The 52,925-nt window shown below is 57.8% G+C and carries 49 protein-coding genes and 1 other annotated feature; of the genes, 21 read left to right on the forward strand and 28 right to left on the reverse strand.

Annotated features, from left to right (window positions below):
• From CBW22_RS22110 to speA, 3 genes are all read right to left on the reverse strand, one after another.
• A partial coding sequence (locus CBW22_RS22110) for a BapA/Bap/LapF family prefix-like domain-containing protein (protein ID WP_176428166.1) occupies positions 1–499 on the reverse strand: 499 nt, incomplete at its 3' end.
• 200 nt (positions 500–699) lie between these two features.
• Complete coding sequence (locus tag CBW22_RS22115; RefSeq protein WP_088517884.1) at positions 700–1,395, reverse strand: EAL domain-containing protein; 696 nt, start codon at positions 1,393–1,395, stop codon at positions 700–702.
• Positions 1,396–2,101: 706 nt separating this feature from the next.
• Positions 2,102–4,081 carry a biosynthetic arginine decarboxylase gene (gene speA, locus CBW22_RS22120; RefSeq protein WP_071813582.1) on the reverse strand — a complete coding sequence of 660 codons (1,980 nt, stop codon included), beginning with the start codon at positions 4,079–4,081 and terminating at the stop codon, positions 2,102–2,104.
• Positions 4,082–4,877: 796 nt separating this feature from the next.
• Here speA and metK point away from each other — a divergent pair.
• From metK to ruvX, 8 genes are all read left to right on the forward strand, one after another.
• Positions 4,878–6,029, forward strand: coding sequence for a methionine adenosyltransferase (metK, locus tag CBW22_RS22125; protein WP_021506636.1), 1,152 nt, complete (start codon positions 4,878–4,880; stop codon positions 6,027–6,029).
• Positions 6,030–6,549: 520 nt separating this feature from the next.
• A complete protein-coding gene (locus CBW22_RS22130; RefSeq protein WP_031279461.1) occupies positions 6,550–7,944 on the forward strand; it encodes a sugar porter family MFS transporter in 1,395 nt (464 codons plus the stop codon).
• Positions 7,945–8,048: 104 nt separating this feature from the next.
• Positions 8,049–8,561, forward strand: a complete 513-nt coding sequence (locus CBW22_RS22135; RefSeq protein ID WP_088517903.1) for a SprT family zinc-dependent metalloprotease — start codon at positions 8,049–8,051, stop codon at positions 8,559–8,561.
• 78 nt (positions 8,562–8,639) lie between these two features.
• Positions 8,640–9,347, forward strand: a complete 708-nt coding sequence (gene endA / locus CBW22_RS22140; protein WP_058757110.1) for a deoxyribonuclease I — start codon at positions 8,640–8,642, stop codon at positions 9,345–9,347.
• Positions 9,348–9,420: 73 nt separating this feature from the next.
• Positions 9,421–10,152 carry a 16S rRNA (uracil(1498)-N(3))-methyltransferase gene (gene rsmE, locus CBW22_RS22145; protein WP_021506632.1) on the forward strand — a complete coding sequence of 244 codons (732 nt, stop codon included), beginning with the start codon at positions 9,421–9,423 and terminating at the stop codon, positions 10,150–10,152.
• A gap of 96 nt (positions 10,153–10,248) precedes the next feature.
• The gene (gshB, locus tag CBW22_RS22150) at positions 10,249–11,193 is read left to right on the forward strand and encodes a glutathione synthase (protein ID WP_058781622.1); all 945 of its coding nucleotides are present in this window, start codon (positions 10,249–10,251) and stop codon (positions 11,191–11,193) included.
• Between the two features lie 85 nt (positions 11,194–11,278).
• Entirely contained in the window at positions 11,279–11,842 is a 564-nt protein-coding gene (locus CBW22_RS22155; protein WP_021506630.1) for a YqgE/AlgH family protein, read from the forward strand.
• Entirely contained in the window at positions 11,842–12,258 is a 417-nt protein-coding gene (gene ruvX, locus CBW22_RS22160; protein WP_088517885.1) for a Holliday junction resolvase RuvX, read from the forward strand. Before CBW22_RS22155 ends, ruvX begins: the two co-directional genes overlap by 1 nt.
• A gap of 66 nt (positions 12,259–12,324) precedes the next feature.
• On the opposite strand, the gene CBW22_RS22165 is transcribed toward ruvX, so the two are convergent.
• Positions 12,325–13,317 carry a type IV pilus twitching motility protein PilT gene (locus CBW22_RS22165; protein WP_088517886.1) on the reverse strand — a complete coding sequence of 331 codons (993 nt, stop codon included), beginning with the start codon at positions 13,315–13,317 and terminating at the stop codon, positions 12,325–12,327.
• Positions 13,318–13,333: 16 nt separating this feature from the next.
• Between CBW22_RS22165 and CBW22_RS22170 the strand changes: the two genes are divergently transcribed.
• Genes CBW22_RS22170 through hemW form a run of 4 tightly spaced genes read left to right on the forward strand, consistent with a single transcriptional unit; the run spans position 13,334 to position 16,345 of the window.
• Positions 13,334–14,041, forward strand: a complete 708-nt coding sequence (locus CBW22_RS22170) for a YggS family pyridoxal phosphate-dependent enzyme (protein WP_021506627.1) — start codon at positions 13,334–13,336, stop codon at positions 14,039–14,041.
• Positions 14,042–14,053: 12 nt separating this feature from the next.
• On the forward strand, positions 14,054–14,608 hold the full coding sequence (locus tag CBW22_RS22175) for a YggT family protein (RefSeq protein ID WP_021506626.1): 555 nt from the start codon (positions 14,054–14,056) through the stop codon (positions 14,606–14,608).
• A gap of 20 nt (positions 14,609–14,628) precedes the next feature.
• Positions 14,629–15,222, forward strand: coding sequence for an XTP/dITP diphosphatase (locus CBW22_RS22180; protein ID WP_059011651.1), 594 nt, complete (start codon positions 14,629–14,631; stop codon positions 15,220–15,222).
• On the forward strand, positions 15,215–16,345 hold the full coding sequence (gene hemW / locus CBW22_RS22185) for a radical SAM family heme chaperone HemW (protein WP_088517887.1): 1,131 nt from the start codon (positions 15,215–15,217) through the stop codon (positions 16,343–16,345). Before CBW22_RS22180 ends, hemW begins: the two co-directional genes overlap by 8 nt.
• A 70-nt stretch (positions 16,346–16,415) precedes the next feature.
• Here the strand turns inward: hemW and CBW22_RS22190 are convergent, their stop codons facing one another.
• The 5 genes from CBW22_RS22190 to trmB form a co-directional block, all read right to left on the reverse strand.
• Entirely contained in the window at positions 16,416–17,585 is a 1,170-nt protein-coding gene (locus CBW22_RS22190; protein WP_088517888.1) for an Ig-like domain-containing protein, read from the reverse strand.
• Entirely contained in the window at positions 17,582–18,670 is a 1,089-nt protein-coding gene (locus CBW22_RS22195) for an Ig-like domain-containing protein (RefSeq protein WP_088517889.1), read from the reverse strand. Before CBW22_RS22195 ends, CBW22_RS22190 begins: the two co-directional genes overlap by 4 nt.
• A 210-nt stretch (positions 18,671–18,880) precedes the next feature.
• A complete protein-coding gene (locus CBW22_RS22200) occupies positions 18,881–19,597 on the reverse strand; it encodes a DUF2884 domain-containing protein (protein WP_088517890.1) in 717 nt (238 codons plus the stop codon).
• 172 nt (positions 19,598–19,769) lie between these two features.
• A complete protein-coding gene (locus CBW22_RS22205) occupies positions 19,770–20,096 on the reverse strand; it encodes a YggL family protein (RefSeq protein WP_021313105.1) in 327 nt (108 codons plus the stop codon).
• Positions 20,096–20,815, reverse strand: a complete 720-nt coding sequence (trmB, locus tag CBW22_RS22210) for a tRNA (guanosine(46)-N7)-methyltransferase TrmB (RefSeq protein WP_021506621.1) — start codon at positions 20,813–20,815, stop codon at positions 20,096–20,098. Before trmB ends, CBW22_RS22205 begins: the two co-directional genes overlap by 1 nt.
• A gap of 154 nt (positions 20,816–20,969) precedes the next feature.
• Here trmB and mutY point away from each other — a divergent pair, with 154 nt between their 5' ends.
• The 3 genes from mutY to mltC are packed head-to-tail and all read left to right on the forward strand — an operon-like array spanning position 20,970 to position 23,461.
• A complete protein-coding gene (gene mutY / locus CBW22_RS22215; RefSeq protein ID WP_088517891.1) occupies positions 20,970–22,055 on the forward strand; it encodes an A/G-specific adenine glycosylase in 1,086 nt (361 codons plus the stop codon).
• Positions 22,055–22,327 (forward strand): oxidative damage protection protein, encoded by a 273-nt coding sequence (locus CBW22_RS22220; RefSeq protein ID WP_010617014.1) that lies wholly within the window; start codon positions 22,055–22,057, stop codon positions 22,325–22,327. Before mutY ends, CBW22_RS22220 begins: the two co-directional genes overlap by 1 nt.
• A gap of 54 nt (positions 22,328–22,381) precedes the next feature.
• On the forward strand, positions 22,382–23,461 hold the full coding sequence (gene mltC / locus CBW22_RS22225; protein ID WP_021506619.1) for a membrane-bound lytic murein transglycosylase MltC: 1,080 nt from the start codon (positions 22,382–22,384) through the stop codon (positions 23,459–23,461).
• 68 nt (positions 23,462–23,529) lie between these two features.
• Here mltC and CBW22_RS22230 read toward each other — a convergent pair whose 3' ends face one another.
• Positions 23,530–25,677 (reverse strand): ornithine decarboxylase, encoded by a 2,148-nt coding sequence (locus CBW22_RS22230; protein WP_088517892.1) that lies wholly within the window; start codon positions 25,675–25,677, stop codon positions 23,530–23,532.
• Positions 25,678–26,237: 560 nt separating this feature from the next.
• Here CBW22_RS22230 and acuI point away from each other — a divergent pair.
• A complete protein-coding gene (gene acuI / locus CBW22_RS22235; protein ID WP_088517893.1) occupies positions 26,238–27,230 on the forward strand; it encodes an acrylyl-CoA reductase (NADPH) in 993 nt (330 codons plus the stop codon).
• Between the two features lie 17 nt (positions 27,231–27,247).
• On the opposite strand, the gene CBW22_RS22240 is transcribed toward acuI, so the two are convergent.
• The 5 genes from CBW22_RS22240 to CBW22_RS22260 are packed head-to-tail and all read right to left on the reverse strand — an operon-like array spanning position 27,248 to position 33,283.
• Positions 27,248–28,027 carry a heme ABC transporter ATP-binding protein gene (locus tag CBW22_RS22240; protein ID WP_088517894.1) on the reverse strand — a complete coding sequence of 260 codons (780 nt, stop codon included), beginning with the start codon at positions 28,025–28,027 and terminating at the stop codon, positions 27,248–27,250.
• Positions 28,020–29,021 (reverse strand): FecCD family ABC transporter permease, encoded by a 1,002-nt coding sequence (locus CBW22_RS22245; RefSeq protein ID WP_088517895.1) that lies wholly within the window; start codon positions 29,019–29,021, stop codon positions 28,020–28,022. The genes CBW22_RS22240 and CBW22_RS22245 overlap by 8 nt, the downstream gene beginning before the upstream one ends.
• The gene (locus CBW22_RS22250; protein ID WP_088517896.1) at positions 29,014–29,838 is read right to left on the reverse strand and encodes a heme/hemin ABC transporter substrate-binding protein; all 825 of its coding nucleotides are present in this window, start codon (positions 29,836–29,838) and stop codon (positions 29,014–29,016) included. Before CBW22_RS22250 ends, CBW22_RS22245 begins: the two co-directional genes overlap by 8 nt.
• On the reverse strand, positions 29,835–30,866 hold the full coding sequence (locus CBW22_RS22255; RefSeq protein ID WP_088517897.1) for a hemin-degrading factor: 1,032 nt from the start codon (positions 30,864–30,866) through the stop codon (positions 29,835–29,837). Before CBW22_RS22255 ends, CBW22_RS22250 begins: the two co-directional genes overlap by 4 nt.
• Before the next feature lie 50 nt (positions 30,867–30,916).
• A complete protein-coding gene (locus CBW22_RS22260; RefSeq protein ID WP_088517898.1) occupies positions 30,917–33,283 on the reverse strand; it encodes a TonB-dependent receptor domain-containing protein in 2,367 nt (788 codons plus the stop codon).
• A gap of 341 nt (positions 33,284–33,624) precedes the next feature.
• Between CBW22_RS22260 and CBW22_RS22265 the strand changes: the two genes are divergently transcribed.
• Complete coding sequence (locus CBW22_RS22265) at positions 33,625–33,912, forward strand: SelT/SelW/SelH family protein (RefSeq protein ID WP_088517899.1); 288 nt, start codon at positions 33,625–33,627, stop codon at positions 33,910–33,912.
• Between the two features lie 5 nt (positions 33,913–33,917).
• Here CBW22_RS22265 and CBW22_RS22270 read toward each other — a convergent pair whose 3' ends face one another.
• From CBW22_RS22270 to dnaK, 4 genes are all read right to left on the reverse strand, one after another.
• Complete coding sequence (locus CBW22_RS22270; protein ID WP_021314062.1) at positions 33,918–34,457, reverse strand: PadR family transcriptional regulator; 540 nt, start codon at positions 34,455–34,457, stop codon at positions 33,918–33,920.
• A gap of 85 nt (positions 34,458–34,542) precedes the next feature.
• A complete protein-coding gene (locus tag CBW22_RS22275; RefSeq protein WP_088517900.1) occupies positions 34,543–35,316 on the reverse strand; it encodes a siderophore-interacting protein in 774 nt (257 codons plus the stop codon).
• 442 nt (positions 35,317–35,758) lie between these two features.
• Positions 35,759–36,895 carry a molecular chaperone DnaJ gene (dnaJ, locus tag CBW22_RS22280; protein WP_021508663.1) on the reverse strand — a complete coding sequence of 379 codons (1,137 nt, stop codon included), beginning with the start codon at positions 36,893–36,895 and terminating at the stop codon, positions 35,759–35,761.
• A 103-nt stretch (positions 36,896–36,998) separates the two neighbouring features.
• A complete protein-coding gene (gene dnaK, locus CBW22_RS22285; protein ID WP_021508662.1) occupies positions 36,999–38,909 on the reverse strand; it encodes a molecular chaperone DnaK in 1,911 nt (636 codons plus the stop codon).
• 297 nt (positions 38,910–39,206) lie between these two features.
• Here dnaK and satP point away from each other — a divergent pair, with 297 nt between their 5' ends.
• Positions 39,207–39,767: an acetate uptake transporter gene (gene satP, locus CBW22_RS22290; protein ID WP_088517901.1), complete on the forward strand. Its 561-nt coding sequence runs from the start codon at positions 39,207–39,209 to the stop codon at positions 39,765–39,767.
• Positions 39,768–39,809: 42 nt separating this feature from the next.
• On the opposite strand, the gene CBW22_RS22295 is transcribed toward satP, so the two are convergent.
• The 3 genes from CBW22_RS22295 to tal form a co-directional block, all read right to left on the reverse strand.
• A complete protein-coding gene (locus tag CBW22_RS22295; RefSeq protein ID WP_058757129.1) occupies positions 39,810–41,120 on the reverse strand; it encodes an MFS transporter in 1,311 nt (436 codons plus the stop codon).
• Positions 41,121–41,233: 113 nt separating this feature from the next.
• A complete protein-coding gene (mog, locus tag CBW22_RS22300; protein WP_021508659.1) occupies positions 41,234–41,821 on the reverse strand; it encodes a molybdopterin adenylyltransferase in 588 nt (195 codons plus the stop codon).
• 124 nt (positions 41,822–41,945) lie between these two features.
• On the reverse strand, positions 41,946–42,899 hold the full coding sequence (tal, locus tag CBW22_RS22305; RefSeq protein WP_058757131.1) for a transaldolase: 954 nt from the start codon (positions 42,897–42,899) through the stop codon (positions 41,946–41,948).
• A gap of 212 nt (positions 42,900–43,111) precedes the next feature.
• On the opposite strand from tal, the gene yaaA reads away from it, so the two are divergent.
• On the forward strand, positions 43,112–43,885 hold the full coding sequence (yaaA, locus tag CBW22_RS22310) for a peroxide stress protein YaaA (protein WP_058776217.1): 774 nt from the start codon (positions 43,112–43,114) through the stop codon (positions 43,883–43,885).
• 119 nt (positions 43,886–44,004) lie between these two features.
• Here yaaA and thrC read toward each other — a convergent pair whose 3' ends face one another.
• From thrC to CBW22_RS22335, 5 genes are all read right to left on the reverse strand, one after another.
• On the reverse strand, positions 44,005–45,288 hold the full coding sequence (gene thrC / locus CBW22_RS22315; RefSeq protein WP_088517902.1) for a threonine synthase: 1,284 nt from the start codon (positions 45,286–45,288) through the stop codon (positions 44,005–44,007).
• A gap of 3 nt (positions 45,289–45,291) precedes the next feature.
• Complete coding sequence (gene thrB / locus CBW22_RS22320) at positions 45,292–46,221, reverse strand: homoserine kinase (protein ID WP_058757229.1); 930 nt, start codon at positions 46,219–46,221, stop codon at positions 45,292–45,294.
• A gap of 2 nt (positions 46,222–46,223) precedes the next feature.
• A complete protein-coding gene (thrA, locus tag CBW22_RS22325; protein WP_021508654.1) occupies positions 46,224–48,686 on the reverse strand; it encodes a bifunctional aspartate kinase/homoserine dehydrogenase I in 2,463 nt (820 codons plus the stop codon).
• A gap of 26 nt (positions 48,687–48,712) precedes the next feature.
• Positions 48,713–48,836: a sequence feature (Thr leader region), on the reverse strand.
• Positions 48,772–48,843 carry a thr operon leader peptide gene (thrL, locus tag CBW22_RS26555; protein WP_128601299.1) on the reverse strand — a complete coding sequence of 24 codons (72 nt, stop codon included), beginning with the start codon at positions 48,841–48,843 and terminating at the stop codon, positions 48,772–48,774. It overlaps the preceding feature by 65 nt.
• A 171-nt stretch (positions 48,844–49,014) precedes the next feature.
• Complete coding sequence (locus tag CBW22_RS22335) at positions 49,015–49,734, reverse strand: tRNA/rRNA methyltransferase (protein WP_031279901.1); 720 nt, start codon at positions 49,732–49,734, stop codon at positions 49,015–49,017.
• A 609-nt stretch (positions 49,735–50,343) separates the two neighbouring features.
• Here CBW22_RS22335 and arcA point away from each other — a divergent pair.
• The gene (gene arcA / locus CBW22_RS22340) at positions 50,344–51,060 is read left to right on the forward strand and encodes a two-component system response regulator ArcA (protein ID WP_021508652.1); all 717 of its coding nucleotides are present in this window, start codon (positions 50,344–50,346) and stop codon (positions 51,058–51,060) included.
• 50 nt (positions 51,061–51,110) lie between these two features.
• Here arcA and creA read toward each other — a convergent pair whose 3' ends face one another.
• Complete coding sequence (gene creA / locus CBW22_RS22345) at positions 51,111–51,584, reverse strand: protein CreA (protein WP_022548913.1); 474 nt, start codon at positions 51,582–51,584, stop codon at positions 51,111–51,113.
• A 193-nt stretch (positions 51,585–51,777) separates the two neighbouring features.
• On the opposite strand from creA, the gene robA reads away from it, so the two are divergent.
• Positions 51,778–52,653, forward strand: coding sequence for an MDR efflux pump AcrAB transcriptional activator RobA (robA, locus tag CBW22_RS22350; protein ID WP_021508651.1), 876 nt, complete (start codon positions 51,778–51,780; stop codon positions 52,651–52,653).
• Positions 52,654–52,925: the final 272 nt, after the last annotated feature.

The raw sequence follows: 52,925 nt of genomic DNA on the forward strand, positions 1-52,925 counted from the left end.
GCAGATCGCTGACTGCCGCCGGAGCCGTGGTATCACCGCCGCCGCCATTGTCGCCGCCGCCGTTATCCCCACCGCCGCCACCGCCACCGCCGTTATTACCGGCGATCAGCGCACCGATACCGGCCAGCGCGGCGCCGGCGATACCAAAGGCAGTCAGTGTGCCGTCACCCGTGACGTTTTCCGCTAACAGCCCTTCCGTGCTGTCGATAGAGACAAACTGGAAGCCTTCTGTGCCGGGGTCTTCCACCCACCACAGCGCGCCTTTGTCGTCCTGCAGCACCAGATCGCTGTCGCCGTTAGCATCGTAGAATTTATGAATAACAACGACTTCACCGGATTTAGTGGTGACCACTAAATCACTACCATTGCGTGTGAAAGACTTAATATCAGCCTGATTAAGGTTGAGCTTAACCACACTGGGAGCAGTCAAATTAACCTGATTACCGCTCACTTCAGTAGCAATCGTTCCGCCTTTAGGCGTTACAGAGATATTGTTCATTTTATCGATATCCCGCGCAGTTATAAGCTTAATGGCATCCATAAAAACGCCCGGTATCGCCAGACACCGGTATTCTTCGCGAATAATTCAATGAATTACTCACATCCTCTCCAGGCCGGTTTCATCTGCCAGAGGCACAGTGAAAACGCGCTGAGTCGTTATTTGCCGCTCGCCCGAAAAACAGTTCTGCCGAACTCTTTTCAGACTTGCGCCAACAAATCAGTGAGATAGACGCTCTTCCAGTGGTAGCCTTGCATGCCGTAAATTGATTTTTGCGACAGCAAATCAACCTGACGTTGATGTTCAACGCCCTCAATAATCACGCCGCGACATAATTGATTGAGGTGGTCGAGCAGAATGTTGAAAGTGCGATCTTCGCCAAATTGCCAAAAAAAATTTTTATCAATCTTGACGATGTCGAATATTCCGCTATCGAGCATGGTCAGGTTGGAATAACCCGGACCAAAGTCATCGAGCCATAACGGGGCCGGCGTGATTTTGGCTACGCCTTTCAGGATCAGCAGGTCGGCACTATTAAAACGTGCGGTGAAGAAGGCAGAGATTTCCAGCCGTAATCGCGTCAGCGCGGCCAGTTTTCTTTGTATTTCAGCATCTTTAAAAATGCCTGAAACAATATCTCTGTCTACATTAACGCTGATGACCTGCTCAAACCCCGCATGGTAAAGCTGAATAAGTTTTTCGACCTGGTGGAGGAATAACTGCCATTTTTCGTCAGCAGAAAGCCGACTGAAGAACCCTGCATCCCTGTCAGGGTTACGCTTATTATTGGTATCTGCATCATCTGCGAAACGCGTCAACAATTCCCATGCCACCACTTCACCGGAAATAGCGTGAACCGGCTCCAGCATCAGAATGTAGTCGGATTTGCAGCGCATTTTACGATCCTTACACTGGCTGATAGCGCGTTAAACCGTCAGCTTTTCTCATGTGATTCGTAAGGGAAACATCGATAAAACTTAACACCTTAACTGAAGGTTAACTTACAACTTACATTTTGAAAAATAGATTTCAGTGAACAACAGCGTGAACTTTAATCGTTTAAACCAATCAATAAAGCTTCATTTTCATTGCACGTTTCACATAAAGATCAGATAATTCTTAGTATCTGGATTTTTTCTTATCGGCCTTGACAAAAAATAAAACCCATACTCAATTGATTAGTAAGAAATAAATTATACGTCATTGGTATAAATTCTGTCTTTGTCCTTAAGATGGGATATTGCACTGCTTGAAGCGGGATTCCAGAAAGCGTCAAAAAACCGACAGCCTGCACATCGCTCAACCAACGCCTTATGCTTAAATTTTTATTATAGATAGCCAGAAACTCATAAAAGAAAGATTGGTCATTTGCGGGCAGGTGCAACACTAAGCCACAGATTTAAAAAACGTTTTTTTCGCTGCCGAGGCGCTTTCGCTGCTGAATTAAGCAGATAGCTTTTGTTAATAAACGGTTTGAATTTGCTGTTTCGGCCGGGATAATTTCAGAGTGATAGCGATCACGAATTGAATAAATGGCAGGAAGGATTGTCAGGGAAGGTGATAATAACGGGCTCCAGCCGGAGCCCGTTGCGGGAAATACACTTACTCGTCTTCGAGATAGGTGTAGCCGTAAAGTCCACTCTCAAACTCTTCAAGGAACTGCGCCCGCAGCTCTTCGTCAATATCCTGCTGCTGTTTTACCTGATCGCGGAATAACGTCATCAGATCGTTAGGATTGAGCTGCACGTATTGCAGCATATCCGCCACGGTATCCCCTTCATCAGACAGCTGCACTTCTACGCTGCCATCCGGGAAGGCGAAGACGTCAACCGCTTCGGTATCGCCAAACAGGTTGTGCATGTTACCAAGGATTTCCTGATACGCCCCGACCATGAAGAAGCCCAGCATCGGTGGATTATCCACATCGTACTCTGGCATTGGCATGGTGGTGGCAATACCGTCGCCGTCAACGTAGTGATCGATGGTGCCATCGGAATCACAGGTGATATCCAGCAGTACCGCACGACGCTGCGGAGTTTTGTTCAGCCCTTCCAGCGGCAGTACCGGGAACAGCTGATCGATGCCCCACGCATCCGGCATCGACTGGAACAGCGAGAAGTTGACGTAAATCTTGTCCGCCATGCGCTCCTGCAGCTCATCAATGATCGGCCGATGGGCGCGGTTGCTCGGGTCAAGGTGCTGCTGAATATAGTGGCAGATGCTGAGATACAGCTGCTCTGCCCAGGCGCGCTGACCGAGATCGTAGGTGCCTGACGAATAGCCGGTATGGATGTCGAACAGGTCCATCTGGCTGTCATGCAGCCATTCGCGCAGCGAACGGCGTACGCTTGGCTCGTGCATCTCCTGCCAGGTATCCCACAGGCTCTGAATCGGGCGCGGTGAGTCGGCATCCGGTGCGACCGGCGTACTGAATTCATTGCGCTCAACGCCGATGATGTTGGAGACCAGCACGGTATGATGCGCGGTCACCGCACGCCCCGATTCCGTAATCACGGTCGGATGCTCCAGACCGTGCTCTTCACAGGCGTCGCCGATGGCCCAGATCACGTTATTGGCGTATTCGTTCAGGCCGTAGTTGACTGAACAGTCTGACTGCGAACGTGTGCCTTCGTAGTCAACCCCAAGCCCGCCGCCGACGTCAAAGCACTTGATGTTGACGCCCAGCTTCGCCAGCTCAACATAGAAGCGCGCCGATTCACGCACGCCGGTGGCGATATCGCGAATATTGGACATCTGCGAGCCGAGGTGGAAATGCAGCAGCTGCAGGCTGTCGAGACGACCCGCTTTGCGCATGATATCGACCAGCTGCAGCACCTGCGATGCCGCCAGACCAAATTTGGATTTCTCGCCGCCGCTCGACTGCCACTTACCGGAACCCTGCGATGCCAGACGGGCGCGGATGCCGAGGCGCGGCACTACGTTTAGCCGCTCGGCTTCTTCCAGCACCAGGCGCACTTCGGTCATCTTCTCAATCACCAGATAGACTTTATGGCCGAGCTTTTCACCAATCAGCGCCAGACGGATATATTCGCGGTCTTTGTAGCCGTTACACACAATCACCGAGCGGGTTTTCCCGGCGTGCGCCAGCACCGCCATCAGCTCAGCTTTGGAACCCGCCTCCAGCCCCAGCGGCTCGCCGGAGTTGACCAGTGATTCAATCACGCGCTTATGCTGGTTAACTTTGATCGGGTAAACCAGGAAGTAGTCGCCCTTATAGCCGTAGGATTCACGCGCGCGTTTAAAGGCGGCATTAATCGAACGCAGACGGTGCTGCAGAATTTGCGGGAAGCAGAACAGCGCAGGCAGGCGCTGGCCGTCGGCCTCGCGCTCTTTAACCAGCTTCGCCAGGTCAACGCGCACTTCCGGCTGATCCGGATCCGGGCAGACGCTGATGTGGCCGAGTTCGTTGACGTCGTAATAGTTGTTTCCCCACCAGGCAATGTTGTAGGTGCGCAGCATTCTGCTTGCGTCCTGATCGTTCATTGCCACCTCCTGCATCGAGCGGAGTACACCCTGTTCGCCAGCTGACGAACCCTTGATATTCTTCATGTCGTCAGACATCACGAACCTCAATTTTCCGTTGAAATATGAAAAAGTTGCCGGATTTTGCTGCTACTGCGCCGGATGGAAATTTCCTCATTCTGCTTATCTTGCCTCAGCAGGTTACCGTGCGCCTTACTGAGGTTAAGTGTAAAACACCGTGCCGGAAGCGGTGCACAACGGGGCAAAATCGTCCCGCATCACCTCACCACAGGCGAGTGAAACACAGCAGAGAAACTGGGGGAATAGCTTAGCCGGCGCTCGTGTCGGGATAATTACCGCAGCGCAGAAAACTTCGACGAGAGAAAAGAGCAGAACTGGAAATGGAAAGGCGTGCCAGCGCGCCAGAACGGCGCCGTGAACCGAAGAGAGCGAAAATGTGGTTCATTGTTTTTATCACCTCCAGCGCCTGCTAACAGCATGCGGAAACGGAGTGGATGAAAATCAGATCAACAGCCTCTGACAGCGCGACGCACGGGGGCGTCATCCATGGGACAACTGCGGCGTTTTATACAGTCTGACGCGGCAAAATGCAAAATCTTTGTCGGCGCGCTGCGGCGGGTGTCAGGAAAATATTCCAGTTGATCTGTAGCGATAAATGCGGATGGCGAAAAAGCACTGGAAAAACGCGCACTGAGTGACCTAAAATAGCCGTCCAGATGGTTTTCCATCTAAACTGATTAACATCCAGGCGGTGTGAGCCTGGTACGCTGACACTTCCTACTGCTTGCGGCTTTGCCTGAAGGGGCGTCGAGCTGGCATCATCCCGCTTACGCTATGCAGTCGAATTCAAACCATTTGCAAGGTAAAGAACAGAATGGCTAAACACCTTTTTACATCCGAGTCCGTATCAGAAGGACATCCTGATAAAATCGCCGATCAGATTTCCGATGCCGTGCTGGACGCCATCCTTGAACAGGATCCCAAAGCACGCGTCGCCTGCGAAACCTACGTAAAAACCGGTATGGTGCTGGTTGGCGGTGAGATCACCACCAGCGCCTGGGTCGATATCGAAGAGATCACCCGTAATACCGTACGTGAAATCGGCTATGTTCATTCCGATATGGGCTTTGATGCTAACTCCTGTGCGGTGCTGAGCGCGATTGGTAAACAGTCGCCGGACATTAACCAGGGCGTAGACCGTACCGATCCGCTGGAACAGGGCGCGGGCGACCAGGGCCTGATGTTTGGTTACGCCACCAATGAAACCGACGTGCTGATGCCGGCACCGGTGACCTACGCGCACCGCCTGGTGCAGCGTCAGGCTGAAGTGCGTAAAAACGGCACGCTGCCATGGCTGCGCCCGGATGCCAAAAGCCAGATTACCTTCCAGTATGACGGCGGCAAGATTGTCGGTATCGATGCGGTAGTGCTGTCAACTCAGCATTCAGAAGAGATTTCACAGGCCGATCTGCGTGAAGCGGTGATGGAAGAGATCATCAAGCCGGTACTGCCGACCGAGTGGATCAACGCCAGCACCAAATACCACATCAACCCAACCGGTCGTTTCGTGATCGGCGGCCCGATGGGCGACTGCGGCCTGACCGGTCGTAAAATCATCGTCGATACCTACGGCGGCATGGCCCGTCACGGCGGCGGCGCGTTCTCCGGTAAAGATCCGTCGAAAGTTGACCGCTCAGCGGCTTACGCTGCGCGCTACGTGGCGAAAAACATCGTTGCCGCTGGCCTGGCCGATCGCTGCGAAATCCAGGTTTCTTACGCGATTGGTGTGGCAGAACCGACCTCAATCATGGTGGAAACCTTCGGTACCGAGAAAGTTTCAACCGAACAGCTGACGCTGCTGGTGCGTGAGTTCTTCGACCTGCGTCCATACGGTCTGATTCAGATGATGGATCTGCTGAAGCCAATCTACAAAGAAACCGCTGCCTACGGTCACTTTGGTCGTGAACACTTCCCATGGGAACAGACCGACAAAGCCGCCCAGCTGCGCGAGGCCGCAGGCCTCTAATCAACGCGGGTGAGGGCAACGGCCCTCACCCCGATCTTCTCTTACGGGAGAAGGTAAATCGAGCCCGCGCAAGCGGGCTTTTTTACCGGCGAAATTTCCACGCTTTCGTCCCTGACCGCTTCCCCTATCCCGCCTCTGCACCATCACACTTTTTGTCTATACCACCGCAGGCGCATTTTTCAGCGCTGTCTACACTGTTAGCACTGCGCTTACAACAAAGTGTTAACGATTACATTTTGAAATCCTTTTAATATCTTCAATTTAGAGATTTTTCAGCGTAGTAACGGTGATGAAAATGCGTTATTTTCAGCGTCGTCTGATAGCCGATATTTATAGTGATGTCAGAAACTTAAAGGGTGCTATACCTTACTGGTTATGTGACTGATTCGGGCAAAAAATGCTGGATTACAGGGTTTCAGCGTGTGTAACCGATTACATCGATGTGATCACACTCACTTTTTCCCGCAGGCAGCTTACTTAACATTGATAAAAACAAAGATGGATAAACTTCGGAGGCAATATGCCTGGTAATACTCACAAAAGCAGAACCTCAAACAAGGCGATGACCCTGTTTGTCTGCTTTCTGGCCGCTCTGGCGGGCCTGCTGTTCGGTCTGGATATCGGCGTTATCGCCGGTGCCCTGCCCTTCATCGCGAAAGATTTCAACGTTACCGCACATCAGCAGGAGTGGATCGTCAGCTCAATGATGTTCGGTGCTGCGGTTGGTGCCGTGGGCAGCGGCTGGATGTCTTCGCGTCTCGGCCGTAAAAAGAGCCTGATGGCCGGTGCCATCCTGTTCGTTATCGGTTCACTGTGGTCGGCGATGGCGCCAAACCCGGAAATGCTGATTGCCGCACGCGTGGTGCTCGGCCTTGCCGTCGGCGTTGCCTCTTATACCGCCCCGCTGTATCTCTCGGAAATCGCACCAGAGAAGATCCGCGGCAGTATGATTTCCCTGTATCAGCTGATGATCACCATCGGTATTCTCGGCGCTTACCTGTCTGATACCGCGTTCAGTGCCTCGGGCGACTGGCGCTGGATGCTGGGCATCATCACTATTCCGGCGGTGCTGCTGCTGGTTGGCGTGGTGTTCCTGCCAAACAGCCCGCGCTGGCTGGCGGCGAAAGGTGACTTCCGCGATGCACAGCGCGTGCTGGATCGCCTGCGTGACACCAGCGAGCAGGCGAAACGCGAGCTGGATGAGATCCGCGAAAGCCTGAAGATCAAACAGTCCGGCTGGCAGCTGTTCCAGAGCAACAGCAATTTCCGCCGCGCGGTGTTCCTCGGCGTGCTGTTGCAGGTGATGCAGCAGTTCACCGGCATGAACGTCATCATGTACTACGCACCGAAAATCTTCGAAATCGCCGGCTTCGCCAATACCACACAGCAAATGTGGGGCACGGTGATCGTGGGTCTGGTGAACGTGCTGGCCACCTTTATCGCTATCGGTCTGGTGGATCGCTGGGGCCGTAAACCAACACTGGTGCTGGGCTTCCTGGTGATGGCTGCCGGCATGGGTATCCTCGGTACCATGCTGCACATTGGCATTAACTCTGCCGGCGAGCAGTACTTTGCCATCGCCATGCTGCTGATGTTCATTGTTGGCTTCGCGATGTCAGCCGGTCCGCTGATTTGGGTACTGTGTTCTGAAATCCAGCCGCTGAAAGGGCGTGATTTTGGTATCACCGTCTCTACCGCGACCAACTGGATTGCCAACATGATCGTGGGTGCCACCTTCCTGACCATGCTGAACTCGCTGGGCAACGCGCCGACTTTCTGGGTCTACGCCGCGCTGAACGTGTTCTTTATTCTGCTGACGGTCGCGCTGATTCCGGAGACCAAAAACGTCTCGCTGGAGCACATCGAGCGCAACCTGATGTCGGGCAAAAAACTGCGCGATATCGGCCAGCAGTAAGGCCGGATGCGTTAACCGGGGCTGCCGCAGGGCGGCCCTTTTTTTATCTGCCGCCTGTGCGCATGCAGTTGCGTACCCCGCTGCAACGCCTTATGCTGCCGCACATGAAAACGCCACGTCTGCCCATCGCCCTGCAACAAGCCGTCATGCGCTCGCTGCGCCATTTTTTGCAGCTGGCTCAGCAAAAACTCGAACGTCATTTCGAAGAGCCAACGCTGGTTTATCAGCAGCGCGGCACGGCCGCAGGCACCGCGTGGCTGGAGCAGTGGCAAATTCGCCTCAACCCGGTGCTGCTGCTGGAAAACCAGCAGGCTTTTATTGATGAAGTGGTGCCGCATGAGCTGGCGCATCTGCTGGTGTGGAAAACCTTCGGCCGCGTACCGCCGCACGGCAAAGAGTGGAAGTGGATGATGGAGGATGTACTTGGCGTGCCCGCCCGCCGCACCCACCAGTTCGCAATCACTTCGGTGCGCAGCAATACCTTCCCCTATCGCTGTCGCTGCCAGCAACATCAGCTGACGGTACGCCGCCACAACCGCGTGGTGCGTGGTGAGAGTGAATATCGCTGCGTGCATTGCGGTACGCTGCTGCAACCCGGTGAATACGCAGCGGATTAGTCCGCGATTCTCATTTCCCGCGCCCGACCATTCTGTTACCCTGCCGCCCTTTTTCGGTACCAGGTTACTTTTTGGAATATGTCTCGCAAAACGCTGTTATTACTCTCTCTGCTGGTCGCGCCGCTCAGCGCGTACAGCCTCAGTCTCACCCATTACAACCAGAACAATTTTCAGCAGGCGAAAGTGGTCGCGGCAAAGATCAACGCGGATGCGCCGGCGGATTTTTACTGCGGCTGCAAAATCAGCTGGCACGGTAAAAAAGGCGTGCCGGATCTCAGCAGCTGCGGCTATAGCGTGCGCAAGAACGCCAACCGCGCGGAACGCATCGAGTGGGAACACGTCATGCCGGCGTGGGAGTTTGGTCATCAGCGTCAGTGCTGGCAAAATGGCGGACGGAAAAACTGCAGCAAAGACGCAGATTACCGCCGCATCGAAAGCGATCTGCACAACCTGCAGCCAGCCATCGGTGAAGTGAACGGTGACCGCAACAACTTCCAGTACAGCCAGTGGAACGGTGGCGAGCAGCAGTACGGTCAGTGCAGCATGAAGATCGATTTTAAGCAGAAACGCGCCGAGCCTCCCGAGCGCGCGCGCGGTGCCATCGCCCGCACCTACTTCTATATGCGCGACCAGTATCATCTGCGCCTGTCACGCCAGCAAACCCAGCTGTTCACCGCGTGGAACAAGCAGTATCCGGTCACGCCGTGGGAGTGCGAACGTGACCAGCGCATCGCCGCGGTGCAGGGAAATCACAATTCCTGGGTACAGCAGGCTTGCCAGCGCTGAAAGCGCTACCCTACACTAGCTTTTTTCGATTGGGCCGCATCGCGCGATGCGGCATAACGCCGGCAGGAACCGCATGCGCATACCCCGCATTTATCACCCCGAAGCTTTAACCGTTAACAGTGAAGTTCTGCTTGATGAGGATGCCGCCAACCACGTCGGCCGCGTGTTGCGCATGAGCGCCGGACAGCAGATCGAGCTGTTTGATGGCAGTAATCTGACTTTTAGCGCCGAAATCACCCAGGCCGACAAAAAGCGTGTAAAAGTAAAGGTCCTTGCCAGCCAGCCTGACGATCGCGAATCCCCGCTGCACTTACACCTCGGTCAGGTGATGTCGCGCGGTGAAAAAATGGAATTCACTATCCAGAAATCGATCGAACTGGGCGTGAATGTGATTACGCCCTTGTTTTCTGAACGCTGTGGCGTAAAGCTGGATGCCGAACGCCTGGCGAAAAAGATTCAGCAGTGGCAGAAAATTGCCATCGCCGCCTGCGAGCAGTGCGGTCGTAATCGCGTGCCGGAAATCCGCGCCGCGATGACGCTCGAAGCCTGGTGCGCCGAAGCGGATGACGGCCTGAAGCTCAACCTGCATCCGCGCGCCAGCCACAGCATCAATACGCTGCCGCAGCCGGTTGAGCGCGTACGGCTGCTGATTGGCCCGGAAGGCGGCCTGTCGGCAGAGGAAATTGCCATGACGGCGCAGCACGGCTTTACCGATATCCTGCTCGGTCCGCGCGTTTTGCGCACCGAAACCACGGCGCTCACCGCCATCACGGCACTTCAGGTGAGGTTTGGTGATCTCGGTTAAGGGATACTTTCAGCCCGAAGACACACGCAGATAACTGACCAGCACAACGCTTTCGCACGGAACGGGGTGGCTGAATTCCCCTTTGAGGAGAGAATAATGATTAAGCTTGGCATCGTTATGGACCCGATTTCGTCCATCAACATTAAAAAAGACTCCAGCTTCGCCATGTTGCTGGAAGCACAGCGCCGCGGTTATGAAATTCACTACATGGAGATGGGCGATCTGTCGCTGCGTGGTGGCGTGACTTACGCGCGCACCCGGCTGCTGAGTGTCGAGCAGAACTACGAGCAGTGGTACACGTTTGGCAGCGAGCAGACTATCCCGCTGGCCGATCTTAACGTGGTGCTGATGCGTAAAGACCCGCCGTTTGATACCGAGTTCATTTACGCAACCTATCTGCTGGAGCGCGCGGAAGAGCAAGGCACGCTGATCGTTAACAAACCGCAGAGCCTGCGTGACTGCAACGAAAAACTCTACACTGCCTGGTTTGCCGACCTGACGCCAGACACGCTGGTGACGCGCAACAAAGAGCAGCTGCGCGCGTTCTGGCAGGAGCATGGCGATGTGATCTTCAAGCCGCTCGACGGCATGGGCGGCGCGTCGATTTTCCGCATCAAAAAAGATGATGCCAACTTCGGCGTGATCACCGAAACGCTGACCAACCACGGTCAGTTCTTCTGCATGGCGCAAAATTATCTGCCGGCGATCAAAGACGGTGATAAACGCGTGCTGGTGGTCGATGGTGAACCGGTGCCATACTGCCTGGCACGCATTCCGCAGGGCGGCGAAACCCGTGGCAACCTCGCCGCCGGTGGCCGCGGCGAAGCCCGTCCGCTGAGCGACAGCGACTGGGAAATTGCCCGCCGCGTAGGTCCGACATTGAAAGCCAAAGGGCTGATTTTTGTCGGCCTCGATATTATCGGTGATAAACTGACAGAAGTTAACGTCACCAGCCCAACCTGCATCCGCGAAATCGAGGCGGCGTTCCCGGTCTCCATCACCGGCATGCTGATGGACGCGATTGAAAAACGTTTGGGCTGAGGATGCCGCAGGAGTGAGAGCTCCGTGAACCACCCAAAGCCGGTGCAGCCGTTCAGCACCGGCTATTTTTGGTAAACGAGTGAGAATGAATTTACAGCACCATTTCTTGATTGCGATGCCGTCGCTGCAGGACCCTTTCTTCAAACGCTCGGTGGTGTATATCTGCGAGCATAACGAAGAGGGTGCCATGGGTTTGATCGTTAACAAGCCGATGGACAACCTGACGGTCGAAGGCATCCTGAAAAAACTTAAGATCAGCCCATCAGAACGCGATCCTGCCATCAAACTGGACAAACCGGTGTTTGCCGGTGGTCCGCTGGCGGAAGATCGTGGCTTTATTCTGCACTCGGCCCAGCGCGTGTTCTCCTCCAGTATCCGCATTTCTGACAATACGGTGATCACAACTTCGCGCGATGTGCTGGAAGCGATCGGCACGCGTGAACAGCCAGAGAACGTGCTGGTAGCACTGGGTTATTGCGCGTGGGAGAAAGATCAGCTAGAAAATGAGCTGCTGGAGAATGCCTGGCTGACCACGCCGGCCAATACGCAGATCCTGTTCCAGACGCCGATTGCCGAACGCTGGCGTGAAGCCGCGCGCAGCATGGGTGTGGACATCCATAACATGACCAGCGATGCAGGGCACGCCTGATGGCCAGTGAAACGCTGCTCGGTTTCGACTTCGGTACCAAAAGCATCGGCGTTGCCATCGGGCAACAGCTGACCGGCACTGCGCGCCCGCTCACCGCGCTGAAAGCGCAGGACGGCACGCCGGACTGGGAACTCATTGGTAAGCTGCTGAAAGAGTGGCAGCCGGATTACGTGGTGGTTGGCCTGCCACTCAACATGGACGGGAGCGAACAGCCGCTGACGGCGCGCGCACGCAAGTTTGCTAACCGGCTGCACGGCCGCTTCGGCGTGCGTGTGGAGCTGCAGGATGAGCGCCTGAGCACCATTGAAGCGCGTGCCGACCTGTTCGAACGCGGCGGCTATCGCGCGCTGCAGAAAGGCCATATCGATTCGCAGTCCGCGGTGATTATCCTGCAGGACTGGTTCGAGACGCATTAAATCAGCCCGAATGCGGCCGCGCGGTTTCGCGCCGCCGTGTCGGCGGTTCTCAGGGCACGTCCCTACTCAAACCAATCCCGCCTCGCGCCGGGCCTGCTCGCTCTGGGCGAAAGTTTGCATCCCTGCCTGCGCGCCGGTCTGCAACACACCGGGCAGCTGATGCATTTTGCCTTCGCGGATCAGGTTAGCGACCGCCGGCGTCGCCACCAGCACTTCAAACAGGCCAATGCGGCCGCCGGCTTTGGCGGCGACTAAACGCTGCGCCAGCACCGCTTTCAGGCTGCCGGCCAGCTGCGTGCGCACGAGGTTTTTCTCCTCGGCCGGAAACACATCCACCAGCCGGTCCACCGCCTGCGTCGCGCCGCGCGTATGCAGCGTGGCCAGCACCAGATGGCCGGTCTCAGCAGCGGTCAGCGCCAGCCGGATGGTTTCGCTGTCGCGCAGCTCACCCAGCAGGATCACATCCGGATCTTCACGCAGCGCCGCTTTTAATCCGAGCTGAAACGAAGCGCAGTGCGCGCCGATTTCGCGCTGCTGAATCAGCGAACGCTGGCTGTGGTGGACGAACTCGATCGGATCTTCCAGCGTGATAATGTGGCGCGCCTGCTGACGATTGAGGCTATCCACCAGCGCCGCCAGCGTGGTGGATTTGCCGCTGCCGGTCGCGCCGGTGATGAGGATAAGCCCTTCCTCCAGCTGCAGCAGCGAGCGCACCACGTCCGGCAGCTGCAGGCGCGCTATATCCGGTGGCTGACTGGCAATCAGCCGCAGCGCCAGCGCCAGTCCGTGACGCTGGCGGAACAGATTGGCGCGCAGCCGGCTGCCATTGCCGAGCGTGATGGCGAAATCGACGTGACCGCTGCCGGCTAACTCGCTGCGCTGCGCGGCGCTAAGCCACTGCTCGCTAAAGGCCTGCAGCCAGCGCTCAGACAAGCTGTGCTGTTGCGGTATTGGCTCCAGCACGCCCTGCCGGCGCCAGTGCGGTAAATGTCCGCTGCAAAGGTGCAGATCGGCCGCATTATGCTTTACACTAAGCGCCACAACGTCATCCAAATCCATTTAACTTCTCCTGACTATGACTTCCATTGAGCACAACTTACAGCAAGTGCGCGAGCGGATCGCTGCTGCCGCCGCGCGTTGCGGCCGCGCGCCAGAAGAAATTACGCTGCTTGCAGTGAGCAAAACCAAACCTGCGAGCGCTATCGCAGAAGCCATTGCCGCCGGACAGCGCGCCTTCGGTGAAAATTACGTGCAGGAAGGGGTTGAAAAAGTTGCCGAACTGGCCGCACATCCTGATCTGCAATGGCACTTTATCGGGCCGTTACAATCCAATAAAAGCCGTCTGGTGGCGGAAAACTTTGCCTGGTGTCACACCGTTGACCGCCTGCGTATTGCGCAGCGGCTGAACGATCAGCGTCCGGCCGCGCTGCCACCGCTCAACGTGTTAATTCAGGTAAATATCAGTGACGAGCACAGCAAATCTGGCATCATGCTGGAGGCCGTCGCCGGGCTGGCACAACAGATTGCCGCCCTGCCGCGTTTGCGCCTGCGTGGACTGATGGCGATTCCGGCGCCCGAGCAGGATTACGCGCGCCAGCTGGCGGTGTGCCAGCAGATGGCCAGCGCGTTTCGCGCCTTGCAACAGGACTATCCAGGCGTCGATACGCTTTCTCTGGGAATGAGCGACGATATGGATGCGGCGATTGCCGCAGGCAGTACGATGGTGCGCATCGGCACCGCGGTATTTGGCGCGCGGGATTATGCTCGCCCTTCACAACAATAATTGAGGAACCTCATGTTAACACTGACGTTTTTAGTCAAAACGCTGATTGATCTGTACGTGATGGTGCTGCTGCTGCGCATCTGGATGCAGTGGTCACGCTGTGACTTTTACAATCCGCTGGCGCAGTTTGTCGTGAAGATCACCCAGCCGATTGTTAAACCGCTGCGCCGCATTTTGCCGGCGCTGGGACCGATTGACACCGCGTCACTGCTGCTGGCATTCGTGCTGACCACGCTGAAATATCCGATTCTGCTGCTGATTCAGGTCGGGGTGTTCTCCGTCGATCCAACCAACCTGCTGGTGGGCCTGCTGTCACTGGTCAAATCCGCCGGCTATCTGGTGTTCTGGGTGATCATCATTCGCTCGCTGATGAGCTGGATCAGCCAGGGACGCGGTGCGATGGACTATGTGCTGATCCAGCTGACCGAACCGCTGATGGCCCCGATTCGCCGTATCCTGCCGGCGATGGGCGGCATCGATTTCTCGGCGATGATCGTGATTCTGGTGCTGTATGCGCTGAACTTCCTCGGTATGGACCTGTTCCCGGGTCTCTGGTACCTGCTGTAATTCGTTAATCTGGAACTGTTATGCAAAAAGTTGTGCTCGCCACCGGTAATCCGGGCAAAGTACGTGAACTGGCCGATCTGTTAGCGGCCTTCGGCCTGGATATCGTGGCGCAAACCGAGCTGGGCGTAGAGTCTGCCGAAGAGACCGGGCTGACCTTTATCGAAAACGCCATCCTGAAAGCGCGTCACGCGGCGCAGATCACCGGCCTGCCGGCGATTGCCGATGACTCCGGGCTGGCGGTCGATGCGCTGGGTGGCGCACCGGGCATTTACTCGGCACGCTATGCCGGCGTTGATGCCAGCGACCAGCAGAATCTCGACAAACTGCTGCAGGCGCTGGAGCAGGTGCCGGACGGCGAGCGCCAGGCACAGTTCCACTGCGTACTGGTGTACGTGCGTCACGCCGCCGACCCGACGCCGCTGGTGTTCCACGGCAGCTGGGCCGGGGAGATTACCCGCGCGGCCGCCGGTGAAGGCGGCTTCGGTTATGATCCGATCTTCTACGTGCCGGCGCTGGGTAAAACCGCCGCCGAGCTGAGCAAGGATGAAAAGCGTGCCGTGTCGCACCGGGGTAAAGCATTGACGCTACTGCTGGAAGCGATGCGCAATGCCTGAGTTACCACCGTTAAGCCTTTATATCCACATCCCGTGGTGCGTGCAGAAATGTCCGTACTGCGACTTCAACTCGCACGCGCTCAAAGGCGAAGTGCCGCACAGCGAGTATGTGCAGCATCTGCTCAACGATCTTGACCAGGATCTGCCGCTGACCGCCGGGCGCGAAGTGCGCACCATTTTCATCGGCGGCGGCACGCCCAGCCTGCTGAGCAGCGAAGCGATGCAGCAGCTAATGGATGGCGTGCGTGCGCGCCTGCCGCTGGCGGCGGACGCCGAAATCACCATGGAAGCCAATCCGGGCACGGTGGAAGCCGATCGCTTCAGCGGCTATCAGCGGGCGGGCATTAACCGGATTTCGATTGGCGTGCAGAGTTTCAGTCCGCAAAAGCTGACGCGCCTGGGCCGCATCCACGGTCCGGACGAGGCGGTCCGCGCGGCACAGCTGGCGGCCGGTCTCGGCTTGCGCAGCTTTAACCTCGACCTGATGCACGGCCTGCCGGATCAGTCGCTGGAAGAAGCGCTGGACGATTTGCGCCAGGCGATTGCCCTCAACCCGCCGCATCTGTCGTGGTATCAGCTGACCATTGAGCCCAACACGCTGTTTGGTTCACGCCCGCCGGTATTGCCGGATGACGATGCGCTGTGGGATATCTTTGAGCAGGGTCATCAGCTGCTGAGCGCCGCAGGCTATCAGCAGTATGAAACCTCGGCCTACGCCAAACCGGGCTATCGCTGCGAGCATAACCTGAACTACTGGCGCTTCGGTGATTACCTCGGCATCGGCTGTGGCGCGCACGGCAAGCTGACGCAGCCGGACGGGCGCATCGTGCGCACGGTGAAAACCCGTCACCCGCGCGGTTTTATGAAGGGCAACTATCTGGATAAGCAGCATGACGTGCCGGACGAGGACAAGCCGTTCGAGTTCTTTATGAACCGTTTCCGCCTGCTGGAAGCCGCGCCGCGCGCCGACTTTCAGCGCTACACCGGGCTGGAAGAGGCAGTGATTCGCCCGCAGATCGACGCAGCCATTGCCGCCGGTTATGTGCAGGAGCAGCCAGAGCACTGGCAGATCACCGAAAAAGGCAAACTGTTCCTCAATTCGCTGCTGGAGCTGTTCATGTAAATTCAGCGGAGAAGGCACGCGCCTTTTCCGCTGGCAGCCGCACTAAACCGCACGGCTGCATCTGTCACGCTCAGGCGACCATCACCTCATTATTGATTAACAGCGTTGCGCTGTGGTCGAGACTCTCAAACACCTGCCACACTTTGCCACCGCTCTGCTGCGTCCCCTGCTGCTGCCACTGCTGATAAAATTGCGTGCTATCGCTGAGCTGCACCACGTCGCCGGCATCACCATCAATCAGCCAGCTGCGCGTGCGCTCTGGCAGCAGCACATCCTGGTGCGCCTGCTGCAACAGCTGCTGCGCATCCAGCTGCAGCAGATTGTCTCCTGAGCCGGTGAGATCGATATGCTGCAGGCCGCTGATATGCTGCGTCAGCTGCTGATAATCAAGCTGCTGATGTTCTCCTTCCAGCACCAGCGCAGAGAAGCCCTGCAGCAGTTGTCCGCTGTGCGCCGCCAGCCACTGCTGCACATCATTCAGATGCAGCTGCGCGCCCTCCTGTTCCAGCGTTTCCGGCAGCGTATGGTGCTGTACCAGGCTCTCGTCTTTGCCCCAGCGCACAGTATCAATAATCCAGCCCACATCGCGCTTCACCAGCACGTTCCAGCACAGCACTTTTTTATAGGTATCCGGATCTTCACCCGAATGGACGTCAATATAGCCAATCTGCTGGCCCGCCGGAGCCTGCCAGCTAAAGGTGTTCAGGCCTTGCTCAGACCGGCTGGCGCCACCGGGCTGCAGGTATTCGCGCCCCAGCAGCTCGCCGCTGGGGGAGAAGATATCCACGTAGGTATCGCAATTGTGGAGATAGCCATAATTGAACTCCACGTAATTGGTGGCACCAAAATCAAACTGCACGACCGAATGATCCAGCATCTCAATCGCTTTGCTTTCATAGCCATCCGGCCGGTTCATGATGCCGGTATAGAAACAGTTGTTGCTGGTGCCATGTTTCAGTTCGGTGACTTTCAACCCGCCGTACTGATACACCCGGCCGGTTTGCCAGCTGGTATTGGCACGGCAGTTCCAGTTCTCTTCACCAGAACTGTGCTTTACGCCAGAGTCATAGTTAATCGCCCAGTTGGGCGCATAGTCACTGACGTTACCCGCCAGATCGACCGCTTTTACCGTAAAGTTGTTGCTGCCCGTCTGCATGTCGCGGTCCGGGGTAATCTGCCAGCGACCATCGGCCCCCACCGTCGCGCTGCCGGCTACCACGCCGTTCTGGTACAGCGTCACCTGACTGTAAGGCTCGGCCTGTCCGGAAAATCGAGCCGCTTATCGTCGGTGGTCTGGCCCGGCAGCACCGGCTGGATGGTGCCGACGTCATCGATAGCCTGCAGGATGGCGGGCGTGTTGATACGAGTGTCGATGGTCAGCGTCCAGCTGTCGCTCCATTGACTGACGTTGCCGGCTTTATCGCTGCTGCGGCTGCGAAAACGCCAGTCGCCGTCCGGCAGCAGATCCTGCGGCGGTGTCCAGTGCCAGTGGCCGCTGCTGTCGACGGTGGCCGTACCGCCGACAACCCACTTTCCGCCCGGTGCGGCATACTGAATGCGCACCACGCTGCCGGGCTCGGCTTCGCCGTGCAGTTCCGGCCGGACATCATCGGTGGGTTTGCCGCGGCCAAACTGGCCCTGATACAGCCCGCGATTGTCGTCGTAATAGCTGAACGTCGGCGTTTCCGGGGTAAGCGTATCGAGATGAAAGGTCCACTTCGGCGACGGCTGACTGCGGTTGTCGGCGCGGTCCTCGGCCTGCGCCGTCAGGTTATAGGTTCCGTCCTGCGGCAGATCGAGCTGCGCCTGCCAGTTGCCCTGCGCATCGGCACGCACAGAGGCGAGAAGTTGGTTGCCATTATAGAGATAAACCAGCGCGTTGGCTTCCGCCTGCCCGCGTACCACCGGCTGATCATCGTTGGTATAGCCGTTACGGCGGATGCTGTTACCGTCCTCCACGCCGCCGGCAACGTGGTCTTCAATCGCTTCGATAATCGGTCTGGCGGGCGGATGGGTATCGATATTGTAATCCACGCGCGTGGGTGAGCTGTGATTGCCAGCGGCATCCACGGCGGTGAAGGTTAGCTGGTATTCACCATCGGCCATCGGCTGCGGCGGCATCCACTCGAAGTGGCCATTGATCACCGGCACGCGTAGCGGATTGCCACCGTTAACCGTCACGATGACTTCAACGGCATCCGGCGTTTGCACCGTTCCCTGCCAGCGTTTTTGCGGGTCGTTGTACCAGCCGCGTTCGGCAACGATAACCACAGGGGGTGATAAAACCGGGTGTGAACTGGAAGCAGAGGTGTCAGAAAATAACATAAAATTTCCTTAAAAATTAATAAGTTCAACAGGCTGAATGCCCGTTGATATAGTTATTAATGCGGAAATTTTGCCGTTATCAGATTCGTCCCGAATCTAAGACAACCCGTTAAATCATGGCTTAAAAGTTGCGGGGATAAAAAAGGCGCCACTGTTCAGAAGAACAATGACGCCGTGATGTTCCGTGCATTCAGCGGCAACGCGGCTGGCTTAGCCCTTTACGTTCTGCATCAGCGTCTTGCGCTGGCTTTCCAGTGCGGTCACCCGGTTACACACTTCATGACCGAAGTTCTGGAAATCCTGCTCCTGATTGTTCCATTCAGTCTGAATCGACTGCTGTAGCCCGCCGAGGTTGCCCATCAGCGCCTGCAGCGGATTGCTGCCGCTGGCGGCCTGTTTGGTACCCATCTCGTTCAGGCTATCCTGCAACACCCCGCCCAGCGTGCTCTGCACCAGCTTCTCGCCGTCGGCGCGCACCTGCTCAATGGCCTGATGATGGAAGGTCAGGCCATCCGGGCGATGCTCGATGATGCGGTTCATCTGCTGCTTGAGCTGGCCGTTCAGCGTGGTCAGGCGATTGCGCACATTGCTGTCCGCCCCGAGTTTTTCGACAATCACTTTATCCAGCGCCACGCGGCCCCGCTCCAGACGGGTGGTTGCGCCGCTATCAACCCACGACAGATCGCGACGCAGCGCGTTCTGGTAGTCAATCGCCTGCTGGCGCGTGGCGTTATCGACGCTCACCGTCTTGCCGTTGAACTGCACATCGCCCTGCGGCGTGATTTCAAGGTTGCCGTTGCTGCCCACCACCTGCACGCTCTGGGGTTTGATGATCACGTCATCCTTTGGATTGACGCTGCACTGATAGTCAGCATGCGCCTGAGCTGCCGCCAGCAGCAGCGCGGCGAGAAGAGCCTTACGAACCATGAAATCTCCTGCAGATGTGAATAGTCTGATAAGCGGTGGCATTGTGCTGCGTCTGGCGATGCGCAATAAATTGCGCCGCTACGAAAGGTGCATTGGACAAGCGAATCAACCAACACGCACTGAATGTGTAGCGGCGCGATTCATCGCGCGAAGTTATCGCCAGTGGTGATACTTAGTCCCACCAAACGTCGAAGAGTTCAGTGACCTGAATATCGGCGAGATTTTTCTTTTCCAGCCAGTTACGCACCAGCTCGCGGTGCGCGTCGGTGCATTTGCCGGTCTGCTGCAGACACACCAGCCCTTCCCACACCAGATAGCCGCTGCCGTCATAGGCCAGACCATTCGGATCGATCACCTCATTGATGAACTGATCGAGCGTGGCATCCACCTCTTCCTCGCTGGTGCCTTCGGCAAAACGCCAGGCAACAGAGAAGCCCAGCTCCTGAAACTCATCAACATGCAACTTTTTACGTAAACGGCGGCTACGTTTTACAGCCATTATTTCACCCTCTCAAACATCAGATCCCATACGCCATGGCCCAGTCGCTGCCCGCGCTGCTCAAATTTGGTTAACGGACGCGTTTCCGGACGCGGCACGTAATTCTGGCTCTCCGACTGATTGCTATAGCCATCGATGCTGCTCATCACTTCCAGCATGTGCGTGGCGTACTCTTCCCAGTCGGTCGCCATGTGGAACACGCCGCCCAGCTTCAGCTTGCGCAGCACCAGCTCGGCAAACGGTACCTGGACGATGCGGCGCTTGTTGTGGCGCGCCTTATGCCATGGATCCGGGAAAAACAGCTGCACCATGCGCAGCGAATTGTCCGGCACCATGTTCTCCAGCACTTCCACCGCGTCGTGACACATCACGCGCAGATTCTGCACGCCAGCCTCTTTGGCCGAGGCCAGACAGGCACCGACGCCCGGCGCATGCACTTCAATGCCGAGGAAGTTCTGATGCGGATTGTTCTGCGCCATGGTCACCAGCGAGGCGCCCATGCCAAAACCAATCTCCAGCACCAGCGGCGCTTCGCGGCCAAACAGCGCAACCATGTCCAGCGGCTGCGGCTGATACTCGACGCCCATCTCCGGCCAGTAATTGTCGAGCGCGAGCTGCTGTCCTTTCGTTAAGCGCCCCTGGCGGCGCACAAAACTGCGGATACGGCGCAAAGGCCGCCCGTTCTCATCAAATTCCGGGGTGATGACGTCATTAATCATGTTGAAACCTGCTGGTTAGCCTGTTCAGGGAAACGGGCATTATGCAAAGTTAAGTAACAGAAGCAAGCCTTTGCAATCTTCCGGTTTACACCCTGATGTCTCTGTGCTGGAATTCCTGCCTGATTGTAGAGTAAACACGGAAAATTTCCTTCTTATGATGCAGGCGCTGCAGTTCGCGCAACAGGTGCTGGAGTGGTACCAACGCTTTGGCCGTAAAACTCTGCCGTGGCAGCTGGAGAAAACGCCCTATAAGGTGTGGCTCTCCGAAGTGATGCTGCAGCAGACGCAGGTTGCCACCGTTATTCCCTATTTCGAACGCTTTATGGCGCGCTTCCCCACGGTTGCCGACCTGGCCGCCGCGCCGCTTGATGAAGTGCTGCATCTGTGGACCGGCCTCGGCTATTACGCACGGGCGCGTAACCTGCACAAGGCGGCTAAACAGGTGGTTGAGCTGCACGGCGGCGTATTCCCGCCCCATTTCGATGACGTCGCGGCGCTGCCGGGCGTCGGCCGCTCCACGGCGGGCGCGATTCTGTCGCTGTCGCTTGGCCTGCATTTCCCGATCCTCGACGGCAACGTAAAACGCGTGCTGGCGCGCTGCTATGCGGTGAGCGGCTGGCCGGGCAAAAAAGAGGTGGAGAAGCGACTGTGGCAGATCAGTGAAGACGTCACGCCAGCGGAAGGCGTCAGCCAGTTCAATCAGGCGATGATGGATCTCGGCGCGTTAGTGTGTACTCGCTCCCGCCCGAAATGCGAAATCTGCCCGCTGAATAGCGGCTGCGCGGCCTATGCACAAGGCAACTGGGCTGATTATCCCGGTAAGAAACCGAAAGTCACGCTGCCAGAGCGCAGCGGCTGGTTCCTGATGCTGCAGCACGGCGACGAGGTGTATCTGGAACAGCGTCCGCCGGTGGGTTTGTGGGGCGGCCTGTTCTGCTTCCCGCAGTTCACCAGTGAGCAAGCGCTGACTGACTGGCTGGCGGCGCGCGGCATCCACGCGAAGCCGCAGCAGCTTACCGCGTTTCGCCACACCTTCAGCCATTTCCACTTAGATATTGTGCCTATGTGGCTGGCGTGGCCTTCCTCCGGGTCGCTGATGGATGAAGCCGGCGGTCTCTGGTATAACTTAGCGCAACCACCGTCAGTGGGGCTGGCCGCGCCGGTAGAGCGCCTGCTGCATGAGCTACGCCATCCCCGGCAGCTTCAACTGCGAACCAGTTTGACCGAAGAGGAAGAGTAATGAGCCGCACCATTTTTTGTACTTATCTGCAACGCGACGCTGAAGGCCAGGACTTTCAGCTCTATCCTGGCGAACTGGGTAAGCGCATCTACAATGAGATTTCCAAAGAAGCCTGGCAGCAGTGGATGTCTAAGCAGACCATGTTGATCAACGAGAAGAAGCTCAACATGATGAACCCGGAAGATCGCAAAGTGCTGGAGAAGGAGATGGTGAATTTCCTGTTCGAAGGCAAAGATGTGCACATTGAAGGTTACACCCCGCCAGAAAAATAAACGTTCAGGGCCTCCCTTTGAGGCCCTCTTTTTCGAGTCAGGCACGCATTCACAATGAATAAAAAACTGATAGCACTGCTGGTCATCGCCCCCCTGTTAGTCTCCTGCTCCGGACAAAAAAAATCGCAGTACCATGAAGAGTGGGTTAAGGACACCAACGGTTTTGACATTCTGATGGGGCAATTTGCCGCCAACATCGAGAATATCTGGGGAATCAATGAGGTTCTGATCGCCGGCCCCAAGGACTACGTCAAATACAGCGATAACTATTACACCCGCAGTCACATCAACTTCGACAGCGGTAGCATCACCATTGAGACCATTTCCGGCACCGATCCGATGGCCAGCCTGCGTCAGGCCATCATCACCACGCTGTTGATTGGTGACGATCCGGGCAACGTCGATCTCTACTCCGACGCCAACGATATTCAGATCAGTAAAGAGCCACTGCTGTACGGCCAGGTGCTGGATAACACCGGTCAGCCGATCCGCTGGCAGGGACGCGCCGGTAACTTTGCTGATTACCTGATTCAGAACAAACTGCAGAAACGCACCTCCGGGCTGCACGTTATCTGGTCGGTGACCATTCCGATGGTGCCTAACCACCTCGACAAACGTGCGCATAAATATCTGCCGCTGGTGCGCAAAGCGGCCGAACAGTATGGCGTTGATGCCTCGCTGATTCTGGCGATCATGCAGACCGAATCGAGCTTCAACCCTTATGCGGTAAGCAACGCCGATGCGCTGGGTCTGATGCAGGTGGTGCAGCATACTGCCGGGGTCGATGTGTTCCGCATGAAGGGCAAATGGGGTAAACCGAGCCGCAGCTATCTGCTCGATCCGGCCAATAATATTGATGCCGGTACCGCTTATCTGTCGCTGCTGCAGAAGAGCTATCTCGGCGGGATTCAGGATCCGCTGTCGCGCCGTTACGCAGTGATCACCGCTTATAACGGCGGGGCGGGCAGCGTGCTGCGCGTGTTCTCCAGCGATAAAGACCGCGCCTTCGCCACCATCAACGGCATGTCACCGAGCCAGGTGTATCAGACGCTGACCACCAATCATCCGTCGGCCGAGTCGCGCCGCTATCTGTACAAAGTGAGCCAGGCACAGCGCAGCTACCACCGTTATTGATTCGCGCTCATCGCTACCTTCTCCCGCCTGCGGGAGAAGGTAGCGTGCGATGGGGGAACAGCCCCCTCCTACAACATCATATTCGCCACTAACCGCTTGTGCCCGCTGTCATCCTCCTCGGTGTAAACCCCCTGCAACTCCGGTGAAAAGCCCGGCAGCAGATTGATACCCGCTTCCAGCGCGAGGAAATAGCGCTGCACTGCCCCGCCCCAGGTTTCGCCTGGCACTACGCACAGCACACCCGGCGGATACGGCAGCGCCCCCTCGGCGGCAATGCGCCCTTCGGCACTGGCGATCGGCACCAGCTCAACGTCACCGCGAATATACGCCTGATGCGCATCCTGCGGATTGACCTCGACTTTCGGGAAACACGCCTGGCGGAACATGTCGCGCTGCAGATCCTTGACGTCGTAGCTGACGTACAAATCGTGCATCTCCTGGCACAGGCGACGCAGCGTGTAGCCCTGATAGCGCTCAACGTGCCTGCGATACACGCTCGGCAGCACTTCGGCCAGCAGCGCATCTTCCCGCACGTGCTGTTCAAACTGCTCCAGCATCGCCACCAGGTGTGCCATTTTTTCCGGCGTTTCCGCTGGGGTCAGCAGGAACAGGATCGAGTTGAGATCGCACTTCTCCGGTACGATACCGTTCTCGCGCAGATAGTTGGCGAGAATGGTGGCCGGAATGCCAAAGCGGGTGTATTCGCCGCTGGTGGCATCGATGCCTGCCGTGGTGAGCAGCAGTTTGCACGGGTCCACCAGATACTGTCCGGCATCGTAACCGGCAAAACCGTGCCACTTCGCGCCCGGTTCGAAGCTGAAATACGCCGGATCGGCGGCGATGGTGGCGGTTTCTGCCGCCTGCCATGGCTTGCCGTGCACCTGCTCCGGCAGGAAGGGCTGAATCAGGCTGCAGCGCTCAAGGATCGCTTTGCGTGCCTCAATGCCCAGCGTGACGCAGTCGTGCCACATGCTGCGCCCCGCTTCGCCCTGATGCATTCTGGCGTTGATATCCAGCGCAGCGAACAGCGGATAGAACGGGCTGGTTGAGGCGTGCAGCATAAACGCGTTGTTCAGCCGCTTGTGTGGGCAGAAGCGTTTCTGGCCGCGAATGTGGTTATCTTTCTTGTGAATCTGCGAAGTCTGCGAGAAGCCCGCCAGCTGCTTATGCACCGACTGGGTGACAAAAATCCCCGGATCGTTCTCATTGAGCTCCAGCGTCAGCGGCGAGCAGCCGGCCATCAGCGGAATAAACTGCTCATAACCCAGCCATGCCGAATCAAACAGAATGTAGTCACACAGATGCCCGATGCGATCCACTACCTGGCGCGCGTTGTATACCGTGCCATCGTAGGTACCAAGCTGGATGATCGCCAGTCGGAACGGACGCGGCTGATCCGCGCGCTGTGGCGCGACCTGGCGCACCTGCTCGCGCAGATACGTCTCGTCGAAACAGTGCGCATCAATGCCGCCAATAAAACCAAACGGATTACGCGCCGCTTCCAGATAAACCGGCGTGGCGCCTGCCTGGATCAGCGCACCGTGGTGGTTAGATTTATGGTTATTGCGGTCAAACAGCACCAGATCGCCGCGCGTCAGCAGCGCGTTGGTCACCACTTTGTTGGCGCTGGAGGTACCGTTCAGCACGAAGTAGGTTTTATCGGCGTTGAACACGCGCGCGGCATATTTCTGCGCATCCTTGGCCGAGCCTTCGTGGATCAGTAAATCGCCCAGCTTGACGTCCGCGTTACACATATCGGAGCGAAAGACGTTCTCGCCGTAGAACTCATAAAACTGACGTCCGGCCGGATGGCGGCGGAAAAACGCCCCGCCCTGATGGCCCGGACAGGCAAAGGTGCTGTTCTGCATATCGACATAGCGCGTCAGGGTGTCGAAAAACGGCGGCAGCAGTTCCGCCTCGTACGCCTGCGCCGCCTGCTCCAGCGCCTGCCACTCTTCCGCTGCGCCGTTGATCTCTCCGGTCACGCCCGGCAGCGTCAGCACCGCGTCATCAAAGGCGTTCGCGACAAACACCGGCAGATTGAAGCCGGTCTGGCGCAGCAGCGTCAGCACGCCGCTGCGTGTATCGGCCAGCGAGACCACTACCGCGGCTACGTCGGTGAAATCGGTATTATCCAGCGTCACCACGTCGCGCGCGGTGTTGAGACTCAGGCTTGGCGCTACCGCTACGCTGGCAGCAATTTTCAATGGGTTCATAACACAAATCCCCGTAATGAAGGATGAGTGGGTGCCAGAGGCACAGCAATGAGGAAATTTCCCCGGCGAATAACGTCCGGCGGCCGCAACCGATAGACATCAGTAAAGCCAGATCGCGTCTGTCTTTACTCATATCCAACAGCGAACGGGGCGTAGCCTCACCGCATGGTGAGCGGGAAATGCGAACAACAGATGACAGAGGCGCGCTTGTCATGAAGCGCACGGCGACAAGTGCAGACGTGCATTGTACCGGACATGGCGGCGTCCTCAGCGATGAAGATGGGGAAGAAATTCGGGCGACATGATGGCATCTTTTTTTACCGGGAACAACCAATCAGGGCGGAATTTTGATGCAGAACACCAATGTGCTACTTCATTGATTTAAATGAATAATAGTTAAGGCGTCTATTTTTAACTGCCTGAATAGTCGAAGATTACGCAAAGTTATGCAGAATGTAACACCGGTGCGATAGCGACCGCCTGCCGCGCCCATCCGCCTGGCACTCCCTGCGGCAGAAGCGTACTATGGAGCGCACTTCTCCCAACCAGCCGGAGGCTGCATGTTCAAGGCACTGGTCATTGAAAATGATGAACAGGGATACCGCACATCCCTGCAGGATCTGTCAGAGCAACAATTGCCCGATCACGATGTTACCCTCGAAGTAAGCTACTCCACCCTCAACTACAAAGACGCGCTGGCCATCTGCAATAAAGGGCCGATTGTGCGCCAGTTTCCCATGGTGCCGGGCATCGATTTTGTTGGCCGGGTGATCCACAGCCGTCATCCGGAGTGGCAGCAGGACGATGTTGCGCTGCTCACCGGCTGGGGCGTGGGTGAAAAACACTGGGGCGGGCTGGCGCAGAAAGCCAGCGTCTCCGGCGACTGGCTGGTCAAGGTCCCGGCGGCGCTCAGCCCGCTGCAAACCATGGCGATTGGCACCGCCGGCTTTACCGCGATGCTGTGCGTGCTGGCGCTGGAAAAACAGGGCATCACACCGCAGCACGGTCCGGTACTGGTTACCGGTGCCAGCGGCGGCGTGGGTAGCTTCAGCGTGAGCCTGCTGGCACGTCTCGGCTATGAGGTCGTGGCATCCAGCGGCCGCGCCAGCGACAGCGCCTACCTGCTCGATACGCTCGGCGCCTCCGCGATTATCGACCGTAACGAACTGAGCGCGCCCGGCAAACCGCTGGCGAAAGAGCGCTGGGCCGCCGCGATCGATAGCGTCGGCAGCCACACGCTGGCCAATGTGTTAGCCGGGATCCAGCGCGACGGCGTGGTCGCCGCCTGCGGCATGGCGCAGGGCCTCGATCTGCCCACCAGCGTTGCGCCGTTTATTCTGCGCGGCGTTACGCTGGCCGGCGTGGACAGCGTGATGTGCGCCAAACCGCTGCGTCAGCAGGCGTGGCAGCGTCTGGCGGAGCTGGTTGACGGCGCGCAGCTGGAGCAGATGACCAAAGTGATCCCACTGAGTGAGGCGCGCGCAGGCGCAGAACAGCTGCTGGCGGGCCAGGTGCGTGGTCGGCTGATTGTCGATTGCCGCCAGGTGCCCTGACCCGGTGCAGGGTGCCGTTATGGCCGCAACTGTATCTGCGGCCGATCCTGCGCTGGCGGCGTAACCACCTGCAGGTCGGCCTGATACCAGCGCGTCAGGATCGGTTCGGTCATCACCGCGTGCGGTGCGCCCTGCGCCACCAGCTGGCCGTGGTGTAACAATAACACCCGATCCGACCACAGTGAGGCCAGATTCAAATCGTGCAGCACCGCGCAGACGCTGAAGCGGCCATTGCGCGTCAGCCGGTGCAGCAGGCGCAGAGTGGACTGCTGCCAGTAGAGATCGAGCGCGGAGGTGGGTTCATCCAGCAACAGCCAGCCGCGCGGGCCGTCGTCATGCCACAGCTGCGCCAGCACCCGGGCCAGCTGCACGCGCTGCTGTTCCCCGCCCGACAGCGACCGATAGTCGCGCTGCGCCAGCGGCGCGCTGCCGGTTAACTGCATCACCTCCTGCACCACCGCCTGGCAGTTACCGGTCGGCCAGGGTGCGCGCCCCATCGCCACCACGTCGGCAGCCGGCAGCGGAAAGGTGACGCTGTTTTGCTGGCGCATCACTGCCCGGCGCTGGGCCAGCGGTTCGCGCGGCCAGGCCGCCAGTGGACGATCGCCCAGCCAGCATTCGCCAGCGTCCGCGTGCAGAAAGCCGGTCAGCAGCCGCAGCAGCGTCGACTTACCGGCACCGTTAGGACCGATCAGGGCAACCATCTCGCCTGGCGGCAGCGTCAGGGAAACATCATCGATTAAGGTACGCGTTCCCTGGCAAAACCGCAGTCCGCGCGCCTGCAACTGCTCACTCATTCAGCCCCCTTTGCTGGCGCAGAATCTGCCACAGGAACCACGGCCCGCCCAGCAGACTCGTTAGCAGCCCGACCGGCATTTCGGCCGGAATCACCACGGTGCGCGCCAGCGTATCCGCCAGCAACAGCAGAATCGCTCCCGCCAGCGCCGCGCCCGGCAGCAGCCATCGGTGGTCACTGCCGAGACAAAAACGCATCACATGCGGCACCACCAGCCCGACAAAACCGATAATACCGCTGACCGCCACCGCCGTGCCCACCAGCAGCGCACTCAGCACCAGCAGCTGGCGCTGCGTGCGTTTAACATCGACGCCCATATAGTGCGCGTCCTCTTCGCCCAGCTGCAGCAGATTGAGGCGACGCGCGCGCGTCTGCACCAGCAGCAGCGCCGGAACGATCAGCAGCGCACACACCAGCAGGCTCGGCCACTGGGCACCCGTCAGGCTGCCCATGCCCCACAGCGACAGCTGACGCAGCTGCTGGTCGTTGCTCAGCCATGACAGCACGCCAACCGCCGCGCCGCACAGCGCATTAATCGCAATGCCCACCAGCAGCAGGCGCGCCAGCTGACCCTGCGCCAGCCGGCTAAAGCTGAAGATCAGCAGCGTCACCACCAGGCTGCCGGCAAACGCTGCCAGCGAGGGCAGCCACAGCGTCAGCAACGGCGGCAGGCTGACGGGCAACACCACTGAGAGCGCCACCGCCAGCCCGGCACCGCTGCTGATACCCAGCAGTCCGGGATCGGCCAGCGGATTACGAAACAGCCCCTGCATCACCGCGCCGGACACCGCCAGCGCCATGCCAGTCAGCACCGCCAGCAATACGCGCGGCAGGCGAATTGTGAGCCAGATTTGCCAGGCCAGATCGCTAAGCGGCGCCTGCCACAGCGTGCGCAGCGACAGCGGCATCGCGCCGAGGTTGGCCGCCAGCAGCATGCACACCAGCATGCTGAAACTCATTAACATCAGCCAGCGCATCATCAGGCGGTTAATCATGCTGCACGGCTTCCGCCGCATGGCGCAGACGCAAAATCGCGCCCGGCGTATCGAGGCCGAAACTCAGCAGCGCCATCTCATCAATCACCAGCAGCGCGTGATGCTGGCCGGCCGGCGTCAGCTGCAGGCCCGGCAGCGCCCACACCGCCTGTTCGCCCCCCAGCGTGCGCAGCCCTTCTTCGCCGACCACCACCAAATCCGGTGCTGCCGCCACAACGCCCTCCTGTGACAGCTGCTGATAGTGAGGCACCGCGCCCATGGCATTGACCAGGCCGGCAGCGCGAATTGCGCCGTCAGCGCCGGTCTGCGCACCAGCCGCCTGGGTGCGTAAACCGCCGTGCGCCATGATAAACAGCACTTTCACCGGCAGCGGCTGCTGCGGTAGCTGCGCACGCTGTTTGTTGACCTTGTCGATCAACGCGCGGGCCGCCTGTTCACGCTGCAGCGCGTTGCCAATAGTGGCGATTTTGTCCGTGATGGCATCGAGGCGGTTATCCCCACTGACCTCCACCACCGTTACCCCGGCGTCCGCCACCTGCTGCAACACCAGCGACGGTTTAGCCAGCGCGCTGGCCAGTACCAGCGTCGGTTTCAGTGCCAGAATGCCTTCCGCGTTGAGCTGGCGCATGTAGCCGACATCCGGCAGCCTGGTGGCCGCCGCCGGATGCTGGCTGGTGCTGTCGCGCGCCACCAGCTGCGCCTGCGCACCCAGCGCGTAGACGATCTGCGTTACATCGCCCCCAATAGTAATGATGCGCTGCGCCGCCCACGCCGGCAGCGTCAGCAGAGCAAGCAGTGTCAGGATCAGCGCTTTCATGCGGCGGCTCCTGTCGGCGTCAGCGCCATCACCTGCTCGCGCCAGCGTACCTGTTCCGGCGTGCCCTCGCTGCGCTGGCCGTAAAGCTGGGCAATCTGCGTGCCATCGGCAGCAAACAGCTCCAGACTGGTGACGAAGCCATCACCGCCCGGCTTGCGCGTCACCCAGCTCTCGTGAATGCGATCCGCCATCAGATGCAGCGTGAACGTGGGGTTAAAAACGTTAATCCAGTTATCCAGCGGCACCACTTTCCCGATAGTGCCGGTAAAGATCTGGGTACAGCCGCGATTGCCGACGAAAATCATGATTTCATTGCCATCCTGCTGTACCTGGGCCAGCAGCGTTGCCAGCGCGGTGTTGCTCACCTGACGCGCTAAATCATCCGGCACCGCGCGAAACGCCTGCGACCGCGAGAGATGGTGACGCTTCAGCAGGCCAAAGAACTGATGCACATCGGTCATGGCACGCCACTCCGCTTCGACAGTGCCGGCATCCACCCTGTCGCTGAACGGCGTGGCACTGACCGGCTGCGGCTGCAGCTGAGGCGCGTGCGCCAGCCGGAAGCGCTCAATTAACGCCTGCCACGCCGGCATCTCCGTTTGCGCGGTGGTGTAAATTTTCAGCACCGCATCGGCGTGACGATCGAAAATCTGTATGCTCTGCCGTTCGCCGTGCGCGGTCTGCTCGTGCAGGAAGAAAGCACTGTGCCACTGCGCGGGAAACAGACGCTGGTCGAGCGCACGCGGATTAAGCACCAGCCCGCCATGCTCGCCGAGATGCAGATTGCTGTAGGTTCCCACCTGTTCGTGCACCGCCCAGGCATTGCGCGTAATACTTTTGGTCTCACCCACTGCCGCCAGCGCCGTCAGCAGCGCCGGAAAATCGGCGCGCAGCGGCTGCGCGTCGTGGCCCACGCGCGCCTCGCACAGCTGTGCTTCCCCTATGCCCATCAGCGCGGCTAAATCACGCGCGTACATTTTTGGCTGCTGGCCTTTCAGCGCCAGATAGTGTTGATAGCGTTGATGCATTACGCTTGCTCCCGTGAAAATGCCCTGCGCCACCGTAGGGCGAAAAGTGATTAGAAGTCGACGTTCACGCCCAGTTGCCAGGTGCGTCCCGGCATCACGGCCAGATTGATGTCGTTGCGCTCCTGCGCGCTGGCGCTGGTCAGCGTGCGGCTGCTGAGGTAATCCCAGTATTTACGATCGGTAATGTTGTAGACACCGCCGCTCAGCCTGACGTTTTTCGTCAGCTGCCAGTACGCGGTGGCATCGATCAGGCCGTAGCCCGGCACGCGCATGTATTCGCTGCTGGCGTCGCTGATGGCCGCCCCGCTGTTGCTGTAGCTCTCACGGTTGGTGGCGCTGGCCTGTTTGCCTTTGACGAAGGTGGCGGTGAGCGCAGCGCCGTAACCGCGCGCTTTGTCGTCCCACGCGACGCCGACAATCGCTTTCAGCGGCGCGACACTGTCGAGATCGATGTATTTGTCGCCCAGATAGCGGGATTTCGCTTTCCCCTCGCTGTAGCCGAGCGCGAACGTGCTGCTCAGGCCATCCACCGTCGGGAACCAGCTGCCGTAGTTGACGCGGGTGCTGATCTCCGCCCCATAAATGTAGGCTTTGTCGCGGTTCTCAGCCTGATAGCTGGTGTAGATGTTGGCCGGAACATTGACGAACATCGCCGGGTTGGTGGCGCGACGATAGCGGGTATAGGCAATAAAGTTTTTGTAGGTGTTGTAGAACACCGAGGTATTGAGGGTGATGCCGTCGGTCGGCTGTCCTTTCAGACCCCACTCAAAATTGTTGCTGGCCTCGGTTTTCAGATCGGCATTACCAATCAGCGCATACTGCGCGCTGCCGGCGTAGCTTGAACCAAGGTTCCACGAGCCGTACAGCTGGCTGGTGGTCGGGAACTCCACGCCGCGCTTATATTGCAGCCAGGTGGTGAGCGCCGGGTTGATATCGTACTGGAAGGTCAGTGACGGCAGCACTTCGGTGTCTGAATTGGTCTTGCCGTACAGTTTTTCCACCTGCTCTTCGGTCAGCACCGTGCTGCCGTTGGTCAGATCGCCGAGGTTCTTCGGTTTGGTGCTTTGATGAATAACGCGCACGCCGGGAATCACCGCGAAATTGTGGCTATCGAGATCGAAATTGATTTTATCCTGCAGATAACCGGCCACGGTCCAGGAACGGCTGTCCGACTGTGGCTGGGTGATGGTGCCGAAGGTGCCCGGGTTCGGCTCCTGGCGGAACGGACGCTCGCTTTTCTCCACCCGCGCGTTGACGCCTGCGCTCAGTTCGTGGCGGCCGAGGGTTTTGCTGGCGCGCGTGTCAAACCCTAAGGTATCGACGTTGTAGTCAGAGTAGACGAAGCCATACTGACTGGCGCTGGTCGGTAACCAGGTGGTGTCGTGCGCCTCGGTTTGCTGCCAGTAAATTCGCGTGGTCAGCGTATCGATCATCTCGTTGTACGGCGTCCACTCATCGGCAAGGTTAATGCCCCAGCGGCGCGAATCGCTCTGCTGTTGCGCAGTGCCCCAAATAGTGTTGCCGCTGCTGCTGTCCCAGGTATCGTAGTGGGTGTGAGTGGTTTTGTGGTAGTAGTCGAAGGTGGCGCTCAGCTTGTGCTGATCGTTTGGCTGCCAGATGCCCGACGTCATAAAGGCATCCGAGTGCCAGTTGGCCGGGTAGGCGTCTTTTACGCCGCTGTTGTTGCGCGTCTGCTGGCCGTCGCGGCGGCTGTAGACAAACAGGCCGCGCAGTTCATCATCCCCTGCCGCCGCGGTGATGCCGTTGTGCCAGCTGCGATCTGCCGAACTGTAGTCGCTCTGATAACCGAAATAGTGGGTTTTATCGCTGCTGAGATAGTCGTCCGGCGACTTGTTATGAAACGATACGTTACCGCCGATTGCGGTGTTAGGTTGTTCCACCGATGTAGCGCCCTTCTCAATTTCGACGCTGCCAAACATATACGGGTCGATGTAGTCGCGACCGATACCGAAGGTATTGTTACCGGCGCGACTGACGTACGGACGACCGGTGGCGTCCGGTACCGGAATGCCATCAATATCCAGACCGACACGGTTACTTTCCAGACCGCGAATGTTGTAGCCGGTGTAGCCTGCACGGTCAAAGCCGCTTTTACCGGCTGACGAACCGCCCGCCGCGCCAGTGGCGCTGACCAGCGGCTCATAACGCATGATCGAACCGAAGTCATTGGCGCCGCGTTTTTGCAGATCGCTGGCGGTGAGCGTGGTTTTGCTGCCGGCCTGCTGCTTAGGTGCGGTAACGGTCATTACCGGTTCATTGCTGCTGTTGTTCTCTGCGGAACGCGCCAGCGTACTGCTGTCGCTGGCGGCATAGCTGCAGGCTGCGTGAATGGCTGAAGCAAGAACAGCGACTTTACACAGACGCTGCTGAACAGTTCCCTGAAGGTTGAAAGACATGCGCGAAATACCTGGTTAATTGTTAGTATTCGCTCACTTATTTGCTGCCAGAAAACCACGGCTCTATGCTAAAAACCGTGAAACAGCGCGTCACGCTGGCCAGATAATGTTATCGATCCCGGCACCTGTGGCACGTGTCATGCGCGCTTCAGTGCACAGCTGCCGTGTATAACTGGCCGCGGTGCCGCAGGGATGCCTGTGGGATTTATAGAGAGTAAAATGATGGCGAAAACAATTTAATGCAATTGCTAATCATTATCAATATCATTTGCATCAGGATGTATCTTTGTGCGCACAATTTGTTAACCCATGATTAATCAGGCACTAACAGGAGGGATAAGATGGCAGATAAACCGGCAGTAACCATTCACTACTGTACTCAATGTAACTGGCTGCTGCGTTCGGCGTGGATGGCGCAGGAGCTGCTGCATACCTTTGCCGGCGATCTCAACGCGGTCACGCTCCAGCCCGGCAGCGGCGGCGTGTTCGAGATCAGCATTGATGGTCAGGTAATTTGGGAACGCAAACAGGAAGGCGGCTTTCCCGATGCGGCAGCATTGAAGCAGCGGGTGCGCGATGTCTGCTGGCCGGATCGCGAACTGGGGCACGTGGACAAGAAGAAACCGTAACGCGCTTAGCTGTTGGCGATCTTCTCTGCCGCGTCCTGCAGCGCCGCCACGACAATCTCCACCGTGGCCGGTGAAATCTGCTCCTGCGATAACCGGTGATTGAGCGTATAGCGAAGCGTATGGATCGCCTGCTCCACCTGCGGAATGCTGCGGTTGTTGACCAGGATCGCCAGCGAAGTGAGCCGCCCGATAATCACCGCCACGTTTTCGCCATTTTCCGCCAGCAGCGCGCGGCCCGCATCGTTGAGCGCGTAGGCTTTGCGCGTGGCCTGGGCATCCACTACGCGGATGGCGTCCATCTCTTCCAGCAGCGTCAGGTTGGGATAAATAATGCCGGGGCTGGGGGAATATTCGCCTTTCGACAACTCTTCCACCGATTTGATCAGCTCATAACCGTGCGCCGCGCCGCTGGCCAGAAAGTGCAGCATCAGCAGGCGAATATCACTGGCATCCAGCATCCTTTCGCGCCGCTTTCTGCGTGCGCCGGCACAGCTGGCACGCTGTGCCGCATCGGCGTGCTCTGGAACATCCCGCTGCTGTTTCATCGCCTTCCCGGGGTCAGTTGAGGGAGGTTGATAGTAGTCTGGTGCCTGGTAAAATTCAACACAGGCGGCAGCGGGCGGGTGCCGGTTATTTCTGATGCCAGTAAGCGACGGCGCGCACCAGGTCGCTGTGCGCCGCGCGCTGCTGCGTAAAGTAATCGCTCAGCTGTTTCACCGCCGCGCCTTCGCCGGTCAGCCAGATGAAGTAGTCATCAGCAGGCAGCACAATCGGGTCCAGCAGCGGCGTCAGCGCCTCAGCCTGCATGTTGCCGCTGCCGAGCCAGCTCACCGTGACGTCCGGCAGGTCACCAAGATACGCGCGGCCGACTGGCTCATCAACACAGGCCAGCAGATGAATCTGTTGTGCCTGTATTTCCTGATAGCGGCGCTTAAATGCCGGCAGACCGGTCTCATCACAGACATAAATCTGACAGGCATAATCCACCGGCACGACGCATGAGCCGCGCGGGCCGCCCATCGCAATGCGATCGCCCGGCTGAGCGGCACTCGCCCAGCTGCTGGCGACGCCGCCGTCGTGGATGTAAAAATCCAGCGTCAGCGAATCGCTGCCGTTAAAGGCCAGCGGCGTATAGTCGCGCGCCGCCGGACGCACGCCGTCAGGCCAGACGATGCCTTCGTCGGTCATGTGTGGCAGCGCCAGCGCACCGCCCGGCGTATCCGGGAAAAACACTTTGATGTGGTCGTCAAAAGAGGGCGAGTGGAACCCCGCCAGATCGCTGCCGCTAAAGACGATGCGCCAGAAGGCATCGGCCACCCGCGTTTTGCTGGCGACGGTGATGTGACGGAAGCGTAATTCATTGCGCACGCGTTGTGGAGCGCGGTGGTGAGTCGGGTTTGGCAACGTTTCTCTCCCTGCAGCGACGGTCCCGCGCTACTGCGCTGCCGCACACCGCTGATGGTGCATGTTATCGAAAATCATTCTCATTAAACGCCTTGCAAGATACCTATGATATATTTTCGACGCAATGCCGAAAAATGCTATTGGCGAAAACGGAGCCGGTTTTAACAACGTGAGGAGGCGTTTGTTGGCGGGGATTTTCACGGCTTGAGTTCGCCATAAAGGGCGACCTGTTGAGGTAGTCGCAAGCCGCACGATATTGGTAGCGGCGCGATTTATCGCGCAATAAATTGCGTCACTAGCGAAAATGCTGCCGTTTTGACAGGAGGTGATCTGTTAAGGCGTTGAATGACGAAAAACAATGCCGTTGAATATCTGCATAGCAGAGCTGCGCATAAAAAAAGCGGAGAGTTGCCTCTCCGCTTGTTACTGTCTGCGCACCCGCTTAACGGGTCAGATCGTCAAAGAACTTCTTTACGCCGTCGAAGAAGCTTTTCGAACGCGGGCTGTTTTTCTCGCCGGTTGGTCCGCCGAAGCTCTCTTCCAGCTCGCGCAGCAGCGCTTTTTGCTTGTCGTTGAGGCTGACCGGGGTTTCCACCACCACGCGACACAGCAGATCGCCGACCGCACCGCCGCGCACCGACTTCACGCCTTTGCCGCGCATGCGGAACAGTTTGCCGGTCTGGGTTTCTGCCGGCACTTTCAGCTTCACGCGACCGTCAAGCGTCGGCACTTCAATCTCGCCGCCCAGCGCTGCCATGGCAAAGTTGATCGGTACTTCGCAGTACAGGTTGTTATCTTCACGCTCAAAGATCGGGTGTTTTTTCACCGAAACCTGCACGTACAGATCGCCAGCCGGTGCGCCATGCTCACCCGCTTCACCTTCTCCGCTGAGGCGGATACGGTCGCCGGTATCGACGCCGGCCGGGATTTTCACCGACAGCGTTTTCTGGCGCTCAACGCGGCCATGGCCGTGACAGGCGTTGCACGGATCTTTAATCACCGAGCCGCGACCGTGACAGGTCGGACAGGCTTGCTGCACGGTAAAGAAGCCCTGACGCATCTGTACCTGACCCGCACCGTGACAGGTCGGACAGGTCTGCGGCTGGGTGCCCGCTTTGGCGCCGCTGCCGTGGCAGACATCACACTCTTCCAGCGTAGGAATGCGGATCTCTTTGGTCACGCCGCGTACCGCTTCTTCCAGCGTCAGTTCCATGTTGTAGCGTAAATCGGCGCCGCGTGAGGCGCGCTGACGGCGACCACCACCAAAGATATCGCCGAACACGTCGCCAAAGATATCGCTGAAGTCGGCACCGCCGCCACCAAAGCCGCCGCCGAAGCCGCCACCACCGCCCTGCTCAAACGCCGCATGACCGTACTGATCGTAAGCTGCACGCTTCTGCGCATCGGTGAGGATCTCGTAGGCTTCCTTGACCTCTTTGAATTTCGTCTCGGCCTCTTTATCGCCCGGATTACGGTCCGGGTGATACTTCATCGCCAGGCGCTTATAGGCCTTTTTGATTTCGCGCTCATCGGCGGATTTTGAGACGCCTAAGATCTCGTAAAAATCACTCTTAGCCATTTTTCTCTGCCCTTAACATGATCGCACGGGCGTGGAGAGATCTCCGACGCCCGTGCTGGTTTCAACGACTGTCAGGCCAGCCGTCGCGCCCGGTCAGGGGCAATTATTTTTTATCTTTCACTTCTTCGAATTCAGCGTCGACAACGTCGTCATCTTTCTTCGCCGAAGCGTCGCCGGCATCCGCTGCGCCGGCCTGAGCCTGTTGCTGCGCCAGTTCCATCAGCTTGCTGGACACTTCCATCAGCGCCTGCATTTTGGCTTCGATTTCTGCTTTATCTTCGCCTTTCAGCGCGGTGTTCAGCTCGTTAAGGGCAGACTCAATCGGTGCTTTGTCTTCCGCTGACAGTTTGTCACCGGCTTCGTCCAGCTGCTTACGCGTGCTGTGCGCAATCTGGTCACCCTGGTTACGCGTCTGCACCAGCTCTTCGAATTTACGGTCTGACTCGGCGTTAGCTTCCGCGTCACGAACCATTTTTTCGATCTCTTCCTCGTTCAGGCCAGAAGAAGCTTTGATGGTGATCTTCTGCTCTTTACCGCTGTTTTTGTCCTTCGCAGACACATGCAGAATACCGTCAGCATCGATGTCGAAGGTCACTTCGATCTGTGGCATACCGCGCGGCGCAGGCTGAATACCGTCAAGGTTGAACTGGCCCAGCGATTTGTTATCCGCCGAACGCTTACGCTCACCCTGCAGCACGTGAATGGTCACGGCAGACTGGTTGTCTTCAGCAGTCGAGAACACCTGGCTGTGCTTGGTTGGGATCGTGGTGTTCTTGCTGATCAGCGACGTCATCACGCCACCCATGGTTTCGATACCCAGCGACAGCGGGGTCACGTCCAGCAGCAGAACGTCTTTTACTTCACCAGCCAGCACGCCGCCCTGTACCGCAGCACCCACAGCGACTGCTTCGTCCGGGTTCACGTCTTTACGTGGCTCTTTACCGAAGAACTCCGCCACTTTCGCCTGCACCATTGGCATACGCGTCTGACCACCGACCAGGATAACGTCGTTGATGTCAGAAACCGACAGGCCAGCGTCGTTCAGCGCCACTTTCAGCGGCTCAATTGAACGGGTAACCAGATCTTCTACCAGTGATTCCAGCTTCGCGCGGGTCACTTTAATGTTCAGGTGCTTAGGACCAGTCGCATCCGCCGTGATGTACGGCAGGTTAACGTCGGTCTGCTGCGCAGAAGAGAGCTCAATTTTCGCTTTCTCTGCCGCTTCTTTCAGGCGCTGCATCGCCAGCGGATCGTTGTGCAGATCGATGCCCTGATCTTTCTTGAATTCGGCAACCAGGTAGTTGATCAGACGGCTGTCGAAGTCTTCACCGCCCAGGTGGGTATCACCGTTGGTGGCCAGTACTTCAAAGGTTTTCTCGCCGTCGACTTCGTCGATCTCAATGATAGAGATGTCGAACGTACCACCACCCAGGTCATATACCGCGATGGTGCGGTTGCCCTGGCCTTTATCCAGGCCGTAAGCCAGTGCCGCTGCGGTCGGTTCGTTGATGATACGTTTTACGTCCAGACCCGCGATACGGCCGGCGTCTTTAGTCGCCTGACGCTGCGCATCGTTGAAGTAAGCTGGAACGGTGATAACCGCTTCGGTTACCGGCTCACCGAGGAAATCTTCCGCGGTTTTCTTCATTTTTTTCAGCACTTCTGCAGAGATCTGCGGCGGTGCCATTTTCTGGCCTTTCACGTCCAGCCATGCGTCACCGTTGTCAGAACCGATGATTTTGTACGGCATGATTTTAATATCACGCTGCACTTCTTCGTCCTGGAAACGACGGCCGATCAGGCGCTTGATTGCAAACAGGGTGTTCTGCGGGTTGGTCACCGCCTGACGTTTAGCCGGTTGACCGACCAGAGTTTCGCCATCCCCGGTATATGCAATGATTGACGGTGTGGTGCGATCGCCTTCGGCGTTTTCAAGCACGCGTGCTTTGCCACCGTCCATAATCGCCACACATGAGTTGGTTGTACCCAGGTCAATACCAATAATCTTACCCATCTAAACGTCTCCCACTTAAATTCTTTGCCAAATTGGGTTGTGAAGCAGAGATGCGGTCACGCTGACCACTTTCAACTGCTGCGGCAGATTTTTTTGCTGCCTCACAATGCTTGATGACAACTAAATGGGGCCGCTTCGAAGCGCATCAAGGGTTAAAACTAAAAAAAATTTAGATTCTCTTACCGCGTGAGATCAAAGTGCGGCAAAAGCCACCTGATTATGATGCAGCGCCCCGCGCCCCACCGCTGTTGGCGCGGGCGTTAAACCAATAAACAATAACGCTGCTGCTGAGGAATTATGGGCAACACCACGCTGGCGAATCCCGCCCCACTGGGCCTGATGGGTTTTGGTATGACCACCATCCTGCTCAACTTACACAACACCGGTCTGTTTGAAATGGATGTGATTATCCTGGCGATGGGCCTCTTTTATGGCGGCATCGCGCAAATCCTTGCCGGGCTGCTGGAGTATAAAAAAGGCAACACCTTCGGCCTGACCGCCTTTACCTCCTACGGCAGCTTCTGGCTGACGCTGGTGGCGATTCTGCTGCTGCCAAAAATGGGACTGGCCGCGGCCGCCGATGGCCATTTCCTCGGCGCTTATCTGGCACTGTGGGGCCTCTTTACGCTGTTTCTGTTCTTTGGCACGCTGCGGGCCGCAAAAATGCTGCAGTTTGTGTTTGCCAGCCTGACGCTGCTGTTTGCGCTGCTGGCTATCGGTCATCTACTGGATCACGCGGCGCTGCTGCGCATCGCCGGCTGGGTGGGCATCGTCTGTGGTGCCAGCGCCTTTTATCTGGCGATGGGCGAAGTGCTGAACGAGAAGTTTGGACGCAGCGTGTTGCCGATTGGCGAGTAATCAACGGCGCGCGGAGCCGCCATGCCGCTCCGCGCGCTGTCATTACGATGAATGCAGCGAGACATCCAGCTGCGCATTAGCCTGGCGGCTGTCATGCCATAACCACAGCGCCACCAGCATGCCGATCAGCGCCAGCGCCAGCACGTACCAGGCCGGCGCCATCGGCGTCAGCGACATCATCAGCGTCACGCTGATCGGCGTCAGGCCGCCAAAGATGGCGTACGACACGTTGTAAGAGAAGGAAATGCCGGTGAAGCGCACCGCCGCCGGAAACGCCCGCACCATAACAAACGGCACCACGCCGACCACGCCCACGCTCAGTCCCGCCAGACCGTACCAGATGAACAGCATCTGCGGCGTGCCACCAAGCTGCTGGAAAAAGCTCCAGCTGCACAGCGCCAGCAGCAGCGAACCGATCAGCAAGGTGCGCGCCGCACCGTAGCGATCGACAATCCAGCCCGCCAGCACGCAGCCGATCAGCAGCATCACGGTCGCGAAACTGTTGGCCTGCAGACTGAGCGCCGCCGGCACGCCATGCTGTTTCTGCATCAGCGTCGGCGCCATCAGAATCACCACCACAATACAGGCTGATAATAGCCAGGTAAGCAGCATCGACACCGCAATGCCGCGCTTATGGCTGGCGAGGATGGTCTGTAGCGGCAGCTTTTCCGCCAGCGCTTTGCGCTGCTGCATCTGACGAAATACCGGGGTTTCATGCAGCCAGCGACGCAGATACATCGCCAGCAGGCCAAACAGGCCGCCGAGGAAGAAAGGAATGCGCCAGCCGTGATCGCGTATCGCCGCCGGCGAGAGCGAAGTATTCAGCACCGTCGCCACCAGCGAACCGAGCAGAATGCCGGCGGTTAAGCCTGCAGTCAGCGTGCCGCAGGCAAAACCGATACGCTTCTCCGGCACATGCTCCGCAACAAACACCCACGCGCCCGGCACCTCGCCGCCAATGGCCGCGCCCTGCAATACGCGCATCAGCAGCATCAGTAACGGTGCGGCAATGCCAATGCTGGCGTAGGTGGGCAGCGCGCCCATCGCCAGCGTCGGCAGCGCCATCAGCAGAATACTCAGGCTGAACATCTTCTTGCGCCCGACTTTGTCGCCAAAGTGCGCCATGATGATGCCACCCAGCGGACGCGCCAGATAACCGGCGGCGAAGATGGCAAAGGTCTGCACCTGACGCAGCCATTCCGGGATGTCTGGCGGAAAGAACAGCTCGCCAATCACCGCAGCGAAGAAGACGAAGATGATAAAATCGTAGAATTCCAGCGCCCCGCCCAGGGCAGCCAGCGCCAGGGTTTTGTAGTCCTGGCGGTTGAGTCGACGCGTTGTCAGCGAATCCATAAGAGTGCGGTATCCAGAGGCTATATCAGTATAGTTGTAAAGCTGAGGTTACTATACCGTCAATATTTTGCCACACCAGTCACTCTGCATTTTATGCCTGAAAACGGCAATTTTCAGACGTTTGTCTCACGTCGTGCGCTTTTCGGGCGAAAAGCTGCTACCACCTCCGGGTGGGTTTCGACGTAAGGCCCTTCCAGCAGCTGTAAACAATAGGGTACAGCCGCGAAAATCCCTGGCACTTTCACCGTGCCGTCATCCGCTTTCAACCCTTCCAGCGTCTCTTTAATCGATTTCGGCTGTCCCGGCAGGTTGAGGATGAGCGACTGCTTGCGGATCACGCCCACCTGGCGTGACAGAATCGCGGTCGGCACAAACTGCAGGCTGATCTGCCGCATCTGCTCGCCAAAGCCGGGCATCTCGCGGTCGGCTACCGCTAAGGTCGCATCCGGCGTGACGTCGCGCCGGGCCGGACCGGTACCGCCGGTGGTCAGCACCAGGTGGCAAAAACGTTCGTCGACCAGCTCGCAAATCGCCTGCTCAATCATCGGCTGTTCATCCGGCACCAGGCGGGTGTCAATCTCAAACGGTGTCGCCAGCGCAGCGCTAAGCCAGCTTTCCAGCGCCGGAATGCCCTGATCCTGATAGATGCCGTTAGCGGCCCGATCGGACACGGAAATTAAGCCAATACGTAAAGTATCCATAGAGTTATCGCTGTGTTGACCGCGGGGCGGTGAGAAAAAGGGGAATGGCAGAAAGGATAATACAAAGCATCAGCGAGGGAAACGCGAAAACCGTGGCGACCGGCAGCCGCCACGGCACATCACCTTACAGCAGTTCGGCGATCATCTTCTCAAGTTTGCCCTGGTCGATGGCAAAGTTGCGGATACCTTCGGCCAGTTTGGTCACCGCCATTGGATCCTGGTTGTGCTGCCACAGGAATTCCGCTTCGGTCATTTTAGCCGGACGCGCTTTCACTTCGCCGCTGTAGCTCAGTTTACGCTCTACGCTGCCTTCGCTCTCGGCCAGCTCTTTCAGCAGGCCCGGAGAGATAGTCAGGCGGTCGCAACCGGCCAGCTCAATGATTTCGCCGACGTTACGGAAGCTGGCGCCCATCACCACGGTTTCATAGCCGTGCTGCTTGTAGTAGTTGTAGATCTCAGACACGGATACCACGCCTGGATCTTCATGCGCTGCGTACTCTTTCTTGTCGGTGTTCTGCTTGTACCAGTCGAGGATACGGCCAACAAATGGCGAAATCAGGAACACGCCCGCTTCGGCACAGGCACGCGCCTGGGCGAAGGAGAACAGCAGCGTCAGGTTACAGTTGATGCCTTCTTTCTCCAGCTGCTCCGCCGCGCGGATGCCCTGCCAGGTTGAGGCCAGTTTGATCAGGATACGATCGTTGCTGATGCCGGCATCGTTGTACAGCTTGATCAGGCTGCGTGCTTTCGCGATGCTCGCTTCGGTGTCGTAAGAGAGCCGCGCGTCAACTTCAGTAGAGATACGTCCCGGGATCAGTTTGAGAATTTCCAGACCAATGTTGACGGCCAGCTTGTCTGAAACCAGCGCCAGCTGCTCTTCTTTGTTGCTGCTCTGCTGACGTGCCCAGCTAATGGCTTCGTCAATCAGTTTGCGGTATTCAGGGATTTGCGCAGCGTTGAGGATCAAAGAAGGGTTAGTGGTGGCATCCTGCGGTTGGTAGAGTTTCATTGCCGCGATATCACCGGTGTCGGCGACCACAGTAGTCAGCTGACGCAAGGAAGTAAGTTTGTCCGTCATGGTTCTCTTTTCTCTTAAGTTGACTGTCAGGGTGTAAAAGGCTGTTGCGATAATATCACGCAGGCTAAGCGGCGCAACATCGCCGCGTGCCCTTTACGATAGCGCTAACAAATGGGAGCGATTTGCCGATCCGTGCAGCTTTTTTGCTACACTCGTCGCGACATTTTTCCCATCTATCCCCTGAAAACAGCGGGTCAACGAGGACAGACACAATGCTGATGGTTATCTCGCCAGCCAAGACACTGGATTATGAAAGCCCGCTGGCAACCTCACGGTTTACCCAACCGGCGCTGTTAGAAAAATCACAGCAGCTGATTGACGTGGCGCGCGATCTTTCCCCGGCGCAAATCGCTTCGCTGATGGGCATCAGCGACAAACTGGCGCACCTCAACGCCGACCGTTTCAGCCAGTGGCAGCCGCCCTTCTCACCCGATAATGCGCGGCAGGCGATTCTGGCCTTCAAAGGTGATGTTTATACCGGTTTGCAGGCTGAGAGCTTCAGCGAGGCCGACTTTGATTTTGCCCAAAAACACCTGCGCATGCTTTCGGGGCTGTACGGCCTGCTGCGCCCGCTGGATTTGATGCAGCCGTACCGTTTAGAGATGGGCATCAAACTGGCGAATCCGGCCGGCAAAGATCTCTACAGCTTCTGGGGCGACCTGCTGACGCAAAAGCTCAACGACGCGCTGGCGGAACAGGGCGATGACGTGCTGATCAACCTCGCCTCCGATGAGTATTTCAAAGCCATCAAGCCGAAGCAGCTGAATGCCGAGCTGGTTAAGCCGGTGTTCCTCGATGAGAAAAACGGTAAGTTCAAGGTGATCAGTTTCTACGCCAAGAAGGCGCGTGGCCTGATGAGCCGTTATGTGATTGAGAAGCGCCTGACGAAACCGACGCAGCTGAAGAAGTTTGATGTTGACGGTTATTTCTTTGATGCGGCGGAGAGTAAGGGTAACGAGCTGGTATTTAAGCGCCGCGAGCAATAACGCCAGCTTCACCTGAATCGTAGCGGCGCAAATCATTGCGCGTCTGTTAAAAACCCGCGCGTTAAATCGCGCCGCCAGAAAAATGCATAACGGGCCGAAGTGACCGGCCCGTTGGGTATTTACTTCAGCAAAAACGCCCGCAGCGCGGTGAAATCCGCCTTCATGGCATGCGACAGCAGCGGCAAATCGGCGCGCGCGGCCAGCGCTTCCGGCAGCGGCAGCGGCTGGCCGAGAATCTCTTCCACGCTCTCCTTAAACTTCGCCGGATGCGCGGTGCCGAGGAACAGGCCAAACTCCCCTTCCTGCAGCTGATCGCGCAGCAGACGATAGGCAATCGCCGCGTGCGGTTCTGACAGGTAACCCAGCTCTGCCAGCTCGCGCATAGTGGCTTTGGTGGTCTCATCCGACACCGCGCCGTAGGCCAGATCGGTCAGGCGCCAGGTTTTGCGGCGGAACAGCTCTTCCACACGCGGCCAGTTGTTAGGCTGGCTGACATCCATCGCGTTCGACAGCGTTGCCACGGTCGCGTTCGGCTGCCACTGACCGTCGGCAAGGAAGCGCGGCACAGTGTCGTTGGCGTTGGTCGCGGCGATAAAGCGCTTGATCGGCAGACCGAGCGATTTCGCCAGCAGACCGGCCGTGAGATCGCCAAAGTTACCGCTTGGCACCGACACCACCAGCTGATTACGTTTCTCCTGCGGCAGTTGCGCCACCGCCTCGAAGTAATAGCAAATCTGTGCCAGCAGGCGGCTGATATTGATGGAGTTTGCCGAGTTCAGGCCGATGGCTTTCTTCAGCTCTTCGTCATCAAACGCCTGCTTAACCAGCGCCTGGCAGGCATCGAAGTCGCCGTCGATCGCGATAGTTTCAATGTTGCCGCCCAGCGTACAGAACAGCTTCTCCTGCAGCGGACTGATTTTGCCCTGCGGATACAGGATGACCACGCGCACGTTTTCCATGCCGTAGAATGCGTGCGCCACCGCTGCGCCGGTATCGCCGGAGGTCGCGGTCAGAATGGTGATCTGCTCATCCGCGCCAGACACGTACGACAGCATCTGCGCCATAAAGCGCCCGCCGAAATCTTTAAACGCCAGTGTCGGACCGTGGAACAGTTCCAGGCAGGCCACATCGTCGCTCACCTGGCTCACCGGTGCCGGGAAAGCAAAGGCGTTCTTCACGCGCTCGGCCAGCTGGTGCGCGGCAATTTCATCGCCGATGTAAGCAGAGAGAATCTTGCTGCTGCGGCTGACGAAATCCATCCCCAGCATCGCATCAATGTCGGTCAGCTCGAATTCCGGCAGTTCCAGCGGGAAAAACAGCCCCTGCTGCGAGCCGAGGCCCTGTTTCACGGCCTGCGCGAAGCTAACCTGCTCGTTATGATCCTTAAGATTGTAGAGTTTCATGCGTTATCCCAGTTTACGTGCGCCAGCCGTATCAAGACGGCAGATATGGACGAAGCCTTCCTCATTCTGCAGATAGTGCTGGCTCAGCCAGTCCGCCATCCGCTGTGCCGTTGCCATCTCGTTGCAAACGGCGAAAAGTGTCGGGCCAGAGCCCGAAATACCGCAGGCCAGCGCGCCAATGTCGCTGGCCGCCTGCCGCGCCTCAGCAAAGCCCGGCAGCAGTTTGGTGCGATACGGCTCGGCGATCACATCCTGCATCAGTTTAGCCGCCAGCAGCGGCTGACGGGTGTGGCAGGCGTGAATAAAGCCGGCCAGCAGACGACCATGTTTGATGGCATCCTGCTTGCGATACTGCGCCGGCAGGATGGCGCGTGCTTCCGCCGTGGAGACTTTGATGCCCGGATAAGCCATTACCCACAGCCAGTCATCAAAGCACGGCACCTCCTGGCTGATGATCCCGTTCTCTTCAATCATCAGCTGTACGCCGCCGAGGAAGCACGGCGCGACGTTGTCATAATGCACGCTGCCGGAGATGCGCCCTTCCAGCTCGCCCATCAGCGCCAGCAGCTCGGTGTCGTTAAGCGGCTGGCCGCAGAACTCATTCATCGCCATCAGGCCGGCCACTACCGAGCAGGCGCTGGAACCGAGGCCTGAACCAATCGGCATGTTTTTCTCCAGCGTCATCGCCACCGGAACGTCTTTACCAATCGCCTGGCAGAAACGCTGCCAGCACTGGTAAACGATGTTTTCCTGCGGTTCGGCGGGCAGTTTGCTGACAAAGCGCCCTTTATTCTGCAGGCTAAACTGGTCTGCCGCTTCGACCGACACGCAGTCGCCCAGCAGCGAGCCATCCACCGGCGAAACCGCCGCGCCCAGCACATCAAAGCCGACGCTGACGTTACCTATCGAGGCCGGTGCATAAATTTTTACCATCATTAAACTCCCAACTTCCACGTCAGCGTGCGCAGCAAATCGGCAAACACACCCGCCGCGGTGACATCATTCCCCGCGCCATATCCGCGCAGAACCAGCGGGATCGGCTGATAATAGCGGCTGTAAAACGCCAGTGCGTTCTCGCCGTTCTTCACTTTGTACAGCGGATCGTTGCCGTCCACCGCATCGATTTTAACTTTGCAGGCGCCGCCCTCTTCAATCGCGCCGACGAAGCGTAACACTTTACCCTCATCACGCGCTTTGGCAACGCGCGCGGCAAAGGCGTTGTCCAGCTCCGGCAGCCGCGCCATAAACTGATCGACGTCGGCGATGTCCGTCAGGCTGGCGGGCAGCAGCGGTTCGATGTCGATGTCGCTCAGCTCCAGCTGATGACCCGCCTCACGCGCCAGAATCAGCAGTTTACGCGCCACGTCAGTACCGGACAGATCGTCACGCGGGTCCGGCTCGGTAAAGCCCAGCTCGCGCGCCATGCGGGTGGCTTCGGACAGCGTCACGCCCTCATCCAGCTTGCCGAAGATAAACGACAGCGAGCCCGACAGGATGCCGGAGAACTTGATCAGCTCATCGCCGGCGTTCAGCAGGTTCTGCAGGTTTTCAATCACCGGCAGACCGGCACCGACGTTGGTGTCGTAAAGGAACTTACGGCGCGATTTCGCCGCCGCCGCACGCATCTGCTGGTAGTAATTCCACGACGAGGTATTGGCCTTTTTATTTGGCGTGACCACATGGAAACCTTCGGCGAGGAAGTCCGCGTACTGATCGGCCACCGCCTGGCTGGAGGTACAGTCGACGATCACCGGGTTGAGCAGATGGTACTCCTTCACCAGACGAATCAACCGGCCGAGGTTAAACGGCTCTTTGGCTTCCGCCAGCGCCGCCTTCCAGTTGCTGAGGTCGATGCCGTGCACGTTAGTCAGCAGCGCATGCGAATTGGCGATGCCGCACACGCGCAGATCGATATGCTTGCCCTTCAGCCACGCCTGCTGACGATGCAGCTGCTCAAGCAGCGCGCCACCGACACCGCCGACGCCCACCACAAACACTTCGATCACCTGATCGGTGGCGAACAGCATCTGATGCACCACGCGCACGCCGGTGGTGACGTCATCGTTGCTGACCACGACGGAGATGGAGCGCTCAGAGGAGCCCTGAGCAATCGCCACGATATTGATGTTGGCGCGTGCCAGCGCCGAGAAGAATTTAGCGGAGATGCCGCGCAGCGTGCGCATGCCGTCGCCCACCACCGAAATCACCGCCAGCTGCTCCAGCACGTCGAGCGGATCGAGCAGGCCATCTTTCAGTTCGAGGTAGAATTCCTCTTCCAGCACGCGACGCGCGCGCGCCTGCTCACTCTGCGGCACGCAGAAGCTGATGCTGTATTCGGAGGAGGATTGGGTAATCAGCACCACGGAAATGCCGGTGCGCGACATCGCGGCAAAGACGCGCGCCGCCATGCCCACCATCCCTTTCATGCCCGGACCGGAGACGTTAAACATCGCCATGTTATTCAGATTGGTGATGCCTTTTACCGGATTTTCATCCACTTCGCCTTCGCCGCCAATCAGAGTGCCTGGCGCCTGAGGATTGGCGGTATTTTTGATTAAGCACGGAATCTGGAACTGGGCAATCGGCGCGATGGTGCGCGGGTGCAGCACTTTGGCACCAAAGTAGGAGAGCTCCATCGCTTCCTGATAAGACATCGACTTCAGCAGACGCGCATCCGGTACCTGACGCGGATCGCAGGTGTAAACGCCATCGACATCGGTCCAGATTTCACAGCAGTCCGCGCGCAGACACGCCGCCAGCACGGCCGCCGAGTAGTCGGAGCCGTTGCGCCCCAGCACCACCAGCTCGCCCTTCTCGTTGCCGGCGGTGAAGCCCGCCATCAGGATCATGTGGTCGGTCGGGATCTGGCTGGCCGCGATACGCCGGGTGGATTCGGCGATATCCACGGTCGATTCAAGATAGTGGCCCACCGCCAGCAGTTTCTCGACCGGATCGATCACCGTCACTTTGTGGCCGCGCGCCTGCAGCAGCGCTTCCATGATGGCAATCGACAGCTTCTCACCGCGACAGATAATGGCGGCGTTCACGGCATCCGGGCACTGCCCCAGCAGGCTGATGCCGTGCAGCACCTGTTTCAGCTGCGCAAACTCCAGCTCAACGCGGGTTTTCAGGCCATCGTAATCGAAACCTGGCTGAGCGTCGGCCAGCCCCTGCAGCAGTTCGGCAAAAATGCGTTCGGCATCGCTGATATTCGGCAGCGCATCCTGGCCGCTGATGGTTTTCTCAATCATCGCTACCAGATGATTGGTGATTTTCGCTGGCGCAGAGAGCACGGTGGCAACCTGTCCCTGTTGCGCATTGCTTTCCAGAATGTCTGCCACGCGGAGAAAACGTTCCGCATTGGCTACCGAGGTTCCGCCGAATTTCAGCACTCGCATGATTGAAGCTCTCCTGAATTTTTGCCGAAAAAAAAGCCCGCACTGTTGAGGTGCGGGCTTCTTTCTTTTGTTTTTCCTGTATGCGTCAGCCCGCACCGTTACCTGTGGTAATGGTGGTGGTAATAATAATGGTGGTGTTCAGGCTGTGGTTACGCATTGAGATTTTTTCTGTCTGTCTTTGTCTTGTCCGTCTGCCTTCCAGAAGTAAAGCAAAGCGCACGTTAAGTCAACGAATTTGTCTTTGCACCCGAATGGTGCTGCTGCGCAGTGCTGCGCCGCAGACGCCGAAACGGATTGCGATCGTTCAGGCAGCGTTACAGACGCCCGATCACTCACTGTCCGGAGCCGGTTTTCCCGAGCAATTATCTATAAGTTTTTTTTCTACGTCGTGCAGCAAACGGTGCAGCATGGCGCTGTCGCGCTGCTCAAGCAGACCGATGCGCTGATCGATCCAGTCCGCCAGCTTGGCATCATTGCTGACCTCCAGCGTCACCAGCAGTTGATGAAAACGCTGGCGCAGCGCCTGCAGCTGCTGCGCGTTAGCCGCCTCAACCGGCGCGGCTGCCACCTGATGCAGCGCCGACAGCTGATAGCAGTACACCATCACCGCCTGGCCGAGATTCAGTGAAGGATAGTCCTGCGCCATCGGAATGCCGGTCAGCAGATCGACCTGTTCCAGCTCCTCATTAGTCAGCCCGCTGTCTTCACGGCCAAACACCAGCGCGATGCGATTCAGCCACTGACGCTTCTCCTGCAGGATGGTTTCGACCTGCGCCGGCGTGGCGTAATAGCGAAACTTCGCCCGGCTGCGGGCGGTAGTGGCCACGGAAAAATCGACATCCGCCAGCGCAGCGCTCAGCGTGTCATAGGTTTTCACGTGGTCAAGAATCTCACCGGCGCCGTGGGCCACACGCCGCGCGGCCGGATCCTGCCAGGCGTCACTGGCGACAATACGCAACTCGCTAAATCCCATGGTTTTCATGGCGCGGGCGGCCGCGCCGATATTCTCCGGGCGAGCGGGTGAGACAAGGATCAGGGGGAAATGCATGATTTTTCCATCGAACGGTTAATAACCCGACCTATGTTGGCATGCAGGCGACAAAATACCAACCGCACGGGCCTGAGAAAATAAGATGTTAAGGATGTTAAAACAGGGCAAAAATGCCGGGCAGGCGTAATTATGCGTAATAAGCAAAATTTATGCGCTAAACCCATATTAAAACATTATTTTTCATGCAATTGAAAAGTTATTACCTGCAGGTTTTACTTTTGCGCTGATGCAGCTGAAATGTAGCGAAAATGCTGCTTTTTGTGAGCTAAGCTGGCATTCCAGTAGAAGTTTTTCATAAAAGTGTTAACGTGCTACACTTGCATTTGATATAAGTCAACGAAGCGTTGTTTTTATGCTTATCGGTTGTTGTTGGTGCTGTTAGGTTGCTGTTAATACGGTTAGGATAAGCGCCAGTCCGATACCCACGGGGCACGCAAATATTCATCCTGACTGGCTGAGCTAACACTGAAGTTGACGTAGATGGATGGTGTATTCCGAAGATCATTTCGTACACCGGTTGCGAACGGCCCACTGTTCAGTGGAACAGTTATGGCAACCGCCGTACGCCCTGTTTTCGATTTGTTGGCAAATTTTAGGTAGCGAAACATGCAGACCCCGCACATTCTTATCGTTGAAGACGAACTGGTCACGCGTAACACCCTCAAAAGTATTTTTGAGGCCGAAGGTTACGTGGTCTATGAAGCCACCGACGGCGCCGAGATGCATCAGGTTTTGACCGATAACGACGTCAATCTGGTGATTATGGATATCAACCTGCCGGGCAAAAACGGTTTACTGCTGGCGCGTGAACTGCGCGAACAGGCTAACGTCGCCCTGATGTTCCTCACCGGCCGTGATAACGAAGTGGATAAAATCCTCGGTCTGGAGATCGGTGCCGACGACTACATCACCAAGCCGTTCAATCCGCGTGAGCTGACGATTCGTGCGCGCAACCTGCTGTCGCGTACCATGAATCTGGCGATGCCGAGCGAAGAGCGCCGTCAGGTCGAGAGCTATCGCTTCAACGGCTGGGAACTGGATATTAACAGCCGCTCGCTGATCAGCCCGAACGGCGATCAGTACAAGCTGCCGCGCAGTGAGTTCCGCGCCATGCTGCACTTCTGTGAAAATCCGGGCAAAATCCAGACGCGAGCTGACCTGCTGAAGAAGATGACCGGTCGCGAGCTGAAGCCGCATGACCGCACGGTGGATGTTACTATTCGCCGCATCCGCAAACACTTTGAGTCGACGCCGGATACGCCGGAAATCATCGCCACTATCCACGGCGAAGGCTACCGCTTCTGCGGCGAGCTGCAGGATTAAGCGTCCGTCGCGAAACAAAAAAACGCCCGTCAGGGCGTTTTTTTATCGGCTCAGTGCCACGGCATAATCGGCACCGCGCTCAGCGCATTTTTCGGTGAGCCATCGACCACTTTATCCGAATAGCTCAGATACACCAGCGCATGACGTTTCTGGTCAAAGAAGCGCACCACCTGCAGCTTTTTAAACACCAGCGAAGTGCGTTTGCGGAACACCACTTCACCCTGCGCCTTGCCCTGCGCGATTTTATCGCTAAGCTCTATCGGTCCCACCTGCTGACAGGAGATGGCCGCGTCGGAAGTATCTTCCGCCAGACCCAGTCCGCCCTTAATACCGCCGGTTTTTGCCCGGCTGATATAACAGGTTACATTTTTAACGTCGGGGTCGTCGAAGGCTTCCACCACGATCTTATGATCGGGGCCAAACATCTTGAATACGGTGTCAACGGAGCCGATCTCCTCGGCCAGCACGCTCTGACTCAACATAAATGTTGCCAGCGTGACTATAAGATTGCGAGCTATTGTCATTGAGTTACCATTGCAAACGGAATAGATGTGAATGTAATGTACTGTTAATCGAACCGAGAACCAAACCTAACGGGTTTCAACCCGCATTGATGTAGCACAGTTAACTGGCAAACCACCCCCGCGCCGTTGTGCAATTCGTGCTACTATTCGGTGACTTCATCGTTGCGCCACCAGAGAGTTATGAGGATGTTTTATGGACCAAGCCGGTATCATTCGCGATTTGCTTGTCTGGCTGGAAAGCCATCTGGATCAACCCCTTTCGCTCGATAACGTTGCGCTAAAAGCGGGCTATTCCAAGTGGCACCTGCAGCGAATGTTCAAGGAAGTTACTGGCCACGCCATCGGCGCGTATATCCGCGCCCGCCGGCTGTCCAAGGCCGCCGTCGCGCTGCGTCTCACCAGCCGGCCAATCCTCGACATTGCGCTGCAGTATCGCTTCGATTCGCAGCAAACCTTTACCCGCGCGTTTAAAAAGCAGTTTAATCAGACACCTGCGTGGTATCGCCGCTCGTCGGAGTGGAATTCGTACGGCATTCGCCCGCCGATTCGCCTCGATGATTACCCGATGCCGCAAGCGCAGTTCGTCACGCTGCCGGAAACGGTGCTGGTGGGGCAAACGCAAAGCTATACCTGCACGCTGGAGCAGATCTCCAGCTACCGCGACGAGATGCGCATCCACTTCTGGAAGCAGTTCCTGCTGGAAACCGATACCGTGCCGCCGGTGCTGTACGGCCTGCATCAGGTACGCGCCAGCCATGAGAAGGATGATGAGCAGGAGATTCTGTACACCACGGCGGTGCCGGCCGACCAGCAGGCGCTGAGCATGCAGTCAAACCAGAGCGTGATTCTGGAAGCCGGGGATTATGTGCAGTTCAGCTATCAGGGACCGCGCACTGCGCTGCAGGAGTTTATTCTGCTGCTGTACGGCACCTGTATGCCGACCCTCGGCCTGGTGCGCCGTCAGGGCCAGGATATTGAGCGCTTCTATACGCACGGTGGCAAGAAGCGCAGCGAGCCGCCAATGGAGATTCGCTGCGAATATCTGATTCCGATTCGTCCGCAGCAGTAACGGGCGTTGTCGATGGTCGCCATGAATGGCGACCCTACAGAAAATTCACCGTTTGTCGCCGATGCGTATTGAACGTGCTCCCGTAGGGTGCGCATTCAGGTACGACCGGGCACATGGGTAACAGATCAGACCGGGCACACAGGTAACACTTTTTGTGGTCAGTCGATCCGGATAATACGCTTTTCTGCCCGGTCATAATACGCAAGGATGAGCCTGTCGAAGAGGATGACGTCAATGCCGTCGTCCACTTCCAGGAACCGCACGTACTCGCC

Origin of the sequence: Pantoea sp. VS1, assembly GCF_002207995.1 — a bacterium.
GTDB classification, from domain to species: Bacteria; Pseudomonadota; Gammaproteobacteria; order Enterobacterales; family Enterobacteriaceae; genus Pantoea; species Pantoea dispersa.

What these genes read in the sequence shown, in the direction of transcription:
- CBW22_RS22255 (WP_088517897.1), bottom strand. Translation starts at nt 30,866, where the DNA reads ATGCATCAACGCTATCAACACTATCTGGCGCTGAAAGGCCAGCAGCCA.
- mltC (WP_021506619.1), top strand. Translation starts at nt 22,382, where the DNA reads ATGAATAAAAAACTGATAGCACTGCTGGTCATCGCCCCCCTGTTAGTC.
- CBW22_RS22250 (WP_088517896.1), bottom strand. Translation starts at nt 29,838, where the DNA reads ATGAAAGCGCTGATCCTGACACTGCTTGCTCTGCTGACGCTGCCGGCG.
- robA (WP_021508651.1), top strand. Translation starts at nt 51,778, where the DNA reads ATGGACCAAGCCGGTATCATTCGCGATTTGCTTGTCTGGCTGGAAAGC.
- CBW22_RS22165 (WP_088517886.1), bottom strand. Translation starts at nt 13,317, where the DNA reads ATGGATTTGGATGACGTTGTGGCGCTTAGTGTAAAGCATAATGCGGCC.
- CBW22_RS22170 (WP_021506627.1), top strand. Translation starts at nt 13,334, where the DNA reads ATGACTTCCATTGAGCACAACTTACAGCAAGTGCGCGAGCGGATCGCT.
- arcA (WP_021508652.1), top strand. Translation starts at nt 50,344, where the DNA reads ATGCAGACCCCGCACATTCTTATCGTTGAAGACGAACTGGTCACGCGT.
- CBW22_RS22260 (WP_088517898.1), bottom strand. Translation starts at nt 33,283, where the DNA reads ATGTCTTTCAACCTTCAGGGAACTGTTCAGCAGCGTCTGTGTAAAGTC.
- CBW22_RS22180 (WP_059011651.1), top strand. Translation starts at nt 14,629, where the DNA reads ATGCAAAAAGTTGTGCTCGCCACCGGTAATCCGGGCAAAGTACGTGAA.
- rsmE (WP_021506632.1), top strand. Translation starts at nt 9,421, where the DNA reads ATGCGCATACCCCGCATTTATCACCCCGAAGCTTTAACCGTTAACAGT.
- ruvX (WP_088517885.1), top strand. Translation starts at nt 11,842, where the DNA reads ATGGCCAGTGAAACGCTGCTCGGTTTCGACTTCGGTACCAAAAGCATC.
- gshB (WP_058781622.1), top strand. Translation starts at nt 10,249, where the DNA reads ATGATTAAGCTTGGCATCGTTATGGACCCGATTTCGTCCATCAACATT.
- thrA (WP_021508654.1), bottom strand. Translation starts at nt 48,686, where the DNA reads ATGCGAGTGCTGAAATTCGGCGGAACCTCGGTAGCCAATGCGGAACGT.
- CBW22_RS22230 (WP_088517892.1), bottom strand. Translation starts at nt 25,677, where the DNA reads ATGAACCCATTGAAAATTGCTGCCAGCGTAGCGGTAGCGCCAAGCCTG.
- satP (WP_088517901.1), top strand. Translation starts at nt 39,207, where the DNA reads ATGGGCAACACCACGCTGGCGAATCCCGCCCCACTGGGCCTGATGGGT.
- CBW22_RS22265 (WP_088517899.1), top strand. Translation starts at nt 33,625, where the DNA reads ATGGCAGATAAACCGGCAGTAACCATTCACTACTGTACTCAATGTAAC.
- mog (WP_021508659.1), bottom strand. Translation starts at nt 41,821, where the DNA reads ATGGATACTTTACGTATTGGCTTAATTTCCGTGTCCGATCGGGCCGCT.
- CBW22_RS22240 (WP_088517894.1), bottom strand. Translation starts at nt 28,027, where the DNA reads ATGAGTGAGCAGTTGCAGGCGCGCGGACTGCGGTTTTGCCAGGGAACG.
- CBW22_RS22335 (WP_031279901.1), bottom strand. Translation starts at nt 49,734, where the DNA reads ATGCATTTCCCCCTGATCCTTGTCTCACCCGCTCGCCCGGAGAATATC.
- acuI (WP_088517893.1), top strand. Translation starts at nt 26,238, where the DNA reads ATGTTCAAGGCACTGGTCATTGAAAATGATGAACAGGGATACCGCACA.
- CBW22_RS22155 (WP_021506630.1), top strand. Translation starts at nt 11,279, where the DNA reads ATGAATTTACAGCACCATTTCTTGATTGCGATGCCGTCGCTGCAGGAC.
- CBW22_RS22245 (WP_088517895.1), bottom strand. Translation starts at nt 29,021, where the DNA reads ATGATTAACCGCCTGATGATGCGCTGGCTGATGTTAATGAGTTTCAGC.
- tal (WP_058757131.1), bottom strand. Translation starts at nt 42,899, where the DNA reads ATGACGGACAAACTTACTTCCTTGCGTCAGCTGACTACTGTGGTCGCC.
- dnaJ (WP_021508663.1), bottom strand. Translation starts at nt 36,895, where the DNA reads ATGGCTAAGAGTGATTTTTACGAGATCTTAGGCGTCTCAAAATCCGCC.
- CBW22_RS22195 (WP_088517889.1), bottom strand. Translation starts at nt 18,670, where the DNA reads ATGTTATTTTCTGACACCTCTGCTTCCAGTTCACACCCGGTTTTATCA.
- CBW22_RS22200 (WP_088517890.1), bottom strand. Translation starts at nt 19,597, where the DNA reads ATGGTTCGTAAGGCTCTTCTCGCCGCGCTGCTGCTGGCGGCAGCTCAG.
- trmB (WP_021506621.1), bottom strand. Translation starts at nt 20,815, where the DNA reads ATGATTAATGACGTCATCACCCCGGAATTTGATGAGAACGGGCGGCCT.
- metK (WP_021506636.1), top strand. Translation starts at nt 4,878, where the DNA reads ATGGCTAAACACCTTTTTACATCCGAGTCCGTATCAGAAGGACATCCT.
- yaaA (WP_058776217.1), top strand. Translation starts at nt 43,112, where the DNA reads ATGCTGATGGTTATCTCGCCAGCCAAGACACTGGATTATGAAAGCCCG.
- CBW22_RS22220 (WP_010617014.1), top strand. Translation starts at nt 22,055, where the DNA reads ATGAGCCGCACCATTTTTTGTACTTATCTGCAACGCGACGCTGAAGGC.
- dnaK (WP_021508662.1), bottom strand. Translation starts at nt 38,909, where the DNA reads ATGGGTAAGATTATTGGTATTGACCTGGGTACAACCAACTCATGTGTG.
- speA (WP_071813582.1), bottom strand. Translation starts at nt 4,081, where the DNA reads ATGTCTGACGACATGAAGAATATCAAGGGTTCGTCAGCTGGCGAACAG.
- CBW22_RS22270 (WP_021314062.1), bottom strand. Translation starts at nt 34,457, where the DNA reads ATGAAACAGCAGCGGGATGTTCCAGAGCACGCCGATGCGGCACAGCGT.
- creA (WP_022548913.1), bottom strand. Translation starts at nt 51,584, where the DNA reads ATGACAATAGCTCGCAATCTTATAGTCACGCTGGCAACATTTATGTTG.
- thrC (WP_088517902.1), bottom strand. Translation starts at nt 45,288, where the DNA reads ATGAAACTCTACAATCTTAAGGATCATAACGAGCAGGTTAGCTTCGCG.
- CBW22_RS22205 (WP_021313105.1), bottom strand. Translation starts at nt 20,096, where the DNA reads ATGGCTGTAAAACGTAGCCGCCGTTTACGTAAAAAGTTGCATGTTGAT.
- CBW22_RS22295 (WP_058757129.1), bottom strand. Translation starts at nt 41,120, where the DNA reads ATGGATTCGCTGACAACGCGTCGACTCAACCGCCAGGACTACAAAACC.
- CBW22_RS22130 (WP_031279461.1), top strand. Translation starts at nt 6,550, where the DNA reads ATGCCTGGTAATACTCACAAAAGCAGAACCTCAAACAAGGCGATGACC.
- hemW (WP_088517887.1), top strand. Translation starts at nt 15,215, where the DNA reads ATGCCTGAGTTACCACCGTTAAGCCTTTATATCCACATCCCGTGGTGC.
- CBW22_RS22135 (WP_088517903.1), top strand. Translation starts at nt 8,049, where the DNA reads ATGAAAACGCCACGTCTGCCCATCGCCCTGCAACAAGCCGTCATGCGC.
- endA (WP_058757110.1), top strand. Translation starts at nt 8,640, where the DNA reads ATGTCTCGCAAAACGCTGTTATTACTCTCTCTGCTGGTCGCGCCGCTC.
- mutY (WP_088517891.1), top strand. Translation starts at nt 20,970, where the DNA reads ATGATGCAGGCGCTGCAGTTCGCGCAACAGGTGCTGGAGTGGTACCAA.
- CBW22_RS22115 (WP_088517884.1), bottom strand. Translation starts at nt 1,395, where the DNA reads ATGCGCTGCAAATCCGACTACATTCTGATGCTGGAGCCGGTTCACGCT.
- thrB (WP_058757229.1), bottom strand. Translation starts at nt 46,221, where the DNA reads ATGGTAAAAATTTATGCACCGGCCTCGATAGGTAACGTCAGCGTCGGC.
- CBW22_RS22175 (WP_021506626.1), top strand. Translation starts at nt 14,054, where the DNA reads ATGTTAACACTGACGTTTTTAGTCAAAACGCTGATTGATCTGTACGTG.